At 36.7% G+C, this 57,671-nt stretch carries 55 protein-coding genes and 2 riboswitches (1 of these 57 only partly in view); of the genes, 11 read left to right on the top strand and 44 right to left on the bottom strand.

Annotated features, from left to right (window positions below; all coding sequences use genetic code 11):
• Positions 1 to 62: 62 nt before the first annotated feature.
• Positions 63 to 809: a class I SAM-dependent methyltransferase gene (locus GKP30_RS11240; protein ID WP_216829537.1), complete on the bottom strand. Its 747-nt coding sequence runs from the start codon at positions 807 to 809 to the stop codon at positions 63 to 65.
• A 36-nt stretch (positions 810 to 845) separates the two neighbouring features.
• Positions 846 to 1,865: an NAD(P)/FAD-dependent oxidoreductase gene (locus tag GKP30_RS11235; protein ID WP_216829536.1), complete on the bottom strand. Its 1,020-nt coding sequence runs from the start codon at positions 1,863 to 1,865 to the stop codon at positions 846 to 848.
• A 225-nt stretch (positions 1,866 to 2,090) separates the two neighbouring features.
• On the opposite strand from GKP30_RS11235, the gene GKP30_RS11230 reads away from it, so the two are divergent.
• The gene (locus tag GKP30_RS11230; RefSeq protein WP_216829535.1) at positions 2,091 to 2,921 is read left to right on the top strand and encodes an ion transporter; all 831 of its coding nucleotides are present in this window, start codon (positions 2,091 to 2,093) and stop codon (positions 2,919 to 2,921) included.
• 21 nt (positions 2,922 to 2,942) lie between these two features.
• Here GKP30_RS11230 and GKP30_RS11225 read toward each other — a convergent pair whose 3' ends face one another.
• From GKP30_RS11225 to GKP30_RS11200, 6 genes are all read right to left on the bottom strand, one after another.
• Positions 2,943 to 3,221: an amphi-Trp domain-containing protein gene (locus tag GKP30_RS11225; protein WP_216829534.1), complete on the bottom strand. Its 279-nt coding sequence runs from the start codon at positions 3,219 to 3,221 to the stop codon at positions 2,943 to 2,945.
• Positions 3,222 to 3,397: 176 nt separating this feature from the next.
• On the bottom strand, positions 3,398 to 5,683 hold the full coding sequence (locus tag GKP30_RS23510) for a M14 family zinc carboxypeptidase (RefSeq protein ID WP_236035035.1): 2,286 nt from the start codon (positions 5,681 to 5,683) through the stop codon (positions 3,398 to 3,400).
• A 431-nt stretch (positions 5,684 to 6,114) separates the two neighbouring features.
• Positions 6,115 to 7,485, bottom strand: a complete 1,371-nt coding sequence (locus GKP30_RS11215; protein ID WP_216829533.1) for an aspartate kinase — start codon at positions 7,483 to 7,485, stop codon at positions 6,115 to 6,117.
• 400 nt (positions 7,486 to 7,885) lie between these two features.
• Positions 7,886 to 9,049: an 8-amino-7-oxononanoate synthase gene (bioF, locus tag GKP30_RS11210; protein ID WP_216829532.1), complete on the bottom strand. Its 1,164-nt coding sequence runs from the start codon at positions 9,047 to 9,049 to the stop codon at positions 7,886 to 7,888.
• Between the two features lie 11 nt (positions 9,050 to 9,060).
• Positions 9,061 to 9,816 carry a 6-carboxyhexanoate--CoA ligase gene (locus GKP30_RS11205; protein ID WP_216829531.1) on the bottom strand — a complete coding sequence of 252 codons (756 nt, stop codon included), beginning with the start codon at positions 9,814 to 9,816 and terminating at the stop codon, positions 9,061 to 9,063.
• Positions 9,797 to 10,291, bottom strand: a complete 495-nt coding sequence (locus tag GKP30_RS11200; RefSeq protein ID WP_216829530.1) for a hypothetical protein — start codon at positions 10,289 to 10,291, stop codon at positions 9,797 to 9,799. Before GKP30_RS11200 ends, GKP30_RS11205 begins: the two co-directional genes overlap by 20 nt.
• 154 nt (positions 10,292 to 10,445) lie before the next feature.
• Positions 10,446 to 10,557: riboswitch (TPP riboswitch) on the top strand.
• A gap of 197 nt (positions 10,558 to 10,754) precedes the next feature.
• On the opposite strand from GKP30_RS11200, the gene thiC reads away from it, so the two are divergent.
• Positions 10,755 to 12,509 (top strand): phosphomethylpyrimidine synthase ThiC, encoded by a 1,755-nt coding sequence (thiC, locus tag GKP30_RS11195; protein ID WP_216829529.1) that lies wholly within the window; start codon positions 10,755 to 10,757, stop codon positions 12,507 to 12,509.
• Positions 12,510 to 12,601: 92 nt separating this feature from the next.
• On the opposite strand, the gene GKP30_RS11190 is transcribed toward thiC, so the two are convergent.
• From GKP30_RS11190 to GKP30_RS11085, 22 genes are all read right to left on the bottom strand, one after another.
• Positions 12,602 to 12,940, bottom strand: a complete 339-nt coding sequence (locus GKP30_RS11190; RefSeq protein WP_216829528.1) for a hypothetical protein — start codon at positions 12,938 to 12,940, stop codon at positions 12,602 to 12,604.
• 84 nt (positions 12,941 to 13,024) lie between these two features.
• Entirely contained in the window at positions 13,025 to 14,038 is a 1,014-nt protein-coding gene (locus GKP30_RS11185; RefSeq protein WP_216829527.1) for an ABC transporter substrate-binding protein, read from the bottom strand.
• Positions 14,025 to 15,125 (bottom strand): methyltransferase domain-containing protein, encoded by a 1,101-nt coding sequence (locus GKP30_RS11180; RefSeq protein WP_216829526.1) that lies wholly within the window; start codon positions 15,123 to 15,125, stop codon positions 14,025 to 14,027. The genes GKP30_RS11185 and GKP30_RS11180 overlap by 14 nt, the downstream gene beginning before the upstream one ends.
• 186 nt (positions 15,126 to 15,311) lie before the next feature.
• Entirely contained in the window at positions 15,312 to 16,097 is a 786-nt protein-coding gene (locus GKP30_RS11175; protein WP_328703143.1) for a heme ABC transporter ATP-binding protein, read from the bottom strand.
• A complete protein-coding gene (locus GKP30_RS11170; protein ID WP_236035042.1) occupies positions 16,097 to 17,095 on the bottom strand; it encodes a FecCD family ABC transporter permease in 999 nt (332 codons plus the stop codon). Before GKP30_RS11170 ends, GKP30_RS11175 begins: the two co-directional genes overlap by 1 nt.
• 306 nt (positions 17,096 to 17,401) lie before the next feature.
• Complete coding sequence (cobA, locus tag GKP30_RS11165; protein WP_216829524.1) at positions 17,402 to 18,166, bottom strand: uroporphyrinogen-III C-methyltransferase; 765 nt, start codon at positions 18,164 to 18,166, stop codon at positions 17,402 to 17,404.
• 13 nt (positions 18,167 to 18,179) lie between these two features.
• The gene (gene cobT / locus GKP30_RS11160; protein WP_216829523.1) at positions 18,180 to 19,253 is read right to left on the bottom strand and encodes a nicotinate-nucleotide--dimethylbenzimidazole phosphoribosyltransferase; all 1,074 of its coding nucleotides are present in this window, start codon (positions 19,251 to 19,253) and stop codon (positions 18,180 to 18,182) included.
• Positions 19,250 to 20,635, bottom strand: coding sequence for a cobyrinate a,c-diamide synthase (locus GKP30_RS11155; protein ID WP_216829522.1), 1,386 nt, complete (start codon positions 20,633 to 20,635; stop codon positions 19,250 to 19,252). The genes cobT and GKP30_RS11155 overlap by 4 nt, the downstream gene beginning before the upstream one ends.
• Before the next feature lie 12 nt (positions 20,636 to 20,647).
• On the bottom strand, positions 20,648 to 21,727 hold the full coding sequence (locus tag GKP30_RS11150; RefSeq protein WP_216829521.1) for a cobalt-precorrin 5A hydrolase: 1,080 nt from the start codon (positions 21,725 to 21,727) through the stop codon (positions 20,648 to 20,650).
• The gene (gene cobM, locus GKP30_RS11145) at positions 21,720 to 22,511 is read right to left on the bottom strand and encodes a precorrin-4 C(11)-methyltransferase (protein ID WP_236035034.1); all 792 of its coding nucleotides are present in this window, start codon (positions 22,509 to 22,511) and stop codon (positions 21,720 to 21,722) included. The genes GKP30_RS11150 and cobM overlap by 8 nt, the downstream gene beginning before the upstream one ends.
• 12 nt (positions 22,512 to 22,523) lie before the next feature.
• Complete coding sequence (gene cobI, locus GKP30_RS11140) at positions 22,524 to 23,231, bottom strand: precorrin-2 C(20)-methyltransferase (protein ID WP_216829519.1); 708 nt, start codon at positions 23,229 to 23,231, stop codon at positions 22,524 to 22,526.
• Complete coding sequence (cbiE, locus tag GKP30_RS11135) at positions 23,232 to 24,440, bottom strand: precorrin-6y C5,15-methyltransferase (decarboxylating) subunit CbiE (protein ID WP_216829518.1); 1,209 nt, start codon at positions 24,438 to 24,440, stop codon at positions 23,232 to 23,234.
• Complete coding sequence (locus GKP30_RS11130) at positions 24,425 to 25,537, bottom strand: cobalt-precorrin-5B (C(1))-methyltransferase (RefSeq protein WP_216829517.1); 1,113 nt, start codon at positions 25,535 to 25,537, stop codon at positions 24,425 to 24,427. Before GKP30_RS11130 ends, cbiE begins: the two co-directional genes overlap by 16 nt.
• A 3-nt stretch (positions 25,538 to 25,540) precedes the next feature.
• Positions 25,541 to 26,191, bottom strand: coding sequence for a precorrin-8X methylmutase (locus GKP30_RS11125; protein WP_216829516.1), 651 nt, complete (start codon positions 26,189 to 26,191; stop codon positions 25,541 to 25,543).
• A complete protein-coding gene (cobK, locus tag GKP30_RS11120) occupies positions 26,192 to 26,962 on the bottom strand; it encodes a precorrin-6A reductase (RefSeq protein ID WP_216829515.1) in 771 nt (256 codons plus the stop codon).
• Positions 26,963 to 26,970: 8 nt separating this feature from the next.
• Entirely contained in the window at positions 26,971 to 27,855 is an 885-nt protein-coding gene (locus GKP30_RS11115) for a sirohydrochlorin chelatase (protein WP_216829514.1), read from the bottom strand.
• Positions 27,856 to 27,887: 32 nt separating this feature from the next.
• Positions 27,888 to 29,495 (bottom strand): precorrin-3B C(17)-methyltransferase, encoded by a 1,608-nt coding sequence (cobJ, locus tag GKP30_RS11110; RefSeq protein ID WP_216829513.1) that lies wholly within the window; start codon positions 29,493 to 29,495, stop codon positions 27,888 to 27,890.
• Between the two features lie 192 nt (positions 29,496 to 29,687).
• A riboswitch (cobalamin riboswitch) is annotated at positions 29,688 to 29,862 on the bottom strand.
• 129 nt (positions 29,863 to 29,991) lie between these two features.
• Positions 29,992 to 30,993, bottom strand: coding sequence for a biotin synthase BioB (gene bioB, locus GKP30_RS11105; protein ID WP_216829512.1), 1,002 nt, complete (start codon positions 30,991 to 30,993; stop codon positions 29,992 to 29,994).
• 169 nt (positions 30,994 to 31,162) lie between these two features.
• Positions 31,163 to 31,792: a precorrin-2 dehydrogenase/sirohydrochlorin ferrochelatase family protein gene (locus tag GKP30_RS11100; RefSeq protein WP_216829511.1), complete on the bottom strand. Its 630-nt coding sequence runs from the start codon at positions 31,790 to 31,792 to the stop codon at positions 31,163 to 31,165.
• Position 31,793: 1 nt separating this feature from the next.
• Positions 31,794 to 32,546, bottom strand: coding sequence for a sirohydrochlorin chelatase (locus tag GKP30_RS11095; RefSeq protein ID WP_216829510.1), 753 nt, complete (start codon positions 32,544 to 32,546; stop codon positions 31,794 to 31,796).
• A 15-nt stretch (positions 32,547 to 32,561) separates the two neighbouring features.
• The gene (gene cobA / locus GKP30_RS11090; RefSeq protein WP_216829509.1) at positions 32,562 to 34,028 is read right to left on the bottom strand and encodes a uroporphyrinogen-III C-methyltransferase; all 1,467 of its coding nucleotides are present in this window, start codon (positions 34,026 to 34,028) and stop codon (positions 32,562 to 32,564) included.
• Between the two features lie 230 nt (positions 34,029 to 34,258).
• The gene (locus GKP30_RS11085) at positions 34,259 to 36,331 is read right to left on the bottom strand and encodes a putative bifunctional diguanylate cyclase/phosphodiesterase (protein ID WP_216829508.1); all 2,073 of its coding nucleotides are present in this window, start codon (positions 36,329 to 36,331) and stop codon (positions 34,259 to 34,261) included.
• A 265-nt stretch (positions 36,332 to 36,596) separates the two neighbouring features.
• On the opposite strand from GKP30_RS11085, the gene GKP30_RS11080 reads away from it, so the two are divergent.
• The 5 genes from GKP30_RS11080 to GKP30_RS11060 all read left to right on the top strand — a co-directional run bounded on the left by GKP30_RS11080 (position 36,597) and on the right by GKP30_RS11060 (position 41,101).
• Positions 36,597 to 36,899, top strand: coding sequence for a MerR family transcriptional regulator (locus tag GKP30_RS11080; RefSeq protein ID WP_216829507.1), 303 nt, complete (start codon positions 36,597 to 36,599; stop codon positions 36,897 to 36,899).
• 104 nt (positions 36,900 to 37,003) lie between these two features.
• Entirely contained in the window at positions 37,004 to 37,906 is a 903-nt protein-coding gene (locus GKP30_RS11075) for an NAD(P)/FAD-dependent oxidoreductase (protein WP_216829506.1), read from the top strand.
• 17 nt (positions 37,907 to 37,923) lie between these two features.
• Positions 37,924 to 38,733: a divergent polysaccharide deacetylase family protein gene (locus tag GKP30_RS11070; RefSeq protein WP_216829505.1), complete on the top strand. Its 810-nt coding sequence runs from the start codon at positions 37,924 to 37,926 to the stop codon at positions 38,731 to 38,733.
• A 23-nt stretch (positions 38,734 to 38,756) separates the two neighbouring features.
• The gene (locus tag GKP30_RS11065; protein ID WP_216829504.1) at positions 38,757 to 39,323 is read left to right on the top strand and encodes a GNAT family N-acetyltransferase; all 567 of its coding nucleotides are present in this window, start codon (positions 38,757 to 38,759) and stop codon (positions 39,321 to 39,323) included.
• Positions 39,320 to 41,101 carry a S8 family peptidase gene (locus tag GKP30_RS11060; RefSeq protein WP_216829503.1) on the top strand — a complete coding sequence of 594 codons (1,782 nt, stop codon included), beginning with the start codon at positions 39,320 to 39,322 and terminating at the stop codon, positions 41,099 to 41,101. Before GKP30_RS11065 ends, GKP30_RS11060 begins: the two co-directional genes overlap by 4 nt.
• Positions 41,102 to 41,210: 109 nt before the next feature.
• Here GKP30_RS11060 and GKP30_RS11055 read toward each other — a convergent pair whose 3' ends face one another.
• The 8 genes from GKP30_RS11055 to GKP30_RS11020 all read right to left on the bottom strand — a co-directional run bounded on the left by GKP30_RS11055 (position 41,211) and on the right by GKP30_RS11020 (position 48,262).
• Positions 41,211 to 42,569 carry an HD domain-containing phosphohydrolase gene (locus GKP30_RS11055; RefSeq protein ID WP_216829502.1) on the bottom strand — a complete coding sequence of 453 codons (1,359 nt, stop codon included), beginning with the start codon at positions 42,567 to 42,569 and terminating at the stop codon, positions 41,211 to 41,213.
• 250 nt (positions 42,570 to 42,819) lie between these two features.
• Positions 42,820 to 43,413 (bottom strand): adenylyl-sulfate kinase, encoded by a 594-nt coding sequence (gene cysC / locus GKP30_RS11050; protein WP_216829501.1) that lies wholly within the window; start codon positions 43,411 to 43,413, stop codon positions 42,820 to 42,822.
• A gap of 106 nt (positions 43,414 to 43,519) precedes the next feature.
• The gene (locus GKP30_RS11045; RefSeq protein WP_328703145.1) at positions 43,520 to 44,596 is read right to left on the bottom strand and encodes an inorganic phosphate transporter; all 1,077 of its coding nucleotides are present in this window, start codon (positions 44,594 to 44,596) and stop codon (positions 43,520 to 43,522) included.
• Positions 44,597 to 44,655: 59 nt separating this feature from the next.
• Positions 44,656 to 45,795 carry a sulfate adenylyltransferase gene (gene sat, locus GKP30_RS11040; protein WP_216829499.1) on the bottom strand — a complete coding sequence of 380 codons (1,140 nt, stop codon included), beginning with the start codon at positions 45,793 to 45,795 and terminating at the stop codon, positions 44,656 to 44,658.
• Positions 45,796 to 45,872: 77 nt separating this feature from the next.
• A complete protein-coding gene (locus tag GKP30_RS11035; RefSeq protein WP_216829498.1) occupies positions 45,873 to 46,598 on the bottom strand; it encodes a phosphoadenylyl-sulfate reductase in 726 nt (241 codons plus the stop codon).
• A gap of 155 nt (positions 46,599 to 46,753) precedes the next feature.
• Positions 46,754 to 46,903, bottom strand: coding sequence for a YezD family protein (locus GKP30_RS11030; protein ID WP_216829497.1), 150 nt, complete (start codon positions 46,901 to 46,903; stop codon positions 46,754 to 46,756).
• Between the two features lie 269 nt (positions 46,904 to 47,172).
• On the bottom strand, positions 47,173 to 47,934 hold the full coding sequence (locus GKP30_RS11025) for a DUF4097 domain-containing protein (protein ID WP_216829496.1): 762 nt from the start codon (positions 47,932 to 47,934) through the stop codon (positions 47,173 to 47,175).
• Between the two features lie 76 nt (positions 47,935 to 48,010).
• On the bottom strand, positions 48,011 to 48,262 hold the full coding sequence (locus tag GKP30_RS11020; RefSeq protein ID WP_216829495.1) for a hypothetical protein: 252 nt from the start codon (positions 48,260 to 48,262) through the stop codon (positions 48,011 to 48,013).
• A 223-nt stretch (positions 48,263 to 48,485) separates the two neighbouring features.
• Here GKP30_RS11020 and cbpB point away from each other — a divergent pair, with 223 nt between their 5' ends.
• Positions 48,486 to 48,923, top strand: a complete 438-nt coding sequence (gene cbpB, locus GKP30_RS11015) for a cyclic-di-AMP-binding protein CbpB (RefSeq protein ID WP_216829563.1) — start codon at positions 48,486 to 48,488, stop codon at positions 48,921 to 48,923.
• Between the two features lie 105 nt (positions 48,924 to 49,028).
• Entirely contained in the window at positions 49,029 to 50,045 is a 1,017-nt protein-coding gene (namA, locus tag GKP30_RS11010) for an NADPH dehydrogenase NamA (protein ID WP_216829494.1), read from the top strand.
• 38 nt (positions 50,046 to 50,083) lie between these two features.
• Here namA and GKP30_RS11005 read toward each other — a convergent pair whose 3' ends face one another.
• Positions 50,084 to 50,515, bottom strand: coding sequence for an SRPBCC family protein (locus GKP30_RS11005; protein ID WP_216829493.1), 432 nt, complete (start codon positions 50,513 to 50,515; stop codon positions 50,084 to 50,086).
• Positions 50,516 to 50,598: 83 nt separating this feature from the next.
• On the opposite strand from GKP30_RS11005, the gene GKP30_RS11000 reads away from it, so the two are divergent.
• Together GKP30_RS11000 and GKP30_RS10995 are read left to right on the top strand one after the other, a co-directional pair.
• Positions 50,599 to 51,843, top strand: a complete 1,245-nt coding sequence (locus tag GKP30_RS11000) for a DUF4236 domain-containing protein (protein ID WP_216829492.1) — start codon at positions 50,599 to 50,601, stop codon at positions 51,841 to 51,843.
• Between the two features lie 8 nt (positions 51,844 to 51,851).
• Positions 51,852 to 52,460 (top strand): CPBP family intramembrane glutamic endopeptidase, encoded by a 609-nt coding sequence (locus GKP30_RS10995; RefSeq protein ID WP_216829491.1) that lies wholly within the window; start codon positions 51,852 to 51,854, stop codon positions 52,458 to 52,460.
• Positions 52,461 to 52,530: 70 nt separating this feature from the next.
• On the opposite strand, the gene GKP30_RS10990 is transcribed toward GKP30_RS10995, so the two are convergent.
• The 5 genes from GKP30_RS10990 to GKP30_RS10965 all read right to left on the bottom strand — a co-directional run.
• Positions 52,531 to 52,968: a YaaR family protein gene (locus GKP30_RS10990; protein ID WP_216829490.1), complete on the bottom strand. Its 438-nt coding sequence runs from the start codon at positions 52,966 to 52,968 to the stop codon at positions 52,531 to 52,533.
• 116 nt (positions 52,969 to 53,084) lie between these two features.
• Positions 53,085 to 55,883 carry a flagellin N-terminal helical domain-containing protein gene (locus tag GKP30_RS23505; RefSeq protein WP_236035032.1) on the bottom strand — a complete coding sequence of 933 codons (2,799 nt, stop codon included), beginning with the start codon at positions 55,881 to 55,883 and terminating at the stop codon, positions 53,085 to 53,087.
• A 15-nt stretch (positions 55,884 to 55,898) separates the two neighbouring features.
• On the bottom strand, positions 55,899 to 56,321 hold the full coding sequence (gene fliS / locus GKP30_RS10975; RefSeq protein WP_216829489.1) for a flagellar export chaperone FliS: 423 nt from the start codon (positions 56,319 to 56,321) through the stop codon (positions 55,899 to 55,901).
• A gap of 55 nt (positions 56,322 to 56,376) precedes the next feature.
• The gene (locus tag GKP30_RS10970) at positions 56,377 to 56,676 is read right to left on the bottom strand and encodes an EscU/YscU/HrcU family type III secretion system export apparatus switch protein (RefSeq protein WP_216829488.1); all 300 of its coding nucleotides are present in this window, start codon (positions 56,674 to 56,676) and stop codon (positions 56,377 to 56,379) included.
• On the bottom strand, positions 56,673 to 57,671 hold the end of the coding sequence (locus tag GKP30_RS10965) for a hypothetical protein (RefSeq protein WP_216829487.1). The gene runs 1,800 nt beyond the window's last position; 999 of the gene's 2,799 nt are visible here — the last part of the coding sequence; its start codon lies off the right edge, out of view — the gene reads right to left on this strand; its stop codon occupies positions 56,673 to 56,675. The genes GKP30_RS10970 and GKP30_RS10965 overlap by 4 nt, the downstream gene beginning before the upstream one ends.

The raw sequence follows: 57,671 nt of genomic DNA, 5'->3' as shown, positions 1-57,671 counted from the left end.
TTTATCGATGATTTTGAAGGCTATTTTACTTCTCTTTGTATCAAAACTAAAAGGCCGTATTATCATTTTTTACAAATATAAATCATTGAACTACTTTTATTTGTTAATGGCGCTTGATCCCAACTTCCATATTGATGAATAATTGTAAATCCGTGATCTTTTAAAAGTCGTTCCATTTCTTTAGGATAAACATAACGAAGCTGAATTTGAGTAATATCTTCTTTTTCTGCCCTTCTTCTAATCGTTCTGTATGTCTGAATTTGTGTAACATCATCGTACTGACTGACAGTATATACATCTACCTTTTGACCCGCAAAATCAACATACGATCGCCAGTATTCTTCCTGATCAGGTTGCATTAGTTCGTCTCGAGAAGGAAACCTCGTACCAAACAAGAAAATACCACCTTTATTTAAATGTCGGTATACCGAGGCAAATAATTCGTCCTGTGATTGATTCGTTAAGAAGTGCTGAAAAGAATTTCCGACCATAAATATAAATGAACTTTTTATTCCGAGATTTAGACTTGTACAATCTTGTAGTAGAAAACGAATATTTACGTTCTTTAGGTTCGCCTTTTCTCGTGCTTTCCTCAACATTTTTTCATGTAAGTCGACACCAACAATTTTTATTCCCTTTTCTGCAAGGCGTAGGGTAGCTCTTCCCGTTCCACAAGCTAACTCAACGACGGGTCCTTCTACTTGTTTTGCAAACTTTTCTATTAACGGGAGATCGTCTAAAAATGAATCGTTTTCTAGATCATATAAATCAGGATCTCTATACTCTTCTAAATTATTATGATTACTCATACCTTTCGTCCAACTCTCTTTTATACACTAATTTAGTCAGTTCTTTAATACCCATTCTGAAGCAGCTAGTCCCGATAGTATTGCACCTTCTACTGCTCCTCTTTTAAATATGTCGCCAGCAAAAGCAATAGGTCCTGGCATTGTTGTTGCGACAAACTCATCAGGATGAAGAACCTCTGGCTTGGAATACCGCCACCTCTTCAATTGCTTATCTAAGATTTGGCCTTCTCCAAGAAGTGGTTTAGCTGCATCAATCAGCTTATCCATTATTATTTGGTCATCTTCATTATAATGTTCGCGAGACCAGTATTCATTTCCGTGGATTGTAACTACAGTGGTATCTGAAATACCTTTTTGCTGATTATCTCCAAGAAATGAGATACTCCCTTCTTTTATTTGAATTCCACCTGGTTTTGGTATATTTGTTTGTGCACTTAGAGCAACAATTACACATAAGCAAGGATAATAGCTCGTCATCTTTAACTCATCTCTCAACTTTTCTTCTATATCTACTTGAGCTAATAGTTCCAGTGATTGAGGAGTAGGAGAAGTTAATAATAATCGATCAGTCGTAAAAGATACCATTTCAGCGTCTTTCCCTACCCGTGCACTAACAGACCATTTTCCACCAATCCATTCTATTTTTTCTACTTTATGTTCAATCTTAATGTTCAAGTCTCTCGCTAATTCTTTTATTAATGCATTCATACCATTCTTACCAGCATAACGCGGATAACCATCATTATGTAGTAGTAAACTATCAAGATCTGTAATATTGTTCATTTGATGGAAGCCATTCGTCCACGTATGTACAAGCCTATCACTGACCCATCCGTTTACAAGCTCTTTCATTTGCTCACTGCGAGCAGTAAAAAATTGAGCTCCATGGTCACTTCTACCACCATTTACTCTTCTCGTTGCCATTCGACCTCCGACACTTCTACCTTTATCTAAGACGAGGTAGTTTACATTTTCTTCTGAGAATTTCTTTGCAGCGATAATCCCAGCTAAGCCAGCACCGACAATAATTACGGAATAATGATTCATCTTCTCCATCTCTCCTAAGTAGTCTGTTTCCTTCATTGTAACAAATGGAGTTGATTAAGTGGATGGCAATGTGTTGAACGGCACAATGATCCCTTCCCCTATTAATAAAAATCTAGTAAAATTAGTAGTGTTGCTTAGAACTTCACCTAAGCGTGCAGAGACAAGTATTCACTTAGTTCGGTCAAGCAACAATTAGTAGAAAAAAGCTAATAAAGAAGGTTTTGGAGGAGAGAAATGGCGTCACAACAAGCAAAAGAGAAAAAACAACCGAATCGCATTTCAGAGTATTGTGCAAAAATCGTTGATCATAAAGCTTTTACAACAACGATTATTACATTCATTATCATTAACGCCATTGTTGTAGGGATTGAAACGTATCCGAATGTATATCAAACGTATACTAGCTGGTTTTACTATGCTGACATTACGCTCCTATGGATTTTTACTATTGAAATAGCAATGCGAATGATTGCTGCACGTCCAACTCACAGTTTCTTTAAGAGTAGCTGGAACTGGTTTGATTTCCTAATTGTTGCAGCAGGACATATATTTGTTGGAGCACATTTCATTACTGTTTTACGAATTTTACGTGTTCTTAGGGTCTTACGTGCCATTTCTGTTATCCCTTCATTAAGAAAACTAGTCGATGCTCTATTATTAACCATCCCAGCATTAGGCAATATTATGATCTTAATGAGCATTATCTTTTATATATTTGCCGTTACTGGAACCATGTTATTCGCAGATGTAGCGCCAGAGTACTTTGGCAACTTGCAATTATCCTTGCTAACCTTATTCCAAGTCGTCACACTCGAGTCATGGGCAAGTGGGGTTATGCGCCCAATCTTTGCGGAAGTCGCTTGGTCTTGGATTTACTTTGTCCTTTTCATTCTTGTCGGAACCTTTATCGTTTTTAACTTATTTATCGGGGTCATCGTAAGTAATGTAGAAAAAACGAATAGAGATGAAAATGATGATGAGGCTGATATGAAAAATGAGGTTCGTGAACTTCGTAAAGAAATTGCTGAACTAAAAAATATGATGATTAAAATGAACAAAAGCTGAGGAACTTCCTCAGCTGTTTCTTTATTTGATACCCATTTTATTAGGACCTGTTTCTCCTTCAATCCAGTCAAACTCGATTTCAAAGGAGTGCTTGTCCCCTTTAGTTGAGTATTCATACTCTACCTTTAAACGTTGAGATGGTTTAACTTGCACCTCTTCTTCTCCTTGCATAAAAACAAACTGACCTTCTTCCCTTAGCTTTTTAGCAATCGTTTCTAATACTTCAGCAAACTCATTAATCCCTTGTTGTTCTTTATGTTTAAAAATAATTTGAGTTGGAATTTTCCCCGCTTCATTCATTTTTATATCCCCCTTTTATTATACTTATCATTATTATAAGCTACTTTCTATCTCTCTTATGTGAACGATATTTGTCAACCCCCCCAGTGACGAAGTCATTGAAGTATTCCTCAAAAAAAAACAGCCCATAAGCCAGAAAGTCTGACTCATAGGCTGGTGAAATGTTTAATTTGTATTTATGAAGCTTTTTTTTGTGCGGCAGACTTCAGCTCAACAGGGACGGAGAATTTATGAGCATTATTTCCGTCTTCGAACTCGATTAAGATGGTATAATTACCTGCACCAAGTTCTAACGCTCTTGTGTTAATATTAACCATATATTCGCCACTTTCTTCAGTTTGTCTAACAGCATTTGCGCCCTTACCTTCTGCATATGTTTTGACAATGTTTGTACCATCTAATACGCTGACCTTTACATGACTCTTAGCTTCAGGAACTCCTTCCGCATTAAAAGTCGCAAACTTGAAAGGAATCGTTGCATTAGTATTCCAAGTTAATTTATTAGCTCCCAATGCTTTTGCTACAGGTTGTAGTTCAATATTTAGCGTTTTAATTTCTTGGAAATTCTTAATTTCTACTTCAAAAGTTTGTGTATGGTAGCCTTCAGCCGTAACCGTGACAGTGTATGGAGGTGTGTCTAGCTCTGGTTGTTCACTTGGAACCACATTCCATTCAAAATCTCCATTGACATCAATCGTTGCGCTATGTGATTCTGTTAAGGCGTCACCGTTTCTAATTCCTACTAAAGGAACCGTATAGTCAACATCCATTTGTAAACTCGCTTCAACAGGGTTTCCAGTAGTTTGATCAATAACTGTTCCTACAATTTTACTTGCATATTCTTCAGCTTTTTCAATATTGTAAAGGAATGGCGGTAAATTCATTTCCCATAACTGTTTATAGCTTTCTCTAACGTCATCTCCATATTTAATAACTGCTTCTTCCGTTGCGCCATTGTTCAATTGCGAGAGAATCTCTAAACCATCAGCTCTTGTAATGCCAATAACAGGGATACCCACCCCTTCACTTCCTAACGTTCCAGACACAGTCCCTGATGCGTTGTTATAAATAATCACTCCAACTGCTCCTGCAGCTTCAGCATTTTCTGCTTTTTCTCTAAACGTTCCATCTCCACGTTCAATTAAGGCGATGTTTCCTTCCACTTCAGCAGGGAAGTCCTCTGAAGTTAATCCTTTCCCAGCATGAACAATTTGCCCTTTTGTACCTTCAAAACCAACAGAAAATGTAAATGTGTTAAAGTTAAACGAACCATTTTCACCCCAATTAATTTCAGTGCTACGGTACCCCTCATATGGTGGAATAAATTCCTTTCCATATTCGTATGTGAAAGCAATTCCCCGAGTTATACCATATACCCAGTCTACTGTGTCTCCATGTGTAGGGTAGAGATCAATCGCTCGAATGTCAGCATAACCATTCCACTGTGCCATATCATTTGCCATCCCTGCGATAAAGGCATCTGCTGATCGAAGTGCCGTTCCTGCATGACCCCAAGGATAGAGGATTAGCTCACTATACGTATGACCTGTAATCGTTGTCATAATATTACGACTTAAAAAGAAATCACGGATTGCTTCCGTTTCTGGCTCACTAGCTGGAGCTGGACCGCGATAAGTAAATGAATTGGGATCCCCACTGGACCCACTTCCACCCCATTTGTATGAATTATTTCTATTTAAATCAACACCAAGTGTACCATCACCGTTTTGACTAAGGTTTTTTCGCCACATTCTATATTCACCACTTCGTGAATAGTGGAATCCGTCTGGATTTACCATAGGGATGATCCAAGTACGAATATTGTCTACAATATGTGAAACTTGCTCATCTTTTCCATAGTTATCTACAAGGTACCATGCTAAATCCATTGCTAGCTCACCTGATGGCCACTCACGAGCATGCACGCTGGCCATATGTACAGACTCTGGTTTTCCATCGTTAATACCAGGAGTTGTACTAATTTCAATCGCATGAATTGGGTCACCTTTTACAGAATGACCGATCACTTCTACATTTACTAGATTAGGATACTTCTTTTCAATTTCTTCAATTTCATTGAAGAAATCAGCTAAAGTTCGATAATCTGTTCGTTCTGTTGCAGATTGAATAGAGAAGATCTCATTTTTTTGTAGATCAGACTGAACAGGAGTATTCAAGTCATCAACTAAAATATCATATTCGTATCCTTCAGCTTGTAAATACTCATTTTCATAACTTCCTAGCACAATAGTTACTTCTTTATTTACACTATCCATATCAACTACATCTAATCCAGAATCTACTAAAACTTTCATTTCTTCTAGGGAATCGACTTTTACTATAACAAGTGGAACGACTTCCTTATTTCCAGCTGCACGATCTTTAGCCGCAAGAATAGAACTTGGAACAATGGTTGTGATAAAGAGTACTAAAACTATTAATAAAATAAACCATTTTTTCAACTTCTTCACCTCTTTAACGTATTTAAAAAACAAACCCAAAGTTAAGTTACCGCCGTTCCTTCCTTCCTTGTATATTTTGAGTTCAGAAGTATAGTAGCATAGTGAATAAAGTAAATAAATGAAAAATATGGAAAATAAGTAAAATAATACATTGGATACACTTTGTTTTTTTTGTTTTTCTTAATATTCGGAACTTTTTAACTACGATAAAACATAAATTAGGCAAATACTCATATCATATTTAGTGGAGAAACATAGTAACGATATAACCTATTATTAGTTCTCTTAAAAAGTAATGTGACGTGTTAGTATGCTATTTTTCTTTTCGTAAATATGATTATTTAACTGTTCTGAAAATAGAAAAGCACACCACTATATGCAAGTGATGTACTAAACTACTAATATTAGATTATTTTCATAAACTTAAATGGTTATTCTATCGACTCGTCTGCTGCCCCAAAAAATTCATCATATAGTGCACGAACCGCTTTTTCTTCATCTTCCTGGCGAATTCCAAATACTAAACTTACTTCAGAAGAACCTTGGTTAATCATCTCAATATTAACATTTGCATTGGCAAGAGCATTTGTTGCACGTGCTGACAGACCGATCGTATTGTGCATCCCTTCACCAACCATCATAATCATTGAGAAATCACGCTCTACATAGACATCATCAACTTCTAACTCTTCCCTAATACGAGTAATGATACGATCTTCTTTTTCTCCATCTAATTGACACTGCTTCAAAATTACAGACGTGTCGTCAATTCCAGAAGGGATATGTTCATACGAAATGCCTTCCTCTTCAATAATTTGAAGTAGTCTACGACCAAAGCCGATTTCACGGTGCATTAAGTATTTTCGAACGTAAAGCGTACAGAACTCTGAATCACTCGCAATTCCAATCACTGGGTTTAATACGCAAGCGCGTTCAGCCATGATCATCGTTCCTCGTGCTTCAGGATTATTCGTGTTTTTAATGCAAACAGGAATAGACTGACGGAATGCAGGCATAAGCGCCTCATCATGAAATACTGAAAAACCTGCATATGATAATTCACGCATTTCACGATACGTCATTTTTTTAATGTTCACAGGGTTTTCAACGATCTTTGGATTAGCAGCAAATACCGAATCAACATCAGTGAAATTCTCATATAAATCTGCCTTCACTCCTGCAGCTAAAATGGATCCTGTGATATCCGATCCACCTCGAGGAAAAGTAACTAAAGTTCCTTCTTTTGAGTAGCCAAAAAATCCTGGAAAAACAATCACACCTGGACGTTCTCTTAATTGAAATAAGTTATCATAGCTCTCTGGAAGCACTTGCGCGTTCCCAGGCTCATCACTTACTAATAGGCCAGCTTCTTTTGGACTTACATATTGGGCCTCAATTCCAATACTTTGAAAGTATGCTGCAATTAGTTTAGCGTTATTGTCTTCTCCACTTGCTTTCATTTGGTCAATAAACTTACCTTCATGTGATGGATCAAAAGTAACTCTTGCTTGTAAATCCTCTTTAATTGTTTCAATAATATCTCCCGATAAATTAAGATCTAATGCAATTTCTTCATAACGCCCCACGACAGCCCGTAAAGCATTATCAACGTCTCCTTTTTGTGATACGGCTTCGGCTAACTGTATAAGTAAATCCGTAACCTTTGTATCTGTTGCTTCCCTCTTACCAGGCGCTGAAACGACTACAAATTTTCTTTCTTCGTTCTCGGCAATAATTGATGCAACTTTACGAATTTGCTCTGCGTTCGCCACTGATGTCCCACCGAATTTCGCTACTCTCATCTCGTTTCTCCAACTCCTATAAAGTTTTTTTCTGTTCCCTTAATATTTCAATAATTCATAATTTATCATAGCCCCTACCTGTTTGCAAAGTTGAATAAATTGGATATTGTAGGCTATGTATGGATATAACTCCAACTGGTCTAATCAACCTGCACATCCTCCTCATTCACCCTAATCGATAGAAAACCCTCCCAAATGTAAAGATTTTAATGCGACAGTAATGCTTTAGAGTGATAAAGTATATAATTTACAACATATATTCTTCATTGATTCGCCAAAATCCTTTAAAATTCGAGTGTGTTAAAAAAAGTTCTATTAATGTTAACAAAATGCTATAGTCATTCTTTAAAAATAGAACATTTTAATCGCGCAGAAAAAGCTGACTTATAAAATTGTCAGCTTAAATTATTCCAAGATCCATTCCTATTCTCTCGGTTGTATCAATTAATAATTTAATTTGTTTTTCTGTATGTGTAGCCATAACTGTAAAGCGTATTCTGCTTTTTCCAATTGGAACAGTTGGAGGCCGGATTGCTGGTGCGAAAAAACCTTCATTTTTTAATTCATTTGCAAATTTTACAGCCAGATCTGGCTCTCCAATAAGTAAAGCAACAATTGGTGTTTCACCATCAATAATGGTAAACCCTGTCTTTTTTAATCCGTCTCGAAGCATCCTCGATAATTGTAATAACCTTTTTCTACGATCTGGTTCGGTCCTTATTATTTCTAAGGCTTGCAATGAGGCCCCAACGACTGGAGGTGATAATGCTGTTTGAAAGATGAATGGACGAGCCTTATTTACTAAGTAACTAATTACTTCATTAGAGGCTGCCACAAACCCTCCTTCACTACCAAAGGCTTTACTTAATGTTCCTACTTGTATCTGAACTTTATGTTGTAAGTTGAAAAGTTCGATCACTCCTGCACCAGATGAACCTAATACACCTGAACCATGTGCATCATCAACCATTACCCAAGCACCGTACTTTTCGGCCAATTGAACAATTTCAGGAAGCGGCGCGATGTTCCCGTCCATACTAAATACACCATCAGTAACGATTAGCTTTCTACGGTAATTGCCATAAGTAACTAACTTTTCTTCCAAATCTTTAGTGGAACAATGTTTATAAACGACAGTTTTTCCCCTACTCAACTTACAACCATCAATAATGCTTGCATGATTTAACTCATCACTAAAGATAATATCTTCTTTTCCAATAAGACCAGATAGGACTCCAAGATTGGCTAAATAACCACTGCTAAATAATAAGCTTGCATCTGTCTTTTTCCATTTGGCTATCTCTTTTTCAAGTTGATAATGGATTTCTAGATTTCCTGTCGTTAGCCGTGCACCACCAGCACCTGTTCCAAACTTTTCGATCATCTCTACAGCTGCTTGTTTAACTTTCTCATCTGTACTAAGGCCGAGATAATTATTTGAGGAAAATAAAAGAGTTGGACTTGCATTTACAGTTGTCACTGGTTGGTTCACACCTGTTACTTTTAATGTTCTCTTTAAATGCTCTTTTTCTAAAATCGCTAACTCGTCGCTTAAACCGTACATAAGAGCCCCCTTCAATCAGTTTTTAATATGACAGCTTGTCTAGATAAATAATTGACATAGTCACTAAGATCAACTTGGTCGTCAATAAAGAAAATTCTCCCGCCGGTTGCAGATCCACTTTCTTTAAAAGGTGATAATCGCACATATCCTATTTTTGAACTGGACACGTACCCAGTTATATAACTTGGATCATCAGACCAGCACAATTCAGCAACACTATATTGGGATGCACTTACTTTAGATGCTAAGGCTACAGCTTCTTTTATTCGGTCCGAGCTCAGGTGATACAGACCACTCCATTTTTCAAATGTTCCCAATTCCCAATCTACTCTCGAAACCCGTACATACGATTTATCTTCAAAAAATAGAAGTTCACCTGTTTGGCTGTGCATTATATAAGCTCCAGGTACAACTTTTCCACTAGCTAAAATCTGTAATCCTTTTTCAATTGCAGATTCTGATACATTACACTTTTGCAATAATTCTTTAGCTTTAAAATAGGTTTCTCTTACTGACTTACATTCAAAAGATGTTGGAGTTAGAGGGGGTATATGAGAAACTTTCTCCTTCAATCTATCAATAGTTATTTGAAGAAAATCTGGTTCTCCTCGTTCATGATTAAAAGCTCGATTTATTAAGTTTCTCATCGTTCTTTCAATCTCTTGTTCTAGTACTATACTTTCAGCACCAGATATATGTGTTCCACCTTCTTCATGTGATCCATTCTCAGCAGCTCTCATACGAATACTAAACATTTCTTTGGACATGGTGAACACCTCTCATTTCTTTTACTTTTACGAGCATTTTATAAAGTGGCCAAGAAGCTATAGCTGTAAGAACCATACCAGGTAAAGCACTTAATAATAACGGGAAAAACGGAACACCAATTGTAAATGAGAGAACATATCGAGCTACAAAGGAACCGATTGGCCCTGCAACTGTAATTACTAGAAAGCGAGGACCAAGTAGAGCAATTAATCCACCCGCAACTATACGGAAAACCATAGAAATTTCAACGTTTAGTAGATTATGTATGCCCAATAAGAATAATATTATTGAAGCAATTAGCCCCGCACTAATATAACGCCAAAAACCAAATGCCCCAGCAATAGCTACAGCAATAGGTGCTGAAAGCTGGAATTCTGCACCCGGTATCCCCGTTGGTACCTTAAAAGTTCCAGTAACCGCGATTAGCGCCGCTAAAAGCCCAATTAATGTAATATCATTTGTCCGTATTTTCAATTTATCACCCCTTTATTGTCAACTGTTATTTTTTTATAGTTAACATTCTAAAGCTATGATGTATCTAGGTCAATACAAATTATTCCATCGAAACTTTAACTTTTTACAAAAAACTATTTAATTAATATGAAATATATGGTAAGTTAATAGTACAACTGAAGAAAACGGGAGCTCCACAGTAAGGGGCTGAGAGGACAACTAATACTGTTGTCGACCGTGAACCTGATCTAGGTAATGCTAGCGGAGGGATTTTGTAGAATACTTATGTCCATTCGACCGCTTTCTAGCGGTCTTTTATTTTTATAGTGCAAATTCAAGGTCATTATTCAGAATAAATGCATAAATGACTAATTAATTATTTGTTACTGCTATAAAAATGGATTTTATTCTTATATTGTCATTCCCCTCCTCCATGATCGGTTCTATCACCAGGAACTTATATCAAATTTAGGAGGATTTTTTAATGTCGATTCTTAACCCATTTCCAAACAGTAAGAAAGTTTATGAGAAAAGTAGTACTAGCGCTTCTATCAACGTTCCTTTTCGAGAAATTGAACTAAGTCCAACCTCATTTAACGGAGAGGAAATACCTAATGAACCGTTTAGAGTTTACGATACGACTGGACCTTACACAGACTCTACCTACCATGCAGATGTCAGAAAAGGACTACCTGAATTACGTAAACAATGGATTTTAGATCGTGAAGACGTTGAATATTATGAAGGTCGTGTTATAAAGCCTGAGGATAACGGCTTTATTGATATTGAGAAAACAAAAGCTGTAGAAGTATTTGATACTACAAAAAGAAAACCATTACGAGCGAAACAAGGAAAAAATGTAACCCAACTTCACTATGCTAAAAAAGGAATTATTACGCCTGAAATGGAATTCATTGCAATTCGTGAAGGGTTAGAGCCAGAGTTCGTACGATCAGAAGTAGCGAGTGGAAGAGCGATTATTCCATCTAATATTAATCATCCAGAAAGTGAACCCATGATTATCGGGCGTAATTTCCATGTGAAAATTAATGCTAATATTGGGAACTCTGCAGTGAGCTCATCTATTGAAGAAGAAGTTGAAAAAATGACTTGGGCGATTCGTTGGGGTGCCGATACAATTATGGACTTATCCACGGGGAAGCATATACATACAACGAGGGAATGGATTATACGAAACAGTCCCGTACCAGTGGGTACAGTTCCTATTTACCAAGCACTTGAAAAAGTAAATGGAGTAGCAGAAGACTTAACATGGGAAGTTTATCGGGATACATTAATAGAACAAGCCGAGCAAGGCGTCGATTATTTCACAATCCATGCGGGCGTTCTACTACGGTATGTTCCACTTACAGCAAATCGCTTAACAGGTATTGTTTCTAGAGGAGGCTCCATTATGGCCGCATGGTGCCTTGCCCACCATAAAGAAAACTTCCTATATACTCATTTCGCAGAGATTTGTGAAATTATGAAAGCGTACGATATTTCCTTCTCATTAGGAGATGGATTACGACCTGGTTCTATTGCTGATGCTAATGATGAATCTCAATTTGCTGAACTTGAAACTTTAGGAGAACTAACGAGAATTGCTTGGGAGCATGATGTTCAAGTAATGGTCGAGGGCCCTGGACATGTGCCTATGCACAAAATTAAAGAAAATATGGATAAACAACTAGAAATCTGCCATGAGGCACCTTTCTATACACTAGGTCCACTAACTACTGATATCGCACCAGGCTATGACCATATTACTTCAGCGATCGGCGCGGCAATGATAGCTTCTTATGGAACTGCGATGCTATGCTATGTAACACCAAAGGAACATTTAGGGTTGCCGAATAAAGACGATGTTCGTGAAGGTGTTGTAACCTATAAACTTGCTGCACACGCTGCTGATTTAGCGAAAGGGCATCCAAATGCACAAAAACGAGATGATGCACTATCAAAGGCTCGCTTTGAATTCCGTTGGCGTGATCAATTTAACTTATCACTTGACCCAGAAAAGGCAATGAGTTTCCATGATGAAACTCTACCAGCAGAAGGTGCCAAAACTGCCCACTTCTGTTCAATGTGCGGCCCTAAGTTTTGCAGTATGAAGATTTCTCAAGATATTCGTCAAACTGCAAAGGAGAAAGGCATCGATGAACACACTTTGCTAAAAGAAGAAATGGAAAAGAAATCTGAAGAATTCAAGGAACAGGGAAGTAAAATATATAGATAATAAGAAGAAGCTAATTCATAGATTTTAATCTATGGATCAGCTTCTTTTTTGTACAAGGTCGGCTAATGTAAAACATTTAAGTCACAGCAATATTATTGCCATTCCCCATCTCGATCCCACTTTCCTGAACGAAGACCAACAGTTTCAAGTAATAGAGAAATTAATGACCTTGGTTCACCTATTAATGAATCTTCTGTACAGCTTGACTCAGGTCTATACTCCATATCAAGCGCATCTTTTAATGTTACTTCCTCTAAAAAGTTGGTAACATCCGCTTCGTTAAAACAAGGAGGGGAAACATATACGTTAAGGGAATGATCAACTATCATTCGGGCATTGGCTGGTGCGACCTCTGTCGTTTTAACAAAAGAGCCAATTAAAGCAAAAAGTATAATAAACACAGAAACCAATATAGAAATTTGTTTGTTCATTTTTTTCATGCCTCTCATCTAGCTAGTATTCTATTATTATTCTAGTACGAATTGATCAGATGAGCAATGAACAACGCTTGAACTTTATTTATATAAGCCGTTTACTAAAATTTCTAAAGCAAATGGAGCTCGAACCCCTTCTGCCGCTGCCGATAATGGAATTATTATGAAGTCTTCATTCTTTATGGCTGTGACATCTTCAAGTGCTGGATGACGCAGTAGTGTTTCTTTTTTCTCTTCAGCCGTCGTTTCACCATAATCAACAATGATGATTACTTCAGGGTCTCTGTCCACTACTTCTTCCCAGCTCACTTCTGCCCAATTTTTTTCGATATCACTAAAGATATTATCTGCTCCCGCTAGTGTAATTAACGAATTTAGGAAGTTTTGTGCCACTGTAAAAGGTGCCGTATCTCCGCTATCAAATACAAATACTCTCTTCTTTTCTGTTACCTCTGGAATGTTTTTTTGAATTTCTGATAGTTCCTCTTCCATCGAAGCAATTAACTGGACTCCTCTTTCTTCAACGTTAAAGATACGTGCTATATTTCGAATATCTGAGTAGATATCATCAATTGTCGGGCCAACTTTACTAGAAGACTCATGTAAGTATGCATTGATGCCAAACTCTTTCAATTGTTCAACAGTGCCAATATTATCCTCGCGAAATGCACTTGCCCAACCTGCATAAGCAAAATCAGGTTCTTCTGCTAAAAACACTTCTTGCGATGGATATTGATCCGAAAGAACAGATATTGATTCATAAGCTTCCTTATATTCTGGTAAAACGGCATCATCTAAATATGCGGTTCCTACCATAAATTCCTCTAATCCAAGAGCTAACATTACTTCAGTTACGTGTTGGTTTAACGTAACCGCACGCTTAGGTGCTTCAGTGAACGCTAACATTTGCTCATTATTTTCGATTTCAAATGCTTCATATTCTTCTTGTTCGACCTTTTCAACTTCTGTAATTTGAGTATTGTTCGTTGCTGTCACCTCTTGGTTTGTTCCCGTACCCTGTCCACACCCAACTAGAACTGTTGATGTGAGTATAAGAGCTGATAAGATCAATTTCATTTTATTAAATTTTCTCATATGAATTCTCCTTCTTTATATATTTAGCAATAATTGTCCAACGGTTACTTGATTGGTTATCTGTTGCGTTCCTTTGGATGGGAAATGGATAACCACCGTTTATCCAAACCTCATCTTTATAAGGTTTTAGATTACGTTTTAGATCATTTTTATTATCATCAAGTGTTTCATCTCTTCTTAATACCGCTTTAGCTCGTTTTGTATCTAAGTGAGGTATTATTGTTGTTGCTGAAATACGTTGATAACTAGTTTGATAGTTTTCAAACATGTCAATTACTTCAAAGCCTTCAGCGTTTAATAGATAGCACATCTCCCTAGGAAGTATTAAACTATATTCCCTGTCTACTTTAAACCGAGAGATTTCATTGTTTTGTTCATATGTTTCATATGTTAACGTTGTGTCAAATGTTTGTCGGGATAAGTGAGTGAGTCCTTCAATCGTTTGATAAATTCGTTTTCTTCCCCATTGTTTACATTGATTGATCTTCCAACATCTATCATTTGGTGGAATGATAAGGTCTACTGCTACTAAGCCACCATCTACTAAATGTTTTTTCACATTTGTCATTACTTGTAGCTGTTCTTTTGGTAACAGAAAATGTTGTAAAAAACCTTCTGTTAGCAAAATATGGCTAAACTTTAAAGAAGAATCGAAATGTAATGCATTCTCCTCTATTAAAGTTAACTTAGACACATCACTTAACCTTTTTCTTTTCTTTGCAGCTATGCCGAGCATATCTTCACTCATATCTAGTCCTGTTACATCAATTCCCTCAATAGCTAATTCATACGCGATTCTGGCAGTCCCCACTCCTAACTCTAATACAGAAGTGTCAGAGAAAGACTTAATCCAATGTTTAAAGAATTTCACACCGCTTTTACCAGTAAAAAGATCGAAATACTCGGCTTCAAGACCAATATAAGGTTGAGTATATTGTCTTTCATGCCGTTCTCCCTGCATCCCACAACGATTGCAAAGAGACCCAGCTAACTGTTCAAAGGGTGTTCCTATTGGAATTCCGTTTTTCGTATCCCCATTTCTTTCCTCATATTGAAATCCACAAAAATTACATTTATATTCGCCCATTCCTTCCTCCTAATTATTCGAAACACCAGATCTTATCTTAATTATGATCCAAACTATGTAGTTTATGATCCAAACTATGTAGTTTATGATCCAAACTTTCGATTTATGGTCCGAACTAGCCAATGTATGATCCAAACTTTCGATTTATGATCTGAACCATGCAGTTTATGATCCAAGCACTCGATTTTAAACAATGGAGTCAGCCTCCATTGTTGAAGTATATAAAACATGAACCTTCTTAGTATTTGGGTGCTTAATAATAGTCGCGTTAACATGGAACACATCGGCTAATAGCTTTTCTGTAAGCACTTGCTCTGGCGACCCTTCCGCAACTATTTGTCCTTCGTTAATAACTAGTAACTTATCGCAATAAGCTGCAGCTAAATTTAAATCATGTAGTGCAGCTAAAGACGTTAGTTTTAACCCTTTCACAACGTCAAGAAGATGTAATTGATGCTGAATATCAAGATGGTTCGTTGGTTCATCTAATATAAATAGTTTTGGTTCCTGCGCAAGAGCTCTAGCAATTAATACCCTTTGCTTTTCTCCGCCTGACAAGTGCGAGAAGCTCCGATTTCGATAATGCTCAATTCCGACTTCATTTAGCGAACGAGTAACGATTTTTTCATCGTAATCATTATCTTTTTCAAAAAATCCCTTATGTGGATGCCTACCCATACGTACAATATCTTCTACCGTAAAATCAAATGGTACGGAACTTTCCTGACCAACAACAGCAACTTTTTGAGCAAAACGACGATTTTTCCACTTTTTTGTGTTCGATTGATTAATGAGTATCGTACCGTTAGAGGGTGCATAAATACGATAAATCGTTTTTAATAATGTTGATTTTCCACTACCATTTGGTCCAATCACCCCAACAAACTCACCATCATTTACATGAAAACTGATATTTTGAATAATAGGATGTTGGTCTATTTTCGTTAATACATTTTGGATTGAAAGCTCCACTACTTTCCACCATCCCCTGTTCCAAAAGAATAGTTACTCCTTCTTAATAACCATATAAAAAACGGACCACCACATATTGCTGTAACAATACCTATTGGTAATTCTTGAGGTGCAACCACAGTTCTAGCAGCAACATCTGCCCAAACAAGAAAAATTGCACCTATTAAACTACTGACAATTAGCACTCTACGATGATCAGAACCAACCATTAACCGGACGATATGTGGTACCATTAATCCGATAAATCCTATCGCACCACTCACAGAGACCATAACTCCAGTTATTAAAGCCGTTAGTAAGATCAAGAATTTCTTAAACACATCAATATTCATACCTAGAGTTGTAGCAGTCGCATCTCCCATCAAAAGTAAATTAAGTGGACGATAAGATAAAACTAAAATAGCTACACCTAATACTAAAGAGAAAAAAGGGACGGGAAGTTGTTCCCATTTGGCACCAGCCAAACTACCCATCATCCAAAACATCGCATCTCTTATTCCTTCTTCTCGTGGAGCGGAGATCACAATATAACTTGTAACGGCAGACAACATCATAGAAACAGCAATTCCTGCTAATAATAGCCGGACGGTAGATATTTTCCCACGGACTTGTGCAAGCATAAAAACAAGTAATACTGATACCAATGCCCCCAAGAAAGCAGCCATTGATAATGCATATTGTCCAAAAAGCTTAAATGCACCAAAGATGATTACTAATGTTGCACCGACAGAAGCACCAGATGATACACCTAGAATAAAAGGATCTGCTAATGAATTACGTACTAAAGCTTGAATTGCAACCCCTACAACTGCTAATCCAGCTCCTACTACAACACCTAGTAAAACCCTTGGGAACCGAATTTCCCATATAATTTGTTCCTGTGATTTTGACCAGTCATGAACAATCACTTCATTTATATATGGAAGTTTAGAAAAGGCTATTTTCCAAACAGTTAATGGTGAGATGGAAACAGGACCAATCATCACAGCTGCTGTCATTGAAGTAATTAGTATGCTCGCTAATACGATAACGAAGAGTAGGTGTGAAAAGGTTATTTTCTTTTTCTTATGTATTAACTTAGGAGAAGTGTCGCTTTTCAAGTCGGTTTGCATCTATCATCCCTCTTTATTAAATCGTAATTATTACGATTTTTGTTATGCACTACTATTCTCATTTGCCAAAACTTTTATTTGTACCAACCCTCTTTGGAAAAGCCTACCTATAAATATATTAAGGTCCACCAAATACAGATACATCCAAAAGAAGTTGTATCTACATTTGGTGGCTGGAAATTTCGAAAATGGTTAAGACACACCTAACGCTTCTTCTCTAAACCACTTGATCTTTTCTCGTAAAGCTACTATTTCACCAACTAGAATAATAGCAGGGTGAGAAATACTAGCTCCTTTAGCCTTTTCTTCAATCGTTTCTAACGTACCTACAACAATCCGTTGTTTTTCTGTTGTCCCCCATTCAATAATAGCTACTGGAGTTGAAACCTTTTTTCCGTGAAGAATTAGCTGATTACAGATTAAAGGCAAATTTTTAACACCCATATAAAAAGCGATCGTATCTATTCCGTTTGCTAATGCACTCCACTTAACTTCATTGTTTTCTTCCCTTTGCAAATGCCCTGTGATCATCGCAAAGCTAGATCCGTAATCACGGTGAGTTACTGGTATACCTGCGTATGCCGGTGCCGCAATTCCAGAGGATACACCTGGAACAATTTCATATGGGATTTTATAGTTTGCTAGAACTTCTGCTTCCTCACCTACTCTACCGAAAACACAAGGATCTCCACCTTTTAGTCTGGTAACCACTTTTCCTTCTTTTGCTTTAGTCACTAGTAATTCATTGATTTGCTCTTGTTTTAACGTATGCTGTTTGGGAAGCTTTCCGCAGTATATAAATTCGGCACTGACATTTGCATAATCAAGTAAAGATGGGTTCGCTAGTCGATCATAAATAATTACATCTGATGTCTTAATACACTCTAAGCCTCGGACCGTAATTAATTTCGGATCTCCTGGTCCCGCTCCAACTAAGTACACCTTTCCACTTTTCATTTCGACCCCGCCTTTACATCGTACTTTCTGTTGCCTCTTTTTTCTTTTCAATCCCTAGGTCAGCAAAAGTTGCCATCTCTGTTAAGATTCTTGTTGCCGCATCTAGTAGAGGATAGGCTAATGCTGCTCCCGTTCCTTCTCCCAATCTCAAATCAAGCGAAAGCAATGGTTTTTTATTTAAGTACTCAAACACAGCCTTATGCCCTGGTTCGACAGATTGGTGGCTTATGATTAAATAGTCCTTAATTGCAGGACACAGTTCATAGGCAACCAATGCCGCTGCAGTCGAAATGAACCCGTCTACAATTACAGGTGTACGATTTGCTGAAGCTTGTAATAAAATTCCCGCCATCGCTGCAATTTCAAGACCCCCAACACAGGCTAACACATGAAGTGCTGATGCTTCGTTTATATTTCGACGTCTAAGTGCTTCTTCAATGATTGCAATTTTATGTTGATGTTCGTCTGCATTAAGACCAGTGCCACAACCAACAACATCTTGTACAGCTACTTTCGTATAAGCTGCAATTAATGCACTGCTAGCTGTTGTATTTCCAATTCCCATTTCTCCAATAATAATTAACTCATGTCCTTGCTTAATTAAGCTTTGTGCGACTTCCATACCTGCTTCAATTGCTTTAACTGCCTCTTGCTCACTCATCGCAGCTTCTGTAAAGAAATTATTTGTGCCGTTTTTCACCTTTTTCTTTACTAAAGAAGGATGATCTAACTCGCCATTAACACCAACATCAACTACGGTTACAGTTGCACCGATTTGTTTTCCGAGAACATTAATCGCTGCACGACCGACGATAAAATTTTGAATCATTAGTTTTGTTACTTCTTGTGGATAAGCTGAAACCCCTTCTTCAACAATACCATGATCTCCAGCACAGACAACTATCGCAGGCTTATTAACAGTTGGTCGTTCTTTCCGAGTAATTCCTGCTAATTGGATAGCCAGCTCTTCTATCCTACCAAGTGCTCCAATTGGCTTAGTTAATTGATCAACATGCTTGCTAACATTTTTCATCACTTGTTCGTCTAGGGGCGTTATTTGCGACAATATTTGATTTATTGAATTCATTTCATACACTTCTCCTTATATTCTAAACATTTATTTACAAAGGACTTAGCTATGTTTGGATTGGAAGCAAAATGAATATGCGTATATCCAGCAACTAAATGGTCAGTTTTATAACCTTCTTCTTTTTCACCACGAAGTGCTTTCACAAAATAAGCTCTATTAAAGTCATTGGTAGCACTTTCAAATGTAGAATAATGGAACTCATGACCACGGGCTTCTTCTTCTTTCTCTAATAGAAACGTCCCATCGATGGCCGTTACTTGTCGGTACCCGAGAGCAGCTAAGCTTTCCTGCATCTGAACTTTTCCAGGTATGACACCAACCATTGGATAAGCTTCTCCTTCACTGTTTGTAATGGAATCAGTTAAGTACATAAACCCTCCACATTCAGCAAAAGTAGGAAGTTCATTTGTAATGGCATCTTTAATATCTTTTCTCGCTTGAGTGTTATCTGATAGTTCTTTGGCGAACTCTTCTGGAAAACCACCACCAATGTACAGACCATCTACCCCAGCTGGTAACGTATCGCCTTTTAAAGGGCTAAAGAAAACTAGCTCTGCGCCTGCTTTTTCCAATAATTTAAAGTTTTCACGATAATAAAAGTTAAATGCAGAGTCATAAGCTACTGCAATTTTAACTTTTGGGTCATCCTCTTCCTGCTTTAAAAACAAGTCGGTTTTTGCTTGAAGTACTGGGCCTTGTTCTGCTATACGGAATAGCTCATCTAAATCGATTCGGTCAGCGACTACTTCCCCAAGTTCATTAAAAAACTCGTCAAGTTCACCTCGTTCGATTGCGGGGATTAACCCTAAATGGCGTTCTGGAATATGGAGGCCATCACCTTTTAATAAGTACCCAACAACCGGAACACCGCACTCTTGTTCAATTGCTGTTTTACAAAGCTCATAATGACCTTTGCTACCAGCTTTGTTTAAAATGACACCAGCAATATTCACATTTGGGTCGAGTAATTGGTATCCTTTAACAATGGCAGCAGCACTTCTAGCCATACTAGCAATATTAACAACTAAGATAACTGGGGCCTGAAGAAGCAGGCTAATCTCCGCTGTACTACCAATATTACTCTTCGGACTTTTCCCATCATAAAAGCCCATAACTCCTTCAATGATAGAGATGTCCGCATCTTCACTTGCATGGACAAAAATGTCATTGACAATATTATGATTAAGCATCCAGCTATCAACATTTCGAGAATACCTGCCTGTCACAGCTGTATGATAACTAGGGTCAATATAATCTGGCCCACACTTAAATCCTTGAACAGTTAAGCCTTTCTTTTTAAAGGCTGCCATTAAGCCAATCGTTAATGTCGTCTTTCCCACTCCACTATTTGTTCCTGCAATTACAATTCTACGTTGCATTATGTCACATCCTTACTTTTTAACAGCAATTGATATCGTTACATTTCCACTTTTCTTTTTTTCTAAAAAAAGCTCATCTACTCCTGCGGCTAGAAGTGCAGCCGGTTCGCTGACACCATAAGCACCTGTAAATTTATACACCGTTTCAGACGGATTTTTTATAGGAACTGCATTTAATTGCTCTGGTGTATAGTAGAGGAACTCCCAGCCAAATTCATCACAAACTTCGATTAACCCTTTTTCATCCTTTTTCAAATCAATGGTTGCAATCGATTTCACCGATTGAATCGAAATGTGTTGCTCATTCAATGTCTCGTTAATGACGTTTATTATTTCCACAGCACTTGTCCCACGATTACAACCAATCCCTAAATAAACAGATTTGGGCCGATATAAAACTCCATTAGCTAACAGCTTTTGCTCTTGCTCTTTTGATAAAATTTTATGGGTAATTACTAACGCTGCATTAAAATCAATACCAGCTGCTTCTTCATACGATTGTACCACTTTCATTTGCTTCGGTAGTGGTCGTTCATGTTTCCACCATGCTTTTTCACCTGATTCTTGCATAATAAGAAGTGGTTCCTCATTTACAACAGCTGCACTTACTGGTGTCACATTTGAAAAGTCTTCAATTACCCAGCCAAATTCTCGTCCAAAAATATCGACTGGGATCGTTTTTTGGACATCAGAAGCTGTAGTAATAACAGGAGTTGCATTAATGTACGAGGCAACTTCACGTGTTAAATCATTCGCCCCGCCAATATGGCCTGAAAGCACACTAATTACAAATTCTCCTTTATCGTCAATCACTACTATTGCAGGATCCGTTTTCTTATCGATTAAAATCGGTGCAATCATTCGCACGACGGCTCCTAATGAAATCACCATAATAATCCCATCGTATCTTTGGAACATATCAGGTAATAAAAGTCGAATCGAACCATCAAATAAGTGAATATTTTTTTCAGGTTCATCACCATGTTCAAACTTTTTCATGTAATACATATCTGCTTTAGGCATTGATGTACTTAATTTTCGGATAAGCTCGACTCCATGCTTAGTTATGGCAACTATTGCAATGTTATCCATTTACTGACTCCCCTTTACGAAAACCGTGGGTAAACGACTTATCATAAAGCTTCGATTCATATTTTCCTTCTTTCGTCAAAAGTTGGTCATTGGCTGCTTTACTAATGATAACCATCGCTTGTTTACGAATTCCTTCGGCTCTCATTGCTTCATCTAATTGACCTAACGTTGTTTTCACAACTTTTTGATCTGGCCATGAGGCACGATAGACAACGACAACTGGATCCGTCTCAAGCCATCCCGCTTCTAGAAACTCTCTAACTACTTTTTTAATTAACGTTGCACTTAGAAACAAACAGGTAGAACTATGATGACTTGCAAGATCTCTTAACTGTTCTTTTTCAGGCATCGGTGTTCGGCCTTCAGCACGAGTTAAAATAACGGTTTGCGTTAATTCAGGAACGGTTAACTCGATTTGGGCTGCAGCTGCAGCTGCAAATACGGAACTAACACCTGGAATAATTTCGTAGACAACATCGGCCGCCTTTAAATAGCGCATCTGTTCTAAGATCGCTCCATATACGGAAGGATCACCTGTATGAACTCGTGCAACACTTCTCCCTTGTTTAACATTCGTGATCATACAGTCAACAAGCTCTTCTAAATTCATACCTGCACTTTTTAAAATTTGTGCGTTTGGTTTTACCACTTCCATAAGCTGTTCGTTCACAAGAGAGTCTGTATATAAAATGACATCCGCTTGCTTTAAAATATTTTGTCCTTTAACTGTTATTAGTTCTGGATCCCCTGGTCCAGCTCCTACAATATAGACTTTAGCTTCCAACAAGCGTTTCACCTACTTTCTTACTAACATTAACGTTAAATATTCTAGTTCAGCATTTTTTAGTTCCCGAACATTTCTCCATATATATTCCTCACCTGATGTTACCTTTGTAACAACTGTCGCTTTATCAATTAAATCTAGCTCCTCTAATAGTTCAATCATCATCGGTAACACTTTGGCTACTTTTATAAACACTAGTCCATCATGATCCTGTAATGCTTTTTTCATTTCATACCGATTGTCAGTTGCTGGGATAATCCCAGTCCAATCATCACCGTCGGCAAGAGGAATACCTAGTCTTGATGCAGCCCCATTAACACTTGATATTCCAGGAATAGACACGATATTAACTTCTGGGTGAAGCTCTTTCATTAATCGGTACATATGAATAAATGTACTGTACAACATCGTGTCACCTTCTGTTACAAAAGCAACATCTTTTCCTTCTTTGACACAATCCCATACTTGATCAACAATCGTGCGCCACTCTCTATCAAGAATTTCTTGGTCTTTAGTCATTGGAAACACGAGACCAAGCATTTCTTTATTTTCAGTATCGATATATTGTTCTACAATTTGGTAAGCATAGCTTTTACTACCTTTTCTCTTCTTCGGGTAAGCAACAACATCTGCTTCTTTAAGCGTCCTATAAGCTTTGATCGTTATTAATTCTGGATCTCCTGGGCCTACTCCAACACCATAAACGGTTCCTGTCGTCATTTATTGATCCTCCTTCTTTATTGCTGTAATAATGTAAATTGGATTTAAACCTTCAAAACGGTTCATATGTAAAATCGGCTTACTTCTTGAAATTTGTACAAGGTTTATCGAAGTCTCAAAACCTAGCTCCTTGAATGTTTCATTGGCTAAGTAAAGCGTTTCTATCGTTGCAGCATTCAAAACGATCCGTCCACCTGAATTAAGACGGGCTGCACATATTTTTAATAATTCTTGCATTTCTCCTCCAGTTCCACCAATAAAAATCGCATCTGGATCTGGAAAATCTTCTAAACCGTCTGGAGCTTTACTACACTTTACCGTGATATCAGTTCTAAATTTCTTCGTATTTTCTAAACAGTTTTCGTAGTCCGCTTGATTTTTTTCAACCGCATAAACTTGACCTTGTCTTGCTATCCTTGCTGCTTCAATCGCTATTGATCCAGTACATGTTCCAATGTCCCAAACAATTGATTTTTCATGTAAATTTAATTCTGCCAAACTAAGCACACGGACTTCTTTTTTTGTAATTAATCCTTTATCTGGTTTTCGTTGTTTGAATTCACCATCAGCTATACCTAGCAACCAACTGGGACTTTCTCCGATTCGCTTCAAGATGACGACATTAAGAGGATGCCCCTCGTAATCAGTCATTTTCTCCAATGACAGCGACACAATGTTTTCATTTTCACCGCCAAGCGCTTCTGCTATAAATGCCTCATATTCTCGTATTCCATAGGATAAAAGATACTTTGCAATTTCAGCAGGAGTGTTTTTTTCATCTGTCAGTAAGCAAACTTTGTCTTTACCATCAATCCTTTGTGCTAAACCTTGGATCTGTCGACCGTGAACACTTATAAATGTGCAATCATGCCAACTCTCTTGAATTTTTGCAAAAGCTTCTTGTACAGAACTAACGTTAGGATAAATATCAATGGGAACTTTTTTTGCTAGATAACTACCAATCCCGTAAAACAACGGGTCTCCAGATGCTACTAAGACACATTGCTTATTCGTAGATTGTAGCAGTTCAACCACTTTTTTTAAGTTTCCTTTTAGTATGATCCTTTCCCCTTTATATTCTGGGAAAAAGCTCTGCTGTCGTTCCCCGCCAATTAAACATTCACTATCATAAATCCACTGTTCATAGATTGGTAATAAACTAGACTTACCTGCATCCGTAATGCCAATAATTTTTATTGGTTGTCCCATTTTACAACCTCACTTCCTAATACTTCTTTTTGCATTGAAATGATATAAACTTCGATGTCTAAACCGCCTCTAATTTCTTTTAAGCTGTTATGAGCTATTAATTGACATAGTTTTGAAAAAAATAGAGGATGTCCATGCTCCACCATCATCGTACCAACTTGAGATGCTGTATTGGCATCGCGAATTTCCTCTAGTAAACTACTAGGTACATCCGCATTTCTTGCGACTTCTGCTAGAAAGTTAAAATCAACTGGTGCGCTTTTTGAATGAACCATCATGACACCTTGTGCAACTTTTGAAAACTTCCCCATCATGCCAACAAGAGTAATTTTCTTTACTTTTTTTGCCTTACACTGCTTTATGGCAAATCCAACAAAATCACCCATTTCAATGAACGCCTCTTCTTTTGCTTCAGGGTGGGCCTCAATGGCAAATTTTTCACTTCGGCCACCGGTCGTTAAAAATAAATGCTCACATCCGTTAGTTACCGCGACTTGAATCGCCTGGGCAATACTCGCTTTAAAGGCTGAGGTAGAAAACGGGACTACGGTTCCTCTCGTCCCTAAAATCGAAATTCCTCCAATAATTCCAAGTCGGCTATTCAATGTTTTTTTGGCAATTTCTTCACCATCAGGAACCGATATAACAATTTGTACACCGCTATTTAGGGGATATTGTTCTAACACTTCTAGAGCAGTTCCCATAATCATTTTCCTTGGAACAGGATTAATGGCAGCTTCACCAACAGCTACAGGTAAACCAGGTTTTGTCACTCTTCCTACCCCAACACCGCCATCAAGGTGAATACCTTCATCACTCGCTAATCGGACCGTCGAAACTATTTGGGCTTGATGTGTAGCGTCTGGATCGTCTCCACCATCCTTAATGACAGAAGCTTGGGCCTCATGTTCAGTAAACATCACTTTTTCCATTTGAAAAGTAACAACATCTCCAATCGGTAATCGAATGGACACCTCTTTTACTTCTCGTTGGTGTAGGAGCGATAGTAGCGCTGCTTTAGTAGCAGCCGTTGCATTAGCACCAGTTGTATACCCATGCCGCATATCCTTCGGGTCTTTTTCAACTTTCTTTCTCATGTTCTACTCCTGCTTTTCAGCCATTATTGATAATGCATTTAACGCAGCGACAGTAACTGGACTTCCTCCTTTACGTCCCATATTCGTAATAAATGGAATATCTAATTTAGCAAGCTCTTCTTTCGATTCAGCAGCTGATACAAAACCGACTGGCATTCCTATAACAAGTCCTGGTCGTGCCTCACCGTTTTTTACCAAACGAATTAATTCGAGTAATGCGGTAGGTGCATTCCCGATCGCAAAAATTCCACCTTCAGCTTCTTTAATGGCTTTTCTAATAGAGATAATTGCTCGTGTTGTATTTAGACGCTTCGCTTCTTCCATAACATCTTTATCTGATATGTAAACATGAACACTTCCACCAAACTTTTCAATTCTAGGCTTACTAATGCCTACTTGAACCATTTGTACATCAGCAACTACTTTCTTCCCTGCTCGAATGGCTTTAATTCCTGCTTGAACTGCATCACGGTGAAATACAACACTACGCCCTAATTCAAAATCAGCAGAAGCATGTATAATACGCTGTACAACTGGATATTGTTCTGCCGTAAAATCGTGTTCACCTAACTCGTCAGTGATCATCTGAAAACTTAACCCTTCGATTTCTTGTGGTTGTACGGTTAATGGTTTAAATTCTGTTTGAAAATCCATTCATAACACCTCAATTTTTTGATTTATCGTTTCTAAAACATCGTAAAAAGATCTACAAACGATGCCGTAATCTATTTTAGGCCTTGTTATCATCACAATTGGTATGTTTAATTCTTTTGCAGCTTCAACCTTTTCGTCCACAGAGCCGACCTTTCCACTTTCTTTTGTGATCATAAGAGTTACATTATATTGCTTAAACAATGCGATGTTTAATTCTTTCGAAAAAGGACCCTGAATCGCTACAATGTTTTTTTGCTCAACGCCTAACTCCTCGCATTTTTCCATGTTATCTTTACGCGGAAGCATCCTTGCAATTAATCGAACCCCTTCGACATTCAACAGGTTCTCTGTAAAAATTTGGAGTGTTTTACTTCCTGTTGTAAGCATAATGTTACCCTTTTTCTCTTTTGCCAATAGTGCTGCTTCTTTATAAGAAGAAACATGCTTAATCTGACTAGTATGACCTTGATACTCTTCTCGTTCATAACGAATATAAGGTGTTTTTGAGATTCGGCTCGCTTCAACTGCATTTTTCGACGCTTCTTCCGCGAATGGATGAGAAGCATCAACAATCATTTGAATGCCCTTATTTTCGATCAACACCGCCATTGCTTCAGCAGTTAATCTTCCAACAACTGTATCAATATTCTCTTTGTGAAGAGAAATGGCTGCGTTATCTGTTACAACCGAAGCAATGATTTCATGACCAGCATCTCTTAGTGTTATCGCTAATTCCCTTGCATCACTTGTCCCAGCTATTACATATATCATCTTTCTTCCTACCTTTGAGTCTCGTGATGATGAGTATGCCCATGATGATGGTCATGGTGGTGGTCATGGTCATGGTGATGGTGTATATCCATATGTTCCAATGCATGAAGCCGATATGAACAAACATCACAATTGAGCTTTGCTTCACCTTGGAATGCTTCTTTTGCCCTTTCAATAAAAATTGTTTTCAGAATAGGGTGGAAACCGAAAAATTCAGTCATCGCAAACTGTAATTCTGGGTACTCGACTTGAAAACTATGAAGCTTTTCAACCATTCGATCCATCAATATTCCTGTAAAGAAAAAATATGGAATAATATAAATGTTCTTTACTCCAAGCTTTATCGACCTAGCAACACCTTCTTCAACTGTAGGTGAAGTTACACCGATAAATGATAGTTCGACATTGACCAGCTCTAATTTTTCAGAAAGTAATCTACCTATCTTGTATAACTCACTATTCGCATCTGCATCACTACTGCCGCGCCCCACTAACAAAATACCGACATCACCTTTTCCTTTCTCATTCGAAAAGCCAACATCATGTAGACGTGATTGTAAAATATCAAACACCTTGTCATGAACACCAATTGGTCTTCCGTAAGTAAATTGAACATGAGGGTACATAGCTTTCGCTTCATCTATTTCAACAGGTATATGAATTTTTGCATGCCCTGCTGAAAAAAACATCATTGGAACGAGTGCAACTTGAGTTGCTCCAAGATCAACACACCGTTTTATCCCTTCTCGTATCGTTGGACTGGAAAATTCTAAAAAGCAAGTTTCAACGATTGGATAAGGTATATCATCTTTCATTGACTCAACAAATTGAAGGAGCTGTTCATTACCTTCGCGCTTTTTCGTACCGTGACCGATAAATAAAATTGCATTCATACCTTTTCCTCCTTTTTATTTAGCACCGTCCATTAATCACCACAAGCCATATCTACTACCACTTGCTCTGGAACTTCTTTATAATGAAATCCTTCAACTACTTGTACTCGTTTGAAAAACTTATGGAACCGCTCATTTGGTAACCCTCGATTTTTGTAATCTTCTACAATCCTGACAACAAGGTCAACAAGCTTTTCTCCATCCAATCCTTCCGCAACTAACTGCCCAACATGAGCATTTCTTCCTGTCGTTTTAGCTCCTAAAAATAAATCAAAACCTTTCTTACGGTAAATGATTCCAATATCATTTATTGGTGCACTATAGCAGGCCATTCCACAGCCGTTAAATCCAATATTCATTTGCTTCGGTACTGCGACTCCACCGATTTGTTGTTGAAGTTGTACTACTTGTGGAATGGAGTCAGCTTTTTCACCATCACAAAAATCACATGCTTTAATATTGACCACATCGCCTATTGGAAGGAGTAAAAAGCCTGCACTTTCTAAATTTTCCGAAATTTTATTTGGACTCGATGTCTTAACTGAAACCTTAATTAAATGATCTGGAGTATATTCAAGAATTGCATCATCACCTACCGTTTCAGCTAACGTCACCATTTGTAACGGTGTCAGTTTTTTATTAGCCACCCCAGGGGATACAGCAAACTCAAAAATGTCTTCCTGCTGATAAACAATATTTCTTTGCTGAACTTTTGATTCTAATCGTTCTGTACCAGTATTAAGTTTTTGGAGTGCCTCTTCTGCTAACCCTTGCAGACTGAACGGTCTGTCAGTCTCTTCCTCCAACCCTCCATGGAGTGCCCACGGTTCTGCTTCTTTTTTTAACCTTTCATGAGGCTTTAACCGTTGTTTACTTTCATTTAGCGTATATTTACGCTGATATCCCCTTGGAGTAATCATTTTACCGTCATAGATAAATGTTGAATTATTCCCAATAATGACAGTGGTTAACATCCCAATTTCATGGTCTAACATATGCGCTAAATCGGTAATAATAATTTGCTCTCTCTCTCGATAAGCACTTTTCACCAATCCTACAGGCGTATTGGGAGAACGGTACTTTAATAAGATTTTTTGTGTCTCTACGATTTGTCTTGTTCTTTTACCACTTCTTGGATTGTATAACGCAATAGCAAAATCAGCTTGAGCAGCTGCATCTACTCGCTTTTTGATTAACTCCCACGGTGTTAAATGGTCGCTTAAGCTAATTGTACATGCATCATGCATGATCGGTGCTCCTAATAAAGATCCACAGGAATTAATCGCGGATATACCAGGTATAATTTCCACCTCAACACCGGCTTTTTCTTGCCAGCCTTTTTCGATAAGAACTTCATACACAAGGCCAGCCATACCATAAACCCCTGAATCCCCACTAGAAATTACTGCAACTTTTTTTCCTGTTTCCGCTTGGCGAACAGCTTCTTGTGCTCGACTCACTTCTTCGGTCATACCTGTTCGCACAATCTCTTGAGTTGTGATTAGCGGACGTATTAAATCAACGTATGTACTATAGCCAATGATAGAATCAGCTTCTAAAATCGCTTCTTTTGCTCTAAAGGTCATATGCTTTTCACTACCTGGTCCAAATCCGATAATTAGTAGCTTACCTCGCTGCATCTACTTCCTCTCCTTAATAGTTAAATTAATATAAATAAACGATAACCTTCCCCAATGAAATAAATAAAAAAAGCATCTCTAACCAAGGATAATGGTTAGAGATGCTTTGATTTACGAAATTATTATTCTGCATAAATAGAACTAGAAACAGAAAATCCGCTCTCTAACACCTCCCTATCTCCCGTAGGTCAGACAGTGTTGTTAGAAAAGGCAGGTCTCCTGGCTTATGGTTATTGCAATCTATTCCTTCCCATTCATAGAACAGTGGCTTAATAGACTACAACCAAATTACAGTGGCGGGACCGCGTCGGACTTTCACCGAACTTCCCTTTAAAAGATTTTAAAAGCATTCTAATAGAACAGTTTACAATGTTTACTAAAAAACACTGTTAAAATCTTTACCCTTTCCCAACATATGTGATTATAATTAAAAGATTAATGGAAAGAGAGGAGGTTTGTCAATCTATTTTTAAAATTATCTAAATTTGTCGATTGATTAAAGAGCACATTCTTCTATTTCAAAGCCTAAATCTTCAATAATATTATGGTCTTCTGTAACAGCTTGACCTTTCGTAGTTAAATAATCACCTACGAAAATAGAGTTTGCAGCAAATAACGCTAACGGTTGCAATGTACGAAGGTTTACTTCTCTCCCTCCGGAAACACGAATTTCTTTTGAAGGGTTAATGAAACGCATCAACGCCAGTACTTTTAGTGATTTCATCGGTTTCGTACGTTTGTAGTTTTCTAATGGAGTTCCTGGAATTGCATGTAAAAAGTTAACTGGGATTGAGTCAGCATCAATTTCTCGTAACGAATACGCAATTTCTACTATTTGCTCATCTGTCTCACCCATCCCAATAATACAGCCAGAACAAGGAGACATACCTGCTGCCTTCACTTCTTCAACCGTATTTACACGATCGTCATAGGAGTGAGTAGAAGTTATGTTTGTATGATTATCTTTATGTGTATTAAGGTTATGGTTATAACGATGAACCCCTGCTTCTTTTAATTTTTTAGCTTTTTCATCACTTAAAATTCCTAGGCATGCACAGATCTTTAGTGGCATTGTTGCAGTAATTTCACTCACCGCATCAATAACTTGATCTACTTCTTTTTCTGTTGGACCTCGACCACTGGCAACAATACAGTATGTACCAGCTTTTCTGTTCATCGCTTCTTTGGCACCTGCAATTAGAGTCTCTTTATCTAGTAATGAATATTTTTCAACAGGTGCTGTTGAAACGATCGATTGTGAGCAGTATCCACAGTCTTCAGGACATAACCCACTTTTAGCATTAAAGATCATATTAAGTTTTACTTTTTTTCCATAATAGTGTTTTCTTACACGAAAAGCGGCTTGCATGATTGGTAAAACCTCATCATCATCTGCTTGAAGAATACTTACTCCCTCTTCAATGGTTAACAATTCTCCATTTAAAGCTTTATCTGCATACTGTTCCCAAATGCTTTTTGTCGATGTTGTTGTCGTCATTTTCTCCCAACCTTTCGTCAACTATTGTTTTTATATAAGTTAACATTAATTGTAGGAGTTTACAAGAATTATTTACCAGTTTAATAGAGAAAGTGGGAAGGGCCAAGTTAGAGGAGTCAAACGAATTCACATTTTGGTAGCTTCCACAAAATAAAAAAGAATAGCTTTTTTAGCTATTCCTACCGTCCAAATAGTATTGTAATCGCTCAATGAACCATTGGTCTCTCTCTGAATTATTTATAAGACTTTCGTCGACTAATTCTTTAAGAAACTTATAAGAAACTGATTTCTCTCCAATGTTTTCAATAATTATTTTTCTCGCTTGTTTTAAAAATTTTGTATACTCTTCATACTCTTGTCCATACCTATCACTCAATTGGTTAACAATTTCCTTAGCTAATATCGGACTTGCACCCTCTGTTGAAACTGAAATCGTCATATGCCCACGATGTAAAGTAGAGGCCATATGAAAATCGCTTAATTCTGGCTGATCGACTATATTGATTAATTGATAAGGTTTTTTATCTTCATAAACCGCTCTATTAACATTAGGGTCATTTGTAGCAGCAATAATAAGAAAAGCCTCTGTTAAAAACACCTTACTATAAGAGGACTCAATCCATTGGATCAATCGTTTATTTGTTAATTCTAAAAGCTTATCACTAAGTTCTGGTGCTACGACCGTAACCTGCGCTTCATAACCTAATATTTTTATAGCTTTGCGCTCAGCGATTTTGCCACCACCAATAATTACAACTTGCTTGTTTGTTAAATTTATACTAATTGGCATTAAGCTCATGTTAAATACCTTCCATTAATTCTACCGTTTTAGAATATACCAAATCTCTAACTAGTTGATGGTATCCTAAAAAATTACATAAATGCACTTGCTTATTTTGCATTTTCTGTAATTCGATAATTGTTCTACCCATTCTCTTCATTAAAACACCAGTAAAAAGTAGATAGGGGAGGACATAAATAACTTCATTATCCTCTTGTACTATTTGTTGAAGACCCTCTTCAAATGTAGGAGTAGTAGCAGCCAAATAACAAGGTTTTACTTGACTTAACCCCAATTTAGATTTCAAACGCCTTGCAATCTCCTCAAAATCAGCTTTAGCATCTTTATCACTACTGCCTCTTCCAACAAGTAAAACTGAAGCCTTTACGTGTGTGTTGTCTCCTTTTTGGAAACCCTTTTCCTGTAAACGGTCATAAACAATATCGACCATTCGGTCATCTACCCCAATTGGTGTCCCATATATAAATTCAACATTCGGAAATTTTCTTTTGGCTTTTTCGATTTCTTCAGGGATATCTTTTTTTGCATGACCCGCTTCTAACAAAAGTACAGGTTGGACAAATACCCTTGTCGCACCTTGTTCGATGCAATTTTTAATTCCTTCTAGTATAGTCGGTTTCGTTAATTCGATAAATCCAACCTCCTTGATCGAGAGAGGAAGCATTTCCATTACTTGTGCAATAAACGATAAAAATTGTTTATTTCCTGCATTTACTCTCGATCCATGACCAATAAACAGTAGCGCATCCATAGTTCTTCCCCTTCCCTAAATGCTTTCAACTAGAGGCTGTGTTAGCAAATATTCGATTAAGGCAGATTGAGTAGGCTCCTCTAATATATGGTTAATTTGAAAACCTGCATATGTTGCTGCTTGTGCAGACTTTTCCCCAAAACAGATTACATTTAATCTTAATAAATCCTTAGCTAATTGTGGAGAATTATACTCAGCTCCATTGACTAATTCGCTTACTGATTTGGCACTAGGAAAGATGATTGTAGATAATAACTCATCCTCCATTAATCGGTGTAAAACAACTTGTGAAGCAGGGGTTATTTTCGTCTCGTGGGTTAAAAATGTATCAATATGTTTAAATCTCGCAACCGCTTTTTTCTCGCCCACAACTAATTGACCTGGTATCTCATCAATTTCAGCAACCTTTTTAGCAATACATCCATACTTACGTAGCATTAGCCTTGATTTTTCAGACAGTACATGAAAAGTAGCTTTTATAGAACGGATATCAATCTGCTGAAGATCTAGCCACTCAAAAAAGTATCTCACACTGTCTGGAGATGTAAAAGTAACTATGTTGAATTCATTAATTTTATTTGCGACTTTTTCATTGATTTCAAAATTTAGCAATGACTTTTCTTGAAAAGATGGATAGCTAAAAACATCTGCCCCTAATTCACGAAGTTTTTCTTCTATTGTACTTTTCTCGGTACTTGTTCTCGCTAGTAAGATTTGCTTCCCAATTAAAGGTTTCATCTCAAACCATTTCATCTTTTCTCGTAATGACACAATGTCACCAACTAATGTTATGGCTGGGTTTTGAAACTTTGTTTTTTCAACTTTATCACCAATTGATTCTAATGTGCCTTGTAATGTTTTTTGTCTACCGTAAGTCCCCCATTGAATTAAGATAACAGGAGTTTGCGGGGACCGACCATTTTTCATCAATTGATTTGCAATGTGGTTTATGTTGCTTACTCCCATATAAAATGCAATGGTATCAATCCCCTTTGCGAGTGAAGCCCAATCAATCAACGGTTGTCCTAATATTGATTTGTCATGGCCTGTTACCACAGCAAAAGTACCACCATACTCACGGTGTGTTACTGGAATTCCTGCATAGCTAGCAGCTGCAATACTAGAAGTAATACCTGGTACAATCTCAAAAGGAATATTTGCATTAGCTAAGCTTTCTGCTTCTTCACCAACACGCCCAAATACACTGGGGTCGCCACCTTTTAAACGAACAACAACTTTCCCAGCTAATCCATGCTCTACTAGAGTCTCATTAATCTTTTCTTGTCTCATAATGTGACGATTAGGAAGCTTTCCTGCATAAATAAATTCTGCACTTGGCTTTGCAAGTTGAAGCAGTAATGGGTTAATCAATCGATCATATACAATGACATCTGCCTGTTGAATTGTCTTCTTTGCTTTAATTGTTAGTAGTCCTTCATCACCTGGTCCAGCACCAACTAAATACACTTTACCTTTTGTCATCTTTGCTTCCCCTTTATCCGTTCATGAAAGTTAATATTTTATTTATATACTTTAACCTTATTCGTATACACTAACTACAGTTTTATTAGATAAAATCAATACCCGAGTTTTTTTATATGTTTTATAAAGTATATAAAAAATAAATTACTCCTGCAAGAAAAAAAGCGCTGATACTCTGATTTAATTCTTTACAACAAAAGAATTAAAGGAAAGTAATCAGGCACTTTACATTAAACCATTAAAAATTCCGTTTCAAATTGAGATGCCGCTAACGGCTTGCTTATCAAGAACCCTTGTATTTGATCACAATTATGAGCTTTTAAAAATTCTAATTGTTCCTTTACTTCAACCCCTTCAGCGATGACAGACATTTGCAGGCTGTGAGCCATCGCAATAATCGCACGGACAATTGACGAGTCCCCATTCTTTATTATTTCATCGACGAATGATTTATCGATTTTTAATGTATCGATTGGATAATCCTTTAAATAACTAAGTGATGAGTACCCTGTTCCAAAATCATCAATAGAAATCTTAATCCCTAAATCACGCAGTTCACGTAGCTTTTGATTAACATATTCTTTTTCGTGGACGGCAACATTCTCGGTAATCTCAAGTTCTAGAAATTTAGGGTTAAGTTTAGTTTCTTTTAAAATTGTTGTAATCGACTCTATAATTCTGTTATCCATAAATTGACGTACAGATAAATTAACGGATATCGTTATCGGTTGCAAACCACGAGATTGCCAGTTAATCATTTGTAGACATGCTGTCCTTAATACCCACTCACCAATATCACTAATCATCCCTGTTTCTTCAGCAATAGGAATAAACTCTCCTGGAGATACATTTCCTATTTCTCGGTTTTCCCATCGTATTAAGGCTTCCACCCCAACAATCCGCTTTGTTTGAATATCTTGCTTAGGTTGATAATGAAGAGTAAACTCATGATAATCTATAGCAGTTCTTAAATTCTTTTCAATTTGCAATTCTCTAGATAATGAGTGGTCCATTGTAGACTCAAAAAATTGAAATGAATTTCTCCCTTGTTTTTTAACACGATTTAGAGCAATATCTGCCTTTTGATATAGTTCTTCAAAAGTAGTGCCGTCTTGAGGATATAAACTTATTCCCATACTTATTGATGCAAAATGATCACTTTGATCTAATCTTATTGGTAATTGTAATGATTTCATACACTTTCTAACAACTGCCTTAATATCCTCATAAGAGACATTACGTAGAAATATTAAAAATTCATCTCCACCATGACGAGCAATAAAGTCATCTGGTTGGAGATTGCTTTTTAGACGTTCAGCCACTGCTTTTAACAATAGATCACCGTATCGATGACCTAAAGTGTCATTAATTAACTTAAAGCGATCTAAGTCAACACTAATAACAGCAATTTGTTCATTACGATCTTCTGATAACACTTGGTTAATTTGATTTTTAAAGTATGTACGATTTGGTAAGTTGGTTAGCTCATCGTAATAGGCTAACAACCTGACCTTTTCTTCAACTAATTTACGTTTACTAATATCCGATCGTATCGAAACATATTGATAAGGTTCACCACTTTCATCTAAAAATGGCACAATTGTAGTTTGAACCCAATAATATTTACCGTCTTTTGCTTTATTCTTTACTTCTCCTTGCCAAACTTGTCCCCTCCTAATTGTCCTCCACATCTCGTAAAAGTAGGACCTAGGGTGATAACCCGAATTAACAATCCGATGATCTTGTCCAAGTAGCTCACTTCTTTTGTACTTAGAGATTTCACAAAATTTATCATTCACATAACGAATTTTACCGTAGGGGTCAGTTATTGCAATAATTGCAGATTGATCCAATGCAAATTTTATATCTTTTAATTCTCTTATTGATTGTTTTAAATCAAGCTCAGCCTTTTTACGTTTTGTTATATCTTCACATATAATTAAATACCCACTAAATTGATGATCCTCATACAAATGGACAGAAGAGAAATTAACATCAATAAGTAACCCAGACCGCTTTTTTAGTATAACTTCAACGTTTATAATAATTTCTTCACTTTGAATTCTTTTTAATAACAGAGATTTCTCTTCAGAAAAGATGGGATAACATTTACCAATTAACTCTTCTTCTTGCCACCCAAACATCGTTTCAGCCCCATAATTTAGCAATTTAACTTTTCTCTCAATATCAAGAACAGCTATTGCTAATGGTGAAGATTGCACAATCGATCTAAGGAGGTCACAATTTTCCCATAATTGGTTCTTTACAATTTTTATGATTGTTTGAGGGTCATTTGTCACCATAGATGTATCCTACTTTCATTGTGGAAACCCACATTATTATCAGTTGTAACTTTAGTACTATTTTACATGCTTTTTACTAAGAGTTGTGGCTAAAGTCTAATAAATTCTTTACAAATTCTTAAACCTTTTTAAAAGTAATTTTTTAACATTACATGTTAGATTATCTTACATCGAAATCATTTATTAAAACCGTTTATGGTATAGTATTAAATAAGAAAAATGGAAATAGACAGAAAAGTTAAACAACGTGGAGAGGAGTACGCGCATGTCTTATAAAGATAAGAAAGTGATTACGATTGGTATGGTCAGTGAATTAACAGGCTTATCAGAGCGGAAAATCCGTTATTATGAAGAGCGTAAATTAATCTTTCCTGAACGTAGTAAAGGCGGAACAAGAAAATATTCTTTTCTTGATGTTGAGAGGCTAGTTGATATCGCAAATAAAATGGAAGATGGAATGCAAACATTTGAAATACGTAAAATGGAACAAAAACAACTGAAAAAGAAAGAGGTTCGCGACAGAATGCTCCGTGGTCAATTAAATGCCGCTTTCAATATGAGGAAATAAGCAATTGAACATTTCATGTTTAATTGCTTATTTTTTGCTTTCATAAGAAATTCAGTTTATGGAAAACTACTTTTAACAAGTGTTATAAGAAAGGACTGACTCTGATGTCATACGACTGCATTATCATCGGTGGCGGTATTGGTGGTCTCCAAGCAGCAATCCAACTAGGTCGATATAATCACAATATCGCAATTGTTGATAACGGTAGTGGCCGTTCAACCTTGTGTAAAGAATACCATAATATTCTCGGTTGGCCTGATGGGGTAAGTGGTGATTTCTTTCGTGAGCAAGGGAGGAAACAGGCTTTATCCTATAGTGTGAATTTAATTGAGGATACTGCTTGTTCCATTACGAAAAAAGACAACGGAACTTTTGTTGTCCATTTAGAAAACGGAGCAGACCTCCCTGGAAAAAAACTGCTATTAGCGACTGGACTTACTGAACGAATCCCTAATCTCTCGGGGATTTATCCATGTTTAGGAAAATCAATTTATATTTGCCCTGATTGTGATGGTTATGAAATTACCAACAAAAAAACAATTGTAATTGGCTCTGGCAATAAAGGTGCACACCTTTCTTTATTATTAACCTATTGGACTGAAGACATCATTTATGTAAATCATGATTTAGAAGAAATCGACAAAGACTTGAAAGCAAAGTTAAAAACCAACCATATTCCTCTTTATCAAGAGGAAGTAAGTGAGCTTCATTGTAAGGAAGAAGGCTATATATCGGGTATCACATTGTCAAACGGCTACAAAATTGAGGCTAACCATGCTTTTCTGGCAATGAAAGGTACTAAGGTTAATTCAGATATTGCAAAAAATATCGGTGTCGAAAGACTAGAGAATATGCATATTCATGTAAACCCTCGAACGAAAGAAACAAATGTACCTAATGTCTGGGCTGTAGGAGACTTAGTCAATCACTCTCAATTGTTAAGTGTTGCTATGGGGGATGGTGCGCAGGCAGCTATTTGGATACACAAGAGTTTACAATCATCTTAAGAGGAGTGGGTACATAAATGAAAAAATTTGTTTTTTTTATTACCTTATTAACAATTCTAATGAGCTCCGAATTGATCGTCAATGCCAAAACACTTGAACTCGAACATGAAAATTTACAAGCTGCAATTATTATTGACGATTTTGGTGGAGATGTAAAAGGTGTCGAGGAATTTTTCAAATCAAAAATCCCGATTACCGTAGCCGTAATGCCTTTCTTAGAGCACAGTAAAGACCAAGCATTAAAAGCTCATGAACTCGGCCTAGAAGTAATGCTTCACCTCCCCCTTGAACCTAAAAAAGGGAAAAAATCATGGCTTGGACCTAATCCCATAACTAGTGACTTAAGTCATGAGGAAATTAGAAAAAGAGTAACTGCAGCCATTGAAAGCATTCCTCACATTGCAGGAATTAACAATCATATGGGTTCAAAAATTGTTGAAGACGAAGAAATCATGCGAATAATTCTTGAAGTCGTAAAGGAGTACGATTTATACGTTATTGATAGTGGTACAAGTGGAAAATCCGTAATTCCCAAACTTGCCGAAGAAATGAATATACCTTGGTCAATACGAGATACGTTTCTTGATGATACACATTCTTCCAGCGGTCACGTTCATAAGCAAATGCTTAAGTTAGCTAAAGTTGCTACGAAAAAAGGAGCAGCAATTGGTATAGGTCATGTCGGAATTAAAGGGGACGAAACAGTTAAAGGTGTAAAATCTGCTCTATCACATTTTAAAGAAAAAGAAATTGCGATTGTTCCTGCATCTCACTTATTAAAAACAAAGGTAGAAGAAAATCCAGAGAAGTTTTGGCATTCAGAGTAAATCTTTTATTAAGGAGGATTACCTTGTTAGTTAAAGAACAAACAAAGAGTAGTGAGACCTTTACAGCAAAAAACGGAACCCAGGTTACAATACGTCCCGTTACAATTAAAGATAGTAAAGGAATTGTCGATGCTGTAGCTGAAATTGTTGCAGAAGGAACTTTTTTACAAAAAGAGTCTGCTCGTACCGAAGAGGAAGAGCAACAGTTTATTCAAGAAATGAAGGAAAATGACAATATGTATGTTGTTGTAGATATAGATGGAAAAGTTAGTGGCTTAGCCCGTGTGATACGCGGTTCACTCGAAATGAAACAGCATACAGGTCTCTTTCGTACTTGGTTAACATCGAATGCACAAGGTAAAGGTATTGGTAAAAAGTTGATGAACTACACATTCAATTGGTGCAAAACTAACCATTTGCATAAATTATGTCTTACAGTATTTGCATCAAATGAAATTGCCTTAGAACTTTATAAAAAAGCTGGCTTTGTTGTTGAAGGTATACAAAAAGAACAAGTCTGTTTAAAAGGAAAATATGATGATGAAGTATTTATGGCTTATTTTTTCAAATCGGGTGGTGAAAATAAATGAGAAAAATTTATCAGGTTGCATTATTTGTTGGTGGGTTTATTTTTTTAGGGTTTATTATACTAATTCTTACAAATGATGATCAACAACTAGGAATTCAACGGTCCCTACCTCCAAACGAAAATGTAGAGGGTATAGAACAAAAGGAGATGGACCAGGTGCTAGCGGACGACCTTTCGATGACGACATCTATGTTTCTTTCACAATTATCTCTTCAACTTGATCGCTGGGCAGAACAAGACTTAGGAGATCAAGAGTTACAAAAGAAATTCAAACAAGAAGTTCGTGAACATCCTCATTTTCACTCCTTTGCTATTGTTGAAAATGGGAAAACAACAGAAACTGTCGGTGATATTAGTGAAAAAAAGCTAAAACAACTTCATCACCAACACGCTGGTTTAACTTTTTCTGATCCATACAAGATGGATGACGAAGATTATTTTATGATCTCTAAAAAAATAGATGAAGATAAATCTGTAGCTGGGGAGATTAATTTATCTTTTGTAAAAAATTACATTAAAGACCTAGCCTCCGTAGCAGATGCTAATGGTAATTTCTTCGTGTCTGGAAATGACCCAGAAGTGCAATGGAAAACAATGAAAGATTTACCTAAAGGAATATCAGCTCAAACGGTTCCAGAACTAGGTTGGCAAATTGTTGTGCACTCCGATGTTGAAGATGGCCAAGACCACCATTATATCGAGGGACAAGCTGTCATTAAATTGGTTAATAATAGGAATACCGAAGCCTGGATTGAGGACCAGAAGGACTTAACCCTCGTTAAAAATAGTGACCCATATTATATTGTTGAGTCAGCTACAAAGTCCTCTGATCAACTTGTTAGTGAATTGACTAAAAATCCAGACGTTGAGTTTGTTGAACCTAATTTTTTATTCACCAAACAAGCGACACAAGCCGTTGTTGTTCCAAACGATGAATTTTTTCAGCCTTACCAATGGAACTTAAGTCAAATCGCTGCCCAAGAGGGTTGGGAAGTAACTGACGGTTCCGAGGAAACGACTATAGCTGTTTTAGATACAGGCGTTGATCCTGAACATCAAGACCTAAAAGGAAAAGTACTTGAAGGCTTTAATGCTTTTGATGGAACTTCGAATTCAAATGATCTACACGGCCATGGCACACATGTTGCTGGAATCGCTGCTGCAATAACAAATAACGTAACGGGTATTGCAGGTGTTGCATGGCAAAATAATATACTACCTGTTAAAGTTCTTAATGAAAATGGAGAGGGGTCCTCTTTTGAAGTTGCCAGAGGAATTCGCTGGGCGGTGGATAACGGTGCTGAAGTTATTAACATGAGTTTAGGTGATTATCACAACTCTTACATTCTTCACGATGCAATCAGATATGCTCATCAAAATGATGTGGTGTTGATAGCAGCTAGTGGAAATGATAATACGAATGAACCGATGTATCCAGCTGATTATAAAGAAGTACTGACAGTCGCTGCAACAGACGATAAAAGAGAGCGAGCATTTTTCTCAAACTTCGGACACCATGTGGATGTTGCCGCACCTGGTGAACATATCCCAAGTTTATTTCCAAATAACAACTATGTCATTATGTCAGGTACTTCTATGGCCGCTCCTCATGTTGCTGGATTAGCTGGATTAATACGCTCGATCAATCCAGAACTTTCAAACGAGGAAGTTTATGAGCTAATGACAGCAACTGCTATTGATTTAGGTGAAAAGGGACGTGATCCATTTTACGGTGCTGGAGAAATCAATGTTGGTGACGCATTAAAACAATTAAATTAATATTAAACTGCAATAACAAATAAAAGGCTCACCTAACAACGACCCAAGAAATTTGGATCATACGGTGAGCTACTATCTTAAGCCTTTGTGTAACTAAAACTAAAATAATTTAATCCATTTTCCTAGGACGTTCCAAGGTTAAACTTAGGATCTCTTGAATACCTAATAAAGCGTCATGTTCTTCTCCTACGGATAACTGACCAGCTTCCCATTTCTCCCCTATTTCCTTTATCGACTTAACGATAATGTCAATAAATATACCTTCATTTGACATACCATTAGCAAGTACTTTGTAACTCTCTATCGCTTCATTTATATTCCCATTCATTAAATTAACTAAATAATTCCCCCAAAAGTTTTCTCTTAAGTGGTTGTCATTTTTTTGATCCCATTCATAAATACTATCCCATTTAATAAACTTAGGTATTGTCACTGAAAGGTTAACTGGCAGTTCAAAAATTCCCGATCCATCCAATTCCTCTAATATTGGACGATAAGGTTGAGTTTCATTAACTTCTTTTACTCTTGCTGTTTTTCCGTTTGATAGTTTAACAATAGAGTCTGTTGGATAGATATTTAATAATTCAATATAACAAATTAGGAAGGCTAGATCATATTTATGTTTTTTATTTAACAAAAGTTCAATCGCCTTTGTTGCTGTGAACGGATCACGATAAGGTCTTTTTAATGTCAATGCAGAATAGGTGTCCACTATAGATAACAAGCGTACTTCTGTACTTAATTCATGATCAACTAATCCCTCTGGATAACCAGAACCATCCAAACGTTCATGATGGGATTTAATCAATTGCTCAAATATTGGCGATAAATTATTTTTACGGACCCACTCCACTCCGTAAATAGTATGATTTTGCATTACTTCGAATTCACTCTTTGTTAACTTTCCTTCTTTCCTTAATATCTCTTTAGGAATTTTCAATTTACCGACATCATGAATTAAGCATCCAGTAGCAAATGTTTTAATATCTTCTACTCCTAAACTTTTTGCAAATAATGAACCTAGTAAAAAGACATCAAAAGAATGAAAATAACTATACGAATCAACCCTCTTTAATCGAAACAGCGTAATTGAAATTCTGTCATCAGACATAATTGCAACAAAGAGGTTCTCTAACCAACGAAGCTGATAATCATTATTTAAAACATAGCCGTACCTCGATTCATTTACAACATATTGTAACCCTTCGTAAAACAACTGTTTAATATCAAATAATTGTCTTGAGTACAATATTTTATCTTTTTTCTTGCGTTTAGTTTCTTTAGAGCCATTGTATCCTAGGGGTTCAATAACATTAACTTGCCTAATTCCCCAAGTGGCCAGCTTCTTAACTGCTTCTCGGTTAATAACCGTTCCAGCACTCAATAACAACAATTTGTCTTTAAAATATATATCATCACAAAGGATATCCCCTTTGATTAATTCGGGTAAACTCTTTATAACTGCCATATTCTCACTCCGTATTTTACACTAATTTATCTCTTGGCTATTCTCTTGTACTTTATTTCTGGGTGGATGAAATTTTATCTTCAGATGGATATTTAGCACTAGTATCTATTTACTATTTTAACTATGTTAATCCGTACAAATCAATATAAATTTAACAGTCCTTACCATATTAGTTTGTACACATAACTTTTTTAAAAAAAAGCCAAATAAAAAAGGCTGACGTAACTGTCAGCCTTGTAAAAAGCTTAAATTATATAATACCTTTTTCCTCTAAATATTTGACTACATGATTAGCTGCTTCTTCAACTGATATTGAATCGGTTTCGATCGTTAGCTCTGGTGAAACTGGTTCTTCATATGGTGAACTAATCCCTGTAAACTCTGGAATTTCTCCCGCTCTAGCTTTTTTATATAATCCTTTCGGGTCTCTTTCTTCGCATTTTTCTAGAGAACACTTCACATATATTTCAACAAACTCTCCAGTTTCAACCATTTTTCTTACATTTTCTCGGTCTTCACGAAATGGGGATATAAACGCTGTACTCGTAATAACACCTGCATCAACAAACAATTTTGCTACTTCACCAATTCGACGGATATTTTCTTTACGATCTTCATCACTAAAGCCTAGCCCTTTATTAAGCCCATGACGGATATTATCTCCATCAAGTACATAACTATTTAGATGTCGTTCAAATAATAAATGATCTACAGCATTTGCTAATGTGGATTTACCTGATCCAGACAATCCTGTAAACCATAAAATCACACTTTTATGCTGATTTTTACCTTGTCTTTTTTCTTTGTTTATTGTTGCTTGGTGCCAAACAATATTATTACTCATATTTCCACCGCCCTATAGTTATATATTTATCCTTATAAGAATACTTGGTTTTATAGATAACAAATTTTAAATTACTTGACAAAAATCATCTATTTGCTGTGACAGGCTAAATTCCACCACCATGATCATGAAATGCTCGTTTTTCTTTTCTCACTGCCCGTGCTAGGCTAATAGAGCCAACCGTGGCAATAAACACACTTACGATGACCACGACTGTATAAAAGTCTGCTTGTAGGAACACAAGGATTAATCCATAACTCATTACCAACGAAAAAACTGGAGAAACTACCCAGACTTTCACTATTTTTTTTATAATTCCTTTTTGCCATAATTGAAAGCCATTTTCCGCTGTACCAATACCAACAATCGCAGAAGTCGTTACTTGAGTTAATGGAACAGGTAAGCCAAAGATTGATGCAATAATAACTAATGTTCCACCAGTCGTGGAAACAGCTGTTCCTTGCATTAATGATAGTGTAGTAATTCGCTTTCCATTCGTTTCAAGAACGCGACCACCTAGTAATATTGCTCCTAATCCTACAAATACTCCACCGAGAATGACCGCTGTAGAAATATCAATAAGGCCAGCACCAACAAGTGGTCCAACTGCATTAGCTACATTATTCATTCCAGCTGCGTACGCTTCCAAACACCCAGCTAGGATCAGTAGTACGACCAGAATTTTCTTCCACTTTCCTGTCCCTGTAAAACTAGGATACTTTTTTTCCAGCTTAGTTATGAATTTTCCTGCTATGAAGGCTAATATAAAAGCTACAATTGGTACAATGACCCAAAAAGATACGATAATGATTAACTTTTCAAAAAAAAGTGATTGAAAGGCAATACCTGCTCCAACGATTGCCCCAACAACTACTTCACTAGTTGAAAGAGGAATTCCCATTAGGTTTGCGATAAAAAGGGTTAAACAGGCTGAACCTAATATAATGATGACTAACTGCACATCTATAATTGAGGAGGGAATAATTCCCCCCCCTATCGTTTTAACTACTTCACCACCAGCTAAAGCACCTATAAAGGCACTAACAGCTACTAATATCATCGCTACTCTCTTGTTTGGAATAGCTCCACTACCATATGCTGGCCCCATTGCAGCAGCTGTCCCACTAGCACCAATATTCATAGCAAAAAATAAAGCAATTATAAAAGCAAGAGAAATTAACAGCATATGGCAATCACCATTTCAGCATGATGATGAACTTTTCTCATAGCGTTCTCTACTCCTTATGCATGAACCTTGCTCATGCCTCGAATTAATACTTCTACAACTTCTTTGCGACTAAATTCTGGTGGCGGTGTTTGACCGTTACTTAACATTTCACGCACTTTCGTTCCAGATAAAATCACATGGTCTTCTTTTCCGTGTGGGCATGTTTTCGTACTCGCCATGTTTCCGCAAGCTTTGCAATAAAAGCTGTGTTCAAAAAATAATGGTGTAATACCTAGTTCCTCTGACTCAAAGTTTTGGAATATTAATTGAGCATCATACGTTCCGTAATAATCTCCAACTCCAGCATGGTCACGACCTACAATAAAGTGCGTGCACCCATAGTTCTTACGTACAAGCGCATGGAAAACAGCTTCTCTTGGTCCTGCATAACGCATTGCAGCAGGGAACACTCCTAGAAATACTCGATTTTCTGGATAATAGTTTTTTAGTAGGACCTGGTAGCTTTCCATTCGAACATCTGCTGGGATATCATCTGATTTTGTTTCTCCAACAAGAGGATTTAAAAATAATCCATCGACGATTTCAAGTGCAGATTTTTGAATATATTCATGCGCACGATGGACGGGATTGCGAGTTTGAAAGCCTACGACCGTTGCCCAGCCTTTATTTTCAAACGTTTTTCTTGTTTCAATTGGATCTAAGTAAAACTCTTTAAACCTCTCACGTTCTATTCGTTTAACAAGTGTAATTGGTCCTGCAACGTATACATTTGGACGTGAAAATAATTTTGCGACACCTGGATGTGCTTTGTCACTTGTTCTGTACACATTTTCAGCCTCAACCTCTTTGTTTGGTACATAAAGTTCAGCTACTTCAATGACACCATAAACAAAACCATCTTTAACAAGTTTTACTTGTTCACCTACTGCTAATTGTTCACTTTTCTCCTTTGTAACTGGTAATGTGATCGGAATACTCCAAACAGTCCCATCTGCTAATCTCATGTTTTCTACTACAGATTGATAATCAGCTTGATTCATAAACCCAGTTAACGGACTAAATGCTCCATTAGCAATTAACTCTAAGTCCGATAGTGCAAAATCATCTAATTCAATTTCCTTCGTAATGTGAGACAGATCAAAATTCTCATCAATTAAATTTATTAGCTGACCACCATGTGCTTGAATTGTCATTCGTATTCTCTCCTTTTTTAATTGCTCTATTATTAATTAGACTAGCGTGAGCTTTTACAAAGTCTTTGAAGAATTTCTTACTTTTTGGTACTACCAGAAAGATGTAGACCGCATTCTGTTTTAGCTGAATTCGCCCAGCGACCGCTTCTCGGATCCATTCCTTCAGCAACTTGTGATGTACAATGAAAACAGCCAATACTTGGATAATTATTATCATGAAGTTCGTTATATGGGAGATTATGAATTTTAATATACATCCAAACCTCTTCCTCTTTCCAATGAATTAGCGGGCATACTTTTATAGAATGAAAACGTCGATCTAGATTAACGTATTGAGTATTTCTTCTCGTTGGTGATTGCTCTCTCCTAAGTCCTGAAATCCAAGCTGTGTACTTGGAAAGTTCTTTTTCCAACGGCTCTAGCTTCCGCAATTGACAGCATCGATCAGGGTTTCTTTCCCATAACTTCTCCCCATAAAGCTTTGTCTGTTCTTCAACACTTATTTCTGGTTGGATGACTCTTATGTTCAACTGTGGGTATCTGCGTTTTGCTTTTTCAATTAATTCATAGGTTTCTTTAAAATGAAAATTTGTATCAAGAAATAGGATTGTTGCATCTGGCTTAACTTTACTTATTAAATCAACTAACACGACACCTTCAGCCCCAAAACTACAGGAATACACTAATTCATCTCCATATGTTTCATAGGCCCACTTAAGAACATCTATAGTATCTTTTTCCTTTAATACATTCTCGTTCAAATGTTCAAGTTGTTGGTCAGTTATTGTTTCAAAGGTAATCATTAAACACTCTCCCCTCTTTTAAATCATTAAGTTCCCTTTACTATGCATTTTTTGCGTTTTTACATTTCTTCGATAACGAAAAAGACGGCATTCAGCATAGAGGAAATCCCTTACTGAATGCCGCCTCTAGTTTGTCTAGTCAGCGACTTTAGCCCTTATTTTAATCGAACCTTTTCATTTTTTTCGATTTGTATGATTTTCTCATCTTGAACGACAATCGTGATTGAGCCGTATTTTAAGTCGTTGAGGAGAAGTTTTATTTTTTCAAAAACTTGCTCTAGGTCTTGGTCGTGTCTTTTCCCCACCGGCTCTCCTCCCTTTTAATTCCTTGTAATTTTATCAGTTTTATATGTTTAATAGAATTATATCCATCTTCTAACATAGTGTCAACCAACTTTTTGAAATTATCATGTTGTCCCATGAGAAAGGGCTAACTAACTTGTATTGACAATAAATAACCTGGACCATAAGTGACCTAAAGACGATGGTACGAGAAATAGTAAGTAAACAAGTCGATAAAAAAGCCAGTTATCCTGATAAAATTCAAGATAACTGGCACATATCAATTTATACATTATTGATTAATATTTCCTGTTACATTTGTAATTTCTATTGAACCACTACGATTTTCTAAAATATTTACATCACCATCAACTTGGTCAACATAAATTGAACCAGAACCACTACGTATTTGAATTAGTCCCTTTATCTCTTCTACATTTATTTGCCCTGACCCACTAATTAATTTAACATCTCCTGTGCTGTTCTTAATATGAACCGCACCCGAATTATTATTAATCGAAATATCCCCAACACTATCTGTTAACTCAATGGCCCCTGTGCCATCAGTAATGGTAATATTACCATTCATATTCCCTATTTCGATCTTCCCTGCACCTTGTGTAAGAACTAAAGAATTGGACAAATCCTTTATTCTTAAACCACCACCATCATGGTTCATAATTACTTCAAGCTCATTAGGAATATATGCTTTAATATGGATTCGTGCCTCTATAGGAGACTGATCACCACGATATATATTTGTTGTTAAATGTGCTTCATCTTCAACTTGCTCTAAAGAAACACTCATGTTATCTATTTGGAATTGTTCCGTAAGCTCTTCTTCCTCACCTCTAGATGCAAAGGTAGCAACTACTTTAATATCTGTTCGGTCTTCACCGTAAACTTCTACTTCCCCTTCATCTAAATCCATAATAACCTTTTGTAATTCTTTAGCATCTAGAGAATATTCTTGCTCATTTTGAATCATTGTTAAATTACAACCAACTAAAAAAAGTAGAGAAAAACCTACTAGAAATAAGCCGAGTTTCTTCATTTAAAAATAACCTTCTTTCACTTTATCTATATCGGCTTTACGATACCATATGGTGTAAAAAGTGTACAGTGAAAACTTAGCGTCTTTTTACGAGATCTGAAAAGTTTATAACTACTGCTGGTTTCTTTTCCATCACTATAAATTCCGTTTTAAACCCTTCTTTTTTTCTTTTTAAAAATGTTTCTTTTGTAATAGGTCTTGGTGCAGACCAAGTTAATGACTTTATATTTTCCCACGAATCGTGAGTAATAATTTCTTGTTTATAATAATAACAATTACCAGAAGAGTATTGTTTACAAATGTATTTGACCGTTTGTTTCGTATGCATACTACGTTCAACTCACTTTTAACTTTTCATCTAGTTTCACCAGCTTTACTTATTTTCAAACGAACTTACCCTTATTTATCATCAGTCAACCCTAATGTGACATATAATAACCATGGAAGCGCTTTCTGTAGTTCTTGACAAAATTTTCTGTTCCTCATAGTATTAAATTGTGCACAATTACTTCGTATTTTACAATTTTTATAGAGAAGAAGTGATGCTGATCATGTTACAAAAGTTAAAAGACAGTAATATTATGGATAATGAAATCAAAGAATTAATGATATGTGCTGACAAAGTTGCTCATGTTCAATTAGGAAACCCTCTCGAGCATGCCCTTCTCGTTCTTATTAAATCAGGTTATTCCGCAATTCCTGTTCTTGATTCAAATTACAAACTTCATGGACAAATAAGTAAAGCTCGAATTTTGGATTCAATACTGGGACTAGAACGATTTGAATTAGAACGCCTCAATGAGCAACGTGTAGAAGATGTTATGGAAGAAAAAATACCTTGGATTAATAAAAATTCTACTTTCTCAAGAGCGTTGGCAATGTCTATAAACCATCCATTTATTTGTATTCTAGATGATGACCGCTCATTTATTGGCATACTTACTCGAAGGTCAATCTTAGCTTTGATTAATCGCTATCTCCAAAAGTAACAAAATCTAAACTGATCCGCTTAAAAAGCCGATCAGTTTATTTTTATTTCTAAAGAATGCTAGAATAACAATAATGGCTGTAACATATAGAAAGGAGTTATAAAAATGAATACTGCTTTATTTTCTTCAATTACAATAAAGAATGTTACATTACATAATAGAATTGTTATGTCTCCAATGTGCATGTATACTGCCAATATAGATGGAAAGGTTAAGCCGTTCCATCTAACACATTACGGTAGTAGGGCTATTGGCGGTGTGGGATTAGTGATGATTGAAGCAACATCGGTTACACCCGAAGGACGTATTTCCAACCATGATCTTGGTATTTGGAATGATGAGCAAATTGAAGGCTTGCGTATTATAGTTAAAGAGGTTCACCTTTATGAATCAAAGGTAGCTATTCAGTTAGCCCATGCTGGACGTAAAGCGATGGCTGATGGAGATGCAATTGCTCCAAATACAATTCCTTTTAATGAAAAAATGAAAACACCAATTGAAATGGATAAAAAAATGATTAGTGATACGATCCAACAATTTAAAGCTGCTGCAATTAGAGCCAAAGAAGCTGGTTTTGATATCATAGAAATTCACGGAGCTCACGGATATCTTATTAATCAGTTTCTGTCACCTTTAACGAACAAACGAACGGACGAATACGGAGGAAGTGCCGAAAACCGCTACCGCTTTCTAGAACATATAATCACCGAGATTAACACGGTTTGGAGTGGTCCCTTATTTGTAAGGATTTCTGCAAATGAATATAGTGAAGGTGGAAATGACTTAAATGACTTTATTTATTTCGCGAAACGAATGAAAGACCAGGGAGTAGATTTAATAGATGTAAGCAGCGGTGGTGTCGTTCCTGCTCCTATTCAAACCTATCCAGGATATCAGGTACCTTATGCCGAAAGAATTAGAAACGAAGCAAACATTAAAACAGGTGCTGTAGGTTTAATAACATCAGGTATTCAAGCTGAAGAAGTTCTACAAAATGAGCGAGCTGATCTCATCTTTATTGGACGTGAATTGTTACGTAATCCTTATTGGGCATTACAAGCAGCAAAAGAGTTGAAGGTACAAATCCCTACTCCAAGGCAATATGAGAGAAGTTGGTTTTAAACGAAAAGTGCGACGATGGTACTCTCAACGTCGCACTCTTATTTCGTTAACTTTTGTACCAATACTTTTTTTCTTCCAGTAAACATTTGTTTTAGAACAAGCGTAACAAATAAATTAGGCACAGATGCCTTATAATTAACAATATCAGTCATTTTTGTTTGTTTCCCAACAGCTTCAAACCTATGCTGATGTTTCCATTCTACGAAAGGGAACGGAAGTTTTAAACCTGTATCTATAAAATACTCTTTCTCCTTAACTTCAACGATACTGGCCACCCAACTTTTTTTCATTACTCCAAAGTCCAATTCCATCTCAATTAAATTCCCTTCCACTGTTCTTGGGTCTGAGGATAATTTGATTTTAGGAAAAGATGTTATGACAGCCAAATTTTCTGCACTCTTAAAAAAGTCCCAAACCTCACTTAGTGGAGCATTAATTATCGTTTCATATCTAAAAGTGCCTTTCCCCACTATACCACCCCCCGTTCGATACTTTATTCTTATTTTAAGTTTATAGTACAATAAATGTAAACAAATACGACTGGAGGATCACAATGAGCTTTCGCTTTCAAAAACGAGTTCGAGTAGCACCTGGAGTGCGACTGAATATAAGCAAACGAGGTGTGAGTACTTCAATTGGTCCAAGAGGGACAAGCCTAACTGTTGGCAGGAGGGGCCTTTATGGTAATGTCGGGATACCAGGGAGCGGTCTCTCATACCGTACACGCATTGATCGAAAAAGCGGCCAGAGGCTATTTCAAGTATCAGAAAACGAAAAGACATATGAAAATGTCCAATTAGCTTTTAATAAACAAGAAAATACTGTCCAATTTATAACAGATACTGGAACACCCTTACCCACAACAGTTGAAAGAAAGCTTAAAAAAGAATTTTCAGCTGAAATAGATAGTATTTATCAAGAAAAAGAACAGGAAATTAATGCTCAAACGGAAAGACTAATGCAATTACACCTTCAAGTATATAAGCCTCTTTCGATCGAACAGTTACAGCAGCATATACAACGTAATCTTTCTTTTGAAGAAAAGGCCCCAGATCAAAAGGAAATTTTTGAACAAGTAAAGGCTGAGCGAAAAGAGCGATTAAGTAAAATTGCAAGCTTAGCATTGCTCCTTCCTTCTAAAAGAAAAGAGTTCGTTAATCAAGTGCAAGATGAAGCAAAGCTAATTTTTGAAAAGGAGTTGGAAGCTTATAACGAGCAGAAGCAATTATATATGGAAGAAAAACAAAAACGCGAAAAACTTCTAGATTCTGTTCTAAAACATGACCTAAACTCAACAGAAGAATGGCTAGCCCTGCACTTAGAGGAACTAGACTTTCCTTTAGAAACGAATGTAGATTTTAAAATGCTAAACGAAAACATGATTTATTTTGATGTCGACCTTCCAGAACTTAACGAAGTACCTTTGGAAAAAGCTACGATAATGAAGTCTGGAAAACTAAAAATACAAGAGAAATCTCAGCGTGAAACGAGGGAACACTACGCTGTTATGGTAGGAGGTACAGCACTGTATTTATCTTCTTTTGCTTTTGCCTTTGTGCCAACTTGCGAAAAAGTTGTTATTTCTGGCTATACACAACGCTTAAATGAAGCAACGGGCCATAAAGATGATACATATATATACAGTTTAATCGTCGAACGAGACCGCTTCTATTCGCTCAATATGAGTAACCTCCATCCTATTTTAGCTTTTGAAAATTTTGAACATAGGTTAAATGCAACAAAGACGTATATTTTTAAAGAGATCATTCCGTTCGATCCTGAAAAAATAACTAGGTAGGGAATGATATGATGCAAATACTAAAACTAATCTTAGGTGGACTGATTGTTGCTCATTTCTTACTATGGTTAAGCTTTGCATGGCAACCTTTACCTTTTTGGGTCCTATTTCCATTCGCCTTACTCATATTAATTGGTATAGCCATTCTATTTGTACCAATAAAATTACAACCTGTTTCTTTTTCTGATTATTTATTGGGACTAGGAACTGGATTTGGGCTTTATATTCTTTTTGCCCTCGGAAAAAATTTAATTGAATGGCTCAACTTACCGTTTATAGAGCAACTTCATTCACTCTATGCACTTGTTCAACCAGTTGAGTGGTGGCATTATCTCATGTTATTTTTAATCGTTATTCCAGGTGAAGAGTTATTTTGGCGTGGGTTTGTTTTTCAAAAGGTAAATGAATACGTGAGTCCGATTCTTGCTATTATCATCTCTTCAGTTCTTTACGCCTCGGCTCATATTTACGCAGGTACTTTTTTATTACTAGTAGCAGCGCTAATCGCTGGTCCTGTATGGGCATATCTTTATTATCGAACACAAAACATTAATATAGCCATTTTGTCGCATAGTATTTTTAATTTATTTTTATTAGTACTGTTACCTCTGTTGTAAAAAAATACCCAAGCCTAAGTTTCTTCTTAAGCTTGGGTATCGCTATCCATTAAGTCCTATTCTATTTTCTTTACGCATAAATATTAACGAGTAAACCTTTAATTTCCCCGACCATATCAAGAATTTCAAGACCTCTTTTTTGCTTATCCAATACAGCATTGGTTAAATCTAATAACTTGCGGTCTACTTCTTGAACAATTTTATAAACCTTTGTTCGACCACGTCGATTAAATCCTCGTTTCTCTTCTAGACGGAGGCCTAAAGAAACGGCATCTTCCATAAACTCTTTGATGAGTGCTTTATATTTTCGCAGTTCATCAACAGTACGTGTTTCTGATAACACTTTTCCTTGATCATCAATCTTCTGCATCAATTGATTGATTCGTTCATACGCTTGTTCATCCCGTTGGTTACCCATCACTTCAGCAAATGAAACGGAAGCCGTGGGACTATGTGTTTTTTGATCAACTCTATTTAAATTAGCTCTTCCAATACGTTGAACATCCATGCTTTTACCGCCTCTACAAAAATTTCTTCTCTCATTTTATCATATTGGCTTCAAATCAATAAGCCTAAGAATAATGAAGACTTGACCATAATTGGCCAAGTCTCCAGAAGTATCCATTATTGAAGTAATTGAAGAACACCTTGAGGTAACTGGTTCGCTTGCGCAAGCATCGCAGTTGCCGATTGATTAAGAATATTGTTCTTCGTGAATTGTGTCATTTCTAGTGCCATATCAGCATCGCGAATACGCGATTCCGCAGCTGTTAAGTTTTCATGAGTGACTTGAAGATTGTTAATTGTATGCTCCATACGGTTTTGTGTTGCCCCGAGTTTAGCACGGACATCTGAAAGGATGTTGATCGCCTGATCTAGAGTAAAGATCGCTTGGTTCGCACCTGCTTGTGATGTCACATCTATTTCTTCAATTCCTAAAGTAACAATATCTAAACGTGGTACGTCAATCATTACGTTTTGGTTTGTATTAGGACCAATTTGGAATGCTAGAGCATTATTAGTGATAGAGAACTTTGTCACTCGATCTGTTGCAGCTGAAACGTCAGCTGGAGTAATCGCAGCCGTTACATTAATCGTCCAAGCATCACCAGCTACAGGTGAAATAGAATTGAAGTCTATCTCCAGACCGTCAATAACAGCTTTACCATTTATTAAACCAAGGGCTTGTGGAGTACTGTTATCACCTTTATTTAGAACAAAACCTTCTCCATTAAAAGTTACATCCCATCTTGCGTCAGGGCCCGTATACGTTGTTTCATCAGTGAAAAGAATTTCACCAATCCCTTTGTTTCCTGACAATGGAGCAGTTACTTCAATAGTCCATTGATCTCCAGCTAATGCTGCTCCTGTAAGATTTAATTCCAGTCCATCAATTGTCGTCGGGAACGTAATTTCTTCTGAACCATTTCCTCTATCTAAAGTATAGCTATTTCCGTCATAAGCAACGTGCCATTCTCCTGTATAATCTCCAAAATAGGAATTAGCATTAGGAAATTCTATTTGACCAGTTCCTCTGTTTCCTGTTGGAGCCGTAACGTCAACATACCAACTATCCCCTGGAACTGCTTCTTGAATGCCTGATAGATCTAGGTTTAATCCATTTACCGTTAGACCTGTTGCAAAGTGCTGTGGAAGGATAGCCACCGAAGTACCATCTTCTTTAGTTAAAGTGTAGTTATTATCGTCGTCTTTTGCGATGGTCCATCGTTCAGTAGTTGTACCAATATAACCATCTGCATTCGAAATAATTAACTCTCCAGCAGTATCTGAATTCCCCTCGACTGCTGCTGAGATTTTGAATTTCCACTCATCGCCTGCAACTGGAGTTCCATTAATCGTTACTTGAACACCATTGATGTTAGAAATATCATTAACTTCTATTCCGTTTAAACTGTACCCATTTCCATCAAATTTTAAAATCCATTCTTCATCTTGATCTCCTGTAAAACCTGATGCATCAACAGTAACATCCCCATCTTTTCCTATTCGACCAGCTGTAACATCAATAATCCATTTGTCACCTACAGTAGCGTTTGTAATTGCCGAGAAGTCAAGCTCTAATCCATCAACTACGACTTTATCTACATTCGAAGTATCTAGAGTGGTTGTTGATGTTCCATTAGTTAATTCGTACTTCCCATCAGCATTAACAGTAATTTCCCATCGACCAGAAGAACCTTTGTATGTTTTTTCATCAGTAATTGTAATATTCCCAGTTCCTATGTTGCCAGGGTTAGCCTCTGCTGATGCTGTACTCTCAAGCGCTACACCTAATGGTTGCATAGCTGTTTTTGAATCGGTTGTTGCATTTGTTGTTACTAATGCGTTAACGGATGTGGTTGCTGGTATGCGTTCAGCTGAAACATGTGTCGACACCGCTGTTGCAGGCTTTGGTATTACTGTTGTATTTTCCTGACTAATTTTATTATCAAATGTAAACTCAACCCCACCGTGTCTAATAACACCATTTCTAGTTGACATTGTTTTTTCTGCAGCTATTTTATTAAGTTCAGTTGGGCTGTCACCGCGGTAGACAGAGAATGTTGCCTCTTGTTCAATCGAAACTTTAATAGTTCCCGCTTCTTTAATGTTAGCGGTGTTGATATTTATACCACCAATTGAGAATATATCACCTTCTGATTTAACGGCGACTGATCTTTCTTCAAGAGGTAAACCGTTGGGTCCAATCACTTGGATCGTTGCACTATGTTGTGTCCCGTTATTAGTTTCATTCGCCAAGAAACTTCTTACATTAATTGTGTATTCGCCAAAAGCTTGAGGGTAATATTTACTATTTGTATCTAAAGCAATATCATTATTACTTGAGATACCAGCACCGACTTGGTTAAGCTTGACAACTTCTTTAGTATCTTCAACTTTAATATGGTAATCGCCCGTTTCTAATCGTGGATCAATTACTTTAGGTGACCCTTTTACGTTAGCTCCATTATCTGCTGCTTCACTAATTGAAGAAAGGACTGCACTAGATCCATTTAATAGTTTACGAGTGTTAAATTCAGTTTTTTCAGAGATACTATCAATCTCTAATTTTAATTGCTCAATTTCTTTTTGGATCTGCTCACGGTCATACTCAGTATTTGTGTCGTTTGCACCCTGTACTGCTAATTCTCGCATACGCTGAAGGATCGCATGAACTTCTTGAAGCGCTCCTTCAGCTGTTTGCATTAGAGAGATACCGTCCATCGAATTACGTTCTGCTTGTTTTAAACCACGAATTTGCGAACGCATTTTTTCTGAAATCGCTAAACCTGCTGCATCATCTGCTGCACGGTTGATACGTAAGCCAGAAGAAAGTTTTTCTAAGTTTTTAGAAGTATTGAACTGATTTGCGTGTAAATTACGATATGCATTTAAGGCTTGGATGTTATTATTAATTTTCATTTTTATATACTCCTCTTATTCGTATATAGACATCTTGTCGTAAACACTAACTTTTCTCTTAATAACTTTCGGCTGCGTATCTGTATTTTTTCGCAGTGCCTGGTTCCAAGACGTCATGATTTCAGATAATACTTGTAAAACTTCTCTAATAACTTCTATATTCTTTGAATAGTTAGCTTCAATAATCTTATCGGCTATATAGTTGTATAGACTATCTAGCTGGTCTGCAATTATACCAGCTTCATAATTGATCCCAGCTCCTAATCGCTCAATAATATCACTAGCTTTTTGTAAGTATATATTCGCTTCAATAAATTGCTTATTTTCTATTTCTTTAATCGCTTTTTCTAAGTTTGTGTAGCATGCTTCATAAAGTAATGCCGTAATTTCTTGTGGAGATTTTTTATGAATTGCTTCATTCGTCAAAATTTGCGTCAAAGTTACACCTACTCCCTTATTTCTACTTTTTTTATCGGCATGTCCATTGCATTGTTTAATACTTTTTCTCCATCTCTTCTATTAAAAGTAATATTTCTGCCATTACAGAATACAATTGCGGAGGTATATTTTCTCCTAAGTCCATATCTAATAGATTCTCTACTAACAAAGGGTCTTCTTGCATATGAATATTATTCTTTTTTGCAAGATTAATAATTTGATTTGCAACATCCCCTTTTCCTTGCGCAACGACTTTAGGAGCACCGCCGTCTTCTTTATCATATTGAATAACTGCTGCTGTTTGACCATTAGTAACACGTCGTTGTTTATGATTAAAATGTTTAGAAACCATCATATCTTAAAATCAAATCCTTTCTCTGTAAAAGTAGGTTGTTGTGCTAAGCTCTGAATTTCTTTTTCTTCTAATTCTATTCCTTGGTCCTCCGAAGTAGAAAGTTTAGAAAATTTGATTCCATTGACGTTATAGCCAATATCTTTAATGTTATCCACGCATTTATCTACGAGAGGTTCCATTTTTGTTTGAAACATCGATTGATTATTTTTCAAGGTTACAGATAAATTCCGATCTACGACTGAAACCATAATCCCTATCTCTCCTAGTTTTTTCGTTTCAATTAAGAAATATAGACTACAGTTTTCCCAGTCTACTTGTTCGCCTTCGTTTCTTGAATTAACAAAGACTTGTAAGTTTTCTACTTGCTCTTCTAGTAAAAACGGTAAGTTAAAAAACATAGATTGAAGATTTCCTTGATCCGATTTACTAAGTAGTTGTTGACCGGTTAAATTATTCAAAGCTTGGTTAGCTTGTTGACTCAATCGACTGCCCTCTTCTTCCCCTCGCATTAACATCATTAATGCTGACTTTAAGTTTCTATGATTAGCATCCTGTTCAGTATGCTCTCGAGAGTTAGCTAATAACATTCCAATTTCACTTTCTCGGTTCAATCCTACACCCCGTACCATTTCAAAAGCTTGTCGGGCCGATGCTTCTTGGCCATAAGACGGTTTGACCATTTCGTTCAATTGACTCACACCTTGCTGCTGCGGTGTTCTGGCATCTAGTATTTGTCTTTCATTACTAATAAAATGCATCACTTTTGTTTCCGATGGCTTAAACTGAAGACGTTCAACGATTCCTTTTACTTCTTGAACAATACGATTAGCTTCTTGAAATTGTCCTCTTGCAAGAAGTTTTTTTGCTTCAGCTAATCGACTACTTGCCTGCATTAACCTTTTCTCTGTTTTCATATCGGTTAGTAGCATCATTTCACTTTTTAAGATCGCATGATCTAATTTCTTTATTGTCGTTTCTAAAAGTGGCTTTGCTTG

The organism is Alkalihalobacterium elongatum (assembly GCF_019024285.1).
Lineage (GTDB): Bacteria > Bacillota > Bacilli > Bacillales > Bacillaceae_F > Alkalihalobacterium > Alkalihalobacterium elongatum.
Note: the sequence above shows the minus strand (reverse complement) of the source record. Positions and strands in the feature narration are given on the sequence as shown.

Coding starts and splice junctions, on each gene's coding strand:
- GKP30_RS11170 (WP_236035042.1), bottom strand. CDS start 17,095: ATGACAGCAGCTGTGATGATTGGTCCTGTTTCCATCTCACCATTAACT.
- GKP30_RS11190 (WP_216829528.1), bottom strand. CDS start 12,940: ATGAACAAACAAATTTCTATATTGGTTTCTGTGTTTATTATACTTTTT.
- cobI (WP_216829519.1), bottom strand. CDS start 23,231: ATGACGACAGGAACCGTTTATGGTGTTGGAGTAGGCCCAGGAGATCCA.
- cbiE (WP_216829518.1), bottom strand. CDS start 24,440: ATGGGACAACCAATAAAAATTATTGGCATTACGGATGCAGGTAAGTCT.
- cobJ (WP_216829513.1), bottom strand. CDS start 29,495: ATGCAGCGAGGTAAGCTACTAATTATCGGATTTGGACCAGGTAGTGAA.
- cbpB (WP_216829563.1), top strand. CDS start 48,486: ATGTTACAAAAGTTAAAAGACAGTAATATTATGGATAATGAAATCAAA.
- GKP30_RS11085 (WP_216829508.1), bottom strand. CDS start 36,331: ATGGTGACAAATGACCCTCAAACAATCATAAAAATTGTAAAGAACCAA.
- GKP30_RS11180 (WP_216829526.1), bottom strand. CDS start 15,125: ATGGGCGAATATAAATGTAATTTTTGTGGATTTCAATATGAGGAAAGA.
- GKP30_RS11235 (WP_216829536.1), bottom strand. CDS start 1,865: ATGGAGAAGATGAATCATTATTCCGTAATTATTGTCGGTGCTGGCTTA.
- GKP30_RS11230 (WP_216829535.1), top strand. CDS start 2,091: ATGGCGTCACAACAAGCAAAAGAGAAAAAACAACCGAATCGCATTTCA.
- GKP30_RS11000 (WP_216829492.1), top strand. CDS start 50,599: ATGAGCTTTCGCTTTCAAAAACGAGTTCGAGTAGCACCTGGAGTGCGA.
- GKP30_RS11080 (WP_216829507.1), top strand. CDS start 36,597: ATGTCTTATAAAGATAAGAAAGTGATTACGATTGGTATGGTCAGTGAA.
- bioF (WP_216829532.1), bottom strand. CDS start 9,049: ATGTACGGTTTAAGCGACGAGTTAGCGATTTTAGAAAAAGAGCATTTA.
- GKP30_RS11185 (WP_216829527.1), bottom strand. CDS start 14,038: ATGAGAAAATTTAATAAAATGAAATTGATCTTATCAGCTCTTATACTC.
- GKP30_RS11225 (WP_216829534.1), bottom strand. CDS start 3,221: ATGAATGAAGCGGGGAAAATTCCAACTCAAATTATTTTTAAACATAAA.
- cobT (WP_216829523.1), bottom strand. CDS start 19,253: ATGAATTCAATAAATCAAATATTGTCGCAAATAACGCCCCTAGACGAA.
- cobA (WP_216829524.1), bottom strand. CDS start 18,166: ATGAAAAGTGGAAAGGTGTACTTAGTTGGAGCGGGACCAGGAGATCCG.
- GKP30_RS11070 (WP_216829505.1), top strand. CDS start 37,924: ATGAAAAAATTTGTTTTTTTTATTACCTTATTAACAATTCTAATGAGC.
- GKP30_RS11115 (WP_216829514.1), bottom strand. CDS start 27,855: ATGAATGCAATTTTATTTATCGGTCACGGTACGAAAAAGCGCGAAGGT.
- GKP30_RS11020 (WP_216829495.1), bottom strand. CDS start 48,262: ATGCATACGAAACAAACGGTCAAATACATTTGTAAACAATACTCTTCT.
- bioB (WP_216829512.1), bottom strand. CDS start 30,993: ATGACGACAACAACATCGACAAAAAGCATTTGGGAACAGTATGCAGAT.
- GKP30_RS10995 (WP_216829491.1), top strand. CDS start 51,852: ATGATGCAAATACTAAAACTAATCTTAGGTGGACTGATTGTTGCTCAT.
- GKP30_RS11150 (WP_216829521.1), bottom strand. CDS start 21,727: ATGGATAACATTGCAATAGTTGCCATAACTAAGCATGGAGTCGAGCTT.
- GKP30_RS11215 (WP_216829533.1), bottom strand. CDS start 7,485: ATGAGAGTAGCGAAATTCGGTGGGACATCAGTGGCGAACGCAGAGCAA.
- sat (WP_216829499.1), bottom strand. CDS start 45,795: ATGACAATTCAAGCACATGGTGGTCAGCTAATAAATTTAATTGATGAG.
- GKP30_RS11240 (WP_216829537.1), bottom strand. CDS start 809: ATGAGTAATCATAATAATTTAGAAGAGTATAGAGATCCTGATTTATAT.
- GKP30_RS11095 (WP_216829510.1), bottom strand. CDS start 32,546: ATGGATGCGCTACTGTTTATTGGTCATGGATCGAGAGTAAATGCAGGA.
- thiC (WP_216829529.1), top strand. CDS start 10,755: ATGTCGATTCTTAACCCATTTCCAAACAGTAAGAAAGTTTATGAGAAA.
- cobK (WP_216829515.1), bottom strand. CDS start 26,962: ATGATATATGTAATAGCTGGGACAAGTGATGCAAGGGAATTAGCGATA.
- GKP30_RS10970 (WP_216829488.1), bottom strand. CDS start 56,676: ATGATGGTTTCTAAACATTTTAATCATAAACAACGACGTGTTACTAAT.
- GKP30_RS23505 (WP_236035032.1), bottom strand. CDS start 55,883: ATGAAAATTAATAATAACATCCAAGCCTTAAATGCATATCGTAATTTA.
- GKP30_RS11100 (WP_216829511.1), bottom strand. CDS start 31,792: ATGAGCTTAATGCCAATTAGTATAAATTTAACAAACAAGCAAGTTGTA.
- GKP30_RS10990 (WP_216829490.1), bottom strand. CDS start 52,968: ATGGATGTTCAACGTATTGGAAGAGCTAATTTAAATAGAGTTGATCAA.
- namA (WP_216829494.1), top strand. CDS start 49,029: ATGAATACTGCTTTATTTTCTTCAATTACAATAAAGAATGTTACATTA.
- GKP30_RS11025 (WP_216829496.1), bottom strand. CDS start 47,934: ATGAAGAAACTCGGCTTATTTCTAGTAGGTTTTTCTCTACTTTTTTTA.
- GKP30_RS11075 (WP_216829506.1), top strand. CDS start 37,004: ATGTCATACGACTGCATTATCATCGGTGGCGGTATTGGTGGTCTCCAA.
- GKP30_RS11035 (WP_216829498.1), bottom strand. CDS start 46,598: ATGATTACCTTTGAAACAATAACTGACCAACAACTTGAACATTTGAAC.
- GKP30_RS11060 (WP_216829503.1), top strand. CDS start 39,320: ATGAGAAAAATTTATCAGGTTGCATTATTTGTTGGTGGGTTTATTTTT.
- GKP30_RS11155 (WP_216829522.1), bottom strand. CDS start 20,635: ATGCAACGTAGAATTGTAATTGCAGGAACAAATAGTGGAGTGGGAAAG.
- GKP30_RS11130 (WP_216829517.1), bottom strand. CDS start 25,537: ATGAGAAAGAAAGTTGAAAAAGACCCGAAGGATATGCGGCATGGGTAT.
- cobA (WP_216829509.1), bottom strand. CDS start 34,028: ATGACAAAAGGTAAAGTGTATTTAGTTGGTGCTGGACCAGGTGATGAA.
- GKP30_RS11125 (WP_216829516.1), bottom strand. CDS start 26,191: ATGGATTTTCAAACAGAATTTAAACCATTAACCGTACAACCACAAGAA.
- GKP30_RS11205 (WP_216829531.1), bottom strand. CDS start 9,816: ATGTCCAAAGAAATGTTTAGTATTCGTATGAGAGCTGCTGAGAATGGA.
- GKP30_RS11055 (WP_216829502.1), bottom strand. CDS start 42,569: ATGGCAGTTATAAAGAGTTTACCCGAATTAATCAAAGGGGATATCCTT.
- cysC (WP_216829501.1), bottom strand. CDS start 43,413: ATGAGTAATAATATTGTTTGGCACCAAGCAACAATAAACAAAGAAAAA.